Origin of the sequence: Microcoleus sp. AT8-A3 (genome assembly GCF_036705675.1) — a bacterium.
GTDB lineage: Bacteria > Cyanobacteriota > Cyanobacteriia > Cyanobacteriales > Microcoleaceae > Microcoleus.
The window spans coordinates 1-57,671 of sequence record NZ_JAUBVD010000013.1 but is presented as its reverse complement, the minus strand read 5'-3'; the positions used below and the strand labels follow the sequence as shown (position 1 = coordinate 57,671).

The window sequence follows — 57,671 nt, the reverse complement described above, 5'->3', positions numbered from 1 at the left end:
TTCATATACCCCAGAGCAATCAGTCAAAAGTTAAGCTGGCTGATATCATTATGCCAGTGAAAAACAAGGCAGATTTACCATTAAGATTGGTGTTTGTCAACGGGTTTTATGCGCCGGATTTGTCAACGGTGGAGTCGTCGGTTTTTCCGAATTTGCCGATCGACTTTTACGCAGGTAATCTATCCAATGTACCCGAAAAATATCAAGGGCGCATCAGCGATGTTTTGAGCAAGCACAGACAGCAAACCGAGGTTTTTACCGCGCTGAATACTGCGGGTTTGGCGGATTCTGCGGTGGTGTTCGTGCCGGCCAATATGTCGATCGAACTTCCGATTCACTTGCTGTTCCTGACAGCGCCCGGTGCATCTGGCACGATGTCCCAGCCGCACTGCTTGGTCATAGCTGAGCCTGGAAGCAATGTCACGCTAGTTGAGGATTACGCAACTATCGGTAATGTACCAGCGTTTACTAATGCTGTAACGGATGTTATTGTCGGCGAAAACGCCACTGTGAATCACGTTCGGCTGCAGCGGGAAGGTGGAGAAGTTGTTCATATCGGCAAAAGTGCGATCGAACAATCTCGAAATAGCCGTTATACTTGTCATGCTATCAGCTTGGGAGGCAAAATATCGCGCCACAATTTAGAAGTTTTTCAGCGCGGCGAAGCCACCGAAACAACTTTAAACGGCTTAACCGTAGCCTTTGGCGAACAGTTATCAGACACTCACAGTGTAATCGATTTCAATCACCCCCACGGTACAAGCCGCCAATTGCACAAGTGCATTATTGGCAACAAAGCTCGCGCTGTATTTAACGGCAAAGTTTTCGTTCGCAAAGCCGCCCAATTGACAGATGCCGGACAATTGAGCCGGAATTTGTTGCTGTCGCCGAGAGCTCGCGTAGATACCAAACCGCAGTTGGAAATTGTCGCCGACAACGTTAAATGTTCCCACGGTGCAACTGTCAGTCAATTAGAAGATGATGAACTTTTCTACTTGCAAAGTCGCGGTTTGGATTTAGAAAGAAGTCGCTATTTGCTAATCGATGCTTTTGCGGCGGAAATGCTCAATCAATTACCGATTCTTGGAGTGGCGAAAATGCTTTCTACCTGCGTGGCCGTCCAAGGATAACTCATAAATATGAGGACACAGAGGACACAGCAGTGCTGTGTCCCTACAACATCTTGCACCATTTTTAACAGCCTGTAGGGGCGGGTTTCACGAATAATAATTGCCTCAAACCAACAATCTCGTAAACCCGCCCCCACCCAACGACAAATCACTAACTTCAAAAAATATGACACTTATTCAAGAAAAAACACTTGCCTCAAAAGTTCGCGGCGACTTCCCAATTTTGAATGAAAAAGTTAACGGTAAACCGCTAGTTTATTTAGACAATGCAGCTACTTCTCAAAAACCCCTAGCTGTGCTCAACGCTTGGCGTGATTACTACGGACAATACAATGCAAACGTCCACCGGGGTGCTCACACTCTCAGCGCCAAAGCGACTGATGCTTACGAAGGTGCTAGAGACAAAGTTGCGGCGTTTGTAAATGCGGCGTCGCGGCAAGAAATTGTTTACACTCGCAACGCTACCGAAGCGATTAATTTGGTCGCTTATTCTTGGGGTTTGAGCAATCTGCAAGCCGGAGATGAAATTATCCTGTCGGTGATGGAACACCACAGCAATCTCGTTCCCTGGCAAATGATGGCTCAAAGAACCGGTGCGGTGCTGAAGTTTGTCGAGTTAACGGAAACTAACGAGTTTGATTTGGAACAGTTTAAAACGCTGATTTCCCATAAAACTAAATTGGTGTCAACCGTTCACGTTTCTAATACTTTGGGCTGCATCAGTCCAGTCAAAGAAATCTGCAAAATTGCCCACAGTTTCGGCGCAAGAGTTTTAATAGATGCTTGCCAAAGCGTGCCGCACATGATAGTAGACGTGCAAGCAATAGATTGCGATTGGCTGGTTGCTTCAGGTCACAAAATGTGCGCTCCGACTGGCATCGGTTTTCTGTACGGTAAACTGGACTTGCTGAGAGAAATGCCTCCGTTTTTCGGCGGCGGCGAGATGATTGCTGACGTGTTTCTAGATTATTCCACCTATGCCGATTTGCCGCACAAATTTGAGGCCGGCACGCCTGCAATCGGAGAGGCGATCGCCCTCGGTGCAGCAATCGATTATCTTAGTAACATTGGCATGGATAAGATTCACGCTTGCGAAGCAGAATTGAATGCTTATATGTTCCAACAATTGCGGCAAATTCCCGAAATCAAAATTTACGGGCCACAACCAGACAGCAACGGTGAAGGTAGGGCTGCATTAGCGGCATTTACAGCCGGAGAAATTCACCCTCAAGACTTGTCTACCATGTTAGATCAGGAGGGAGTCGCGATTCGTTCCGGGCATCACTGCACGCAAGCTTTGCACCGCTATTTGAACGTTTCATCTACGGCGCGGGCGAGTTTGTATTTTTACAATACTCGCGAGGAGATTGATGTGTTTGTGAAAGCGTTGAAAGAGACGATCGACTTTTTTGGTGGGATTATGGGGTAAGTTAATTAGTGATTGAAATGGCTTTTTTTTGAACCGCAGATGTCGGCGGTTCAAAAAAACAACCCCCTTTTTCATAGTATCTGGGCCTGTGGTAAAATAAAACTAGAGTTTTCTCAGCTCAAGGAGATTTTGAGATGATTGCTACTACTTCAAGTTTAGCCGAACAGAGAACACTGCTAGAAAACATTAGCTGGTCAACCTTTGAAACGTTGCTCAAAGAAATAGGCGATCGCCGAGGTTATCGCATAGCTTATGATAACGGGATGTTGGAAATTATGAGTCCTTTATACGAACATGAAAATCCCAAGATTCAGTCCGATCGCTTCATTTTCATTTTAGCAGAAGAACTCGGCATTGAAATCAAAAGTGCTGGCTCAATGACTCTCAAGCAAGAACAGGCTAAAAAGGGTATAGAACCTGACAATTGTTATTATATTCAAAGTGAACCAGCAGTCAGAGGCAGGCAAGAACTAGACTTAGAAACTGCCCCACCGCCCGACTTGGCAATTGAAATAGATATTACCAGCAGTTCAATTAATAAGTCAGGAATTTACTCGGCACTTGGCGTACCCGAACTCTGGAGATATAACGGGCGAGTTTTAAAATTTTATCAGTTAGCTTCCGAGGAGTATGTTGAATGCAATTTCAGTATTGCTTTTCCCTTTTTATCATCAACAGAAATGAGTAGGTTTTTTGAGCAGACTAAAACAATGGGAGAAATTGCATTACTGAAATCATTTAGAATTTGGGTTAGGGAAAAAATCTAAAGCGGTGAATATCGCCCTTTCGTCCATCCGCGTTCATTGTGGCACGGGCGTCCCGCCTGTGAAAAAGATGCGGTTTAACAAAAGAGCGATCGCCCAACTAAAACTCCCTAATTTCAGGATAAACAAACTGATAACCCGCCGCCTTAATCTTTTGATTCGACACGCTAGCATTATAAGGCCGCACGCTAGGACTTCCATCCCAAGAAACTTTAGGCAGATTGTGAGTTTCAAAAATGCGATCGAGCAATTCGCCACTGGATAGCGACACATCCCCGACTAAATTGTAAATTCCCTGCAATCGATTTTCCAAAGCAAACGTTAACCCCCCAACAATATCATCTCGATGCACCCAATTAGTAGCATCTTCCCCCCTACCGGGACGAGTGCTCCCAGCCCAGCCTCTAAAGATTTTAACTAATTCTCGCCCTGGCCCATAAATTCCTCCCAAACGGAGAATGCAGACTTGAAGATTGGGACTAGATGCTGCTAATAAAACCTGTTCTGTTTCTGCGAGAATTTCACCGTTTGGATTAGCAGGCGCGACGGGGGATTCTTCATTTACCAATTCACCTTGGCGATCGCCATACACAGAATAAGTACCCGTATAAATAACCTGCTTGACTGTCGGTATCTGCTGTAAAACCGCTACTAAAGTTGTCGCCGTATCTAAATAACTTTCCCGATAAGCATGAGGATTTGGAGCACCTACGCACAGCATAACAGCATCTTGTTCTTGCAGTACAGCCCTCATTGCATCTTTGTCATTTCCTTTGAGCACGGCTACCCGCTGCGCGACACCCTCCAACTCAACTACTCGCGTCGCCGTGGTAGTTGTCGCCGTCACGGTACAATCAGATTTGCCACGTAAATGTTTGGCTGTCGCAGTACCCACATAGCCGCAGCCGACGATCGCAACTTTCATAAAAAATCCTCCATTGTTTCATGCTGTCTAAAATTATTGCCGGTTTCTGAAATCATGGCGCGCTGAGTTTTGTGGTAAAATGCAAAGCATCGTTATCAATCGGAGTAGCATCATGTCCGAGAGAGATATTTTTGCCACCTCCTCAGAAAGCGAACTTTTAGCTTTTTATGGTTCTTTGTTTGCGATCGCAGCCGCCGATGGTTCCGTTGATATTGACGAACTAGATTTGTTGTTTAAAACCATAAATTTAGACAAATTTTCTGACTCTGCAAAAACTCAAATCCAATCCTACACAGCCAGTCCCCCATCACTGGGCGACTGTTTGCAAACACTCAGCCATTCACAACAACCGCTGCGTTTGGGAGTCATGTATTTTTTAATTAACATTGCTGGCGCAAATAAGACGCTGCATCCGGCAGAAAGCGAGGCGATCCAATCCGCAAAAAAACTGCTGGCGGTTTCCGACTTGCAAATCCAAGCCATGCAGGAATTCATCAAGGAAAATGGGTCTGAAACCCCGTCCTTGTAGGACGGCTTTACATAGATATTTGTTAAGACGTACTATTTCACATAAGACGTGCTATTATGTAAAGCAGCACATTTAAGGTAAATATGACATTAAAAGCCTTCAGCTACCGATTCTACCCAACGCCAGAACAAGAAAGTTTGTTGCGACGTACTTTGGGTTGCGCCCGTTTAGTCTACAACCGTGCTTTAGCAGTAAGAACTGAAGCTTGGTACACAGAACAGAAACGGGTAGGGTATGCTGAGACTTCTTCAATGTTAACCGAATGGAAGAAAACTGAAGAACTAGATTTTCTTAACGAAGTTAGCTGCGTGCCATTGCAACAATGCTTGAGACATTTACAAGCGGCTTATACCAACTTTTTTGATGGACGGGCAAAATATCCTAACTTCAAAAAGAAACGCAATGGTGGTAGTGCAGAATTCACTAAGTCAGCGTTCAAATTTAGGGATGCACAAGTCTACCTAGCAAAAAGCACCCAAGCATTGCCAATTCGCTGGAGCCGGACATTACCTAATGGTGCGACACCATCAACTATTACAGTAAAGCTTGCACCATCAGGCAGGTGGTCAGTTTCTCTGCTGGTAGATGTTGAAATTGAAAAGTTACCCAAAACAGGTGATCAAGTCGGTATTGACTTGGGAATTACAAGCTTGCTTGCTTTAAGCACTGGTGAAAAGATTGCCAATCCCAAAGGATTTAAGACAAAGTATCGCAAGCTCAGAAGAGCGCAGAAAGCTTTAATCCGTAAGCAAAAGGGATCAAATAACCGTTACAAAGCACGGCTCAAAGTAGCGAAAGTGCATCAACAAATTACTGATGCAAGAAAAGACTATCTTCACAAGTTAACGACGCGGTTGGTGCGTGAAAACCAAACCATCGCCGTAGAAGACTTAGCTGTGAAGAATATGATTAAAAACCCCAAACTTGCCGCTTCTATAAGTGATGCAAGTTGGGGCGAATTGGTCAGACAACTTGACTACAAGTGTGATTGGTATGGTCGCACTTTAGTTAAGATTGACCGCTGGTTTCCGAGTTCTAAACGATGTGGAAATTGCGGACACATCGTTGACAAGTTGCCGTTGAATATTCGGGAATGGGATTGTCCTAGTTGTGGGACGCACCATGATCGTGATATCAATGCGGCGAAGAACATTTTGGCGGCAGGGCTTGCCGTTTCAGTCTGTGGAGCGACTGTAAGACCCCAACAGAGTAAATCTGTTAAGGCTGGTGCGAAACTCCCTAGGGGACAGAAGCAGAAACCTAAGTCGTGAGTCTTAGGAATCCTCGCCCTTATAGGGCGGGGTGGATGTCAACGCAGACATGAAACAAATACGGGAGGCCGCGCCCAATAAAAATCAGGTTTCAGCATCTTTCAATTCTGCTGTTTACCAGCTTAAAACTAAGGGCATTCCTCTCGATGTGATCGACCGAAGAGAAACCACAACACACCTCAGCAACCCCCAAATTAACTATTCAGATGAAAGTTTTTGGGCTAAACTTAAAAACTTTGCTTTAACCGCAGGAAGAGAAGTAGTTGAAAAAGCTTTGATTCTCTACTATACGGCTCAAAACCCAAACGTGCCTGCTTGGGCAAAAGGAGTTGTAGTTGGAGCTTTGACCTATTTTATATCTCCTGTCGATGCGATTCCCGATATATTAGTCGGCATCGGATTTACCGATGATTTAGGAGTATTGCTGGCGGCAATAGCTACTGTTTCAGTATACATTAATGCTGATACTAAAGAACAAGCAAAACAAAAAATGAAAGATTGGTTTGGCAAATAATATTAGAAGTCAGTAGTCAGTAGTCAGTAGTCAGTAGTCAGTAGTCAGTAGTCAGTAGTCAGTAGTCAGTAGTCAGTAGTCAGTAGTCAGTAGTCATTAGTCATTAGTCATTAGGAATAATTACCAATTACCAATTACCAATTACCGATTACCAATTACCAATTACCGAGTTCAGTCTTTAATCGGCTTACCATCTCGATTGACAATACGGCTTTCACCATCCTTAGCCGTGACATTTTCATAAACCCCTTCATCCCGCTTCACGTACTTGCTGAACCCCTGATTTTTATAATCGGTGTCGGATGTCGGCTTCATCAACCTCGGAGCGCTCAGCAGTCGGCGTACCGGCGCATCTGCGGGAGTCTCCCCGGGTTCGCGCTTCGCCAACTCGCACAGTTGGCCCCAAGTCGAAACTTCCAGGTTCATGCTGTGCCAAACTTCTAACTGCTGGTTGTTTTCGGGACACAAATAATCGTATACAGGCATACTAAGAATCTCGTTTGCAACTACTAAAATTACTAATTGCACGGTTATTGAGAATATTATAGCTCAACATTACTAATAATTCAACCCTAAAAATTAAACTTTACTATTTTTAACGGTTGTTGAAACCATAAATCAGCTATATTATTAACCCTGTGTGCTTGCTCCCGGATGCGATCGAGACAAAGCCCAAAAGTACGCTACCCTGAAATCCTCTGACTCGATCGCACGATCGCACGATCGACGGCTAGCAAATGCCCGCAAGACTTCCGTGAATGCCGTCAAAGGATCGATCATCATTTTCAGACTGTACGCAAATCACAGATTCTAAGTTTCAAATTTATTTATTTACTCACCACCGAGGATTTACCGATGAGCGATTTCAAAGTTACGCCAGAAGTAGAGCTGAACACAGCTCAAATGTTGGAGCGATACCAACTGCAAGATGAGACAACTCTGCGGCGTTGGGCAAAACTGCACGGCATCAACAGCACCCGTGGTTTCTTCTATCCCAGTGAAGTAGATTTGATGGATCACGCTCACCACCATCTCTACAATTTGGGAATGAGCATTGCTGAGTACCAAAGTCTTTTAGACCGACGCCGCACCAATTCCCAGACACCGGGCGACCAAAATAAAACAGTAGCAAGTCAAGTTGCTGACGAAGCATACGATGCTATAGAAACGCTGACCGATCAGTATGCTGAAGCTATTGATTTAATGGGAGAACGTATAGCAGACCATTTCATCGATGAACTCGATTTATCTGTGATGCGGCACCTTTCTAAAAAAGTGCAAGACCGCCGCACTCTCAACGGTCAAACCAAAAAGCCTAACCGTTTTCTCCAAGTGATTAAAGCCGTGTTGCAACCGAGCAGCGAAAATACGCTTCTGGTTCCCAAAAAAGATGAGGACTCTAGTTTAGAATTAGAACAGCATCACCGACTCGGCTAGCCGCCGATTTCGTTGAAAGACTAAGCGTTACTTATAGCGGTAAGGTGCGCCTAGCGCACCCTACATAATTAGGTTCTGCCTCCAGGACTGTAAAGGCAATAAATTTACTCTTTTCAAGTGTCCGTTACCTGTGAATTATAAATTTAAGACTGGATGCAGATATATTTTGCGCTGGAATTACCTAAAATATATGTTTGATCTAAGCCGTAAATCTAGCCCAAGGTAAAAAAATGATTAAATCCTGGATGGTAATTGGAGGCGTCGCCTTTGTAGTAGCTTTAGCAGCTAACATAATCGCGCCCAGCGACATCCAATGGTTCAACCGCTTGCAGCGTCCGAGATGGCTAGTATTTGAAAAAGCAATTCCCCTAATTTGGACAGTAATTTTTATTTGTGCAGCTTGGTCAGCAGTGATAGTGTGGGAAAAACAACCAGGAACTCAGGAGACTTGGCTGAGAATGGGTTTGTACCTGCTTTTAGAAATAGTAACTATGTCTTACACCTCGGTTATGTGCAAAGTTAGGAGCCTAAAAGTCGGCACAATAATCGGCGGAACGGGCGCTATTTTAAGCGTAATCCTAGCTTTAACAGTGTTGCCAGTTTCCGAGCCAGCCGCCCTGTTATTGCTGCCTTACATACTTTGGAGTCCGATCGGCACTTACACCACTTGGGCAATGATGCACCTAAATCCGGCGGATGTTTAATTGATCTAAAATTACAGGTAATTGGTAATTGATCATTGGGAAAAAGGTAATTGCTAAGATGTACCTCACCCAATAGAAAACTGCTATAGCAAGCCTCGTATCAATTGTGAAGTCTTTCTCTTGTCTCTCTTCTCTTCCTTTTCTTCCTACCCTACCCTTCGGGAACCCCTGCGGGGAACGGGAACGGCTTCGCCGAACGCGCCCTTTGCGTCTTCGCGGTTCGTTAAATAGAGATTCTCTGAGTTTTATCGCGTGGTGGGGGTGGCTTTATTTAATTTGTTGACAATGTGAGTATGATTCGTAAACCCACCCCTAGAAGTTGATTGAGAATGATGGTTGATTTGAGTTTTAACTCAAATCAAGCACTAATTCTCAGACTTTAAACCCCCGCCCAATGTCGGGCAAACCAGTTAACCTAACGATTGCCAGAGCTGGTCGGAGGCTCAATTTCCGGCGGTTCGGGAGGGGGATATTCAGCATCGGGAGATTCAGGCTCAGGAGGGTTCAGCGACTCCTCCCAAACTTGGATTTGCGATCGAGCTTGCTCAAAAGCCCGAGTACCCGAAGGAATTTTCTTCAAAGTCGCGATCGCCCCAGCCAGATCCGACGACGACTCTTCGACACCAAGCGCCAAAATCCGCTGACTCCACTCATCAATCGCCTCACTCGCCTGCCACCGGAGCGAACTCGACTCCGGCACCTGACTTGCTAGCGCAATAGCCGTTTGCAAAGCCTCCGCAGTCCCGGCTCTGGCCGTCTGACGGGCGTTCTGCAAATTTTGCTCGCCCTGAAATTGAGCCTCCCAAGTCCGAATGTTCGATCGAGCTTCCTGATAAAGCACCCGTCCTGATCGAATCCGGCGCGCCATCTCAATTGCCCCCGCCAAATTGCCGGCCGCCGCTAGCTGCTGAGCTCTATCCAAAAACGGCTGGTCAACAAGCCGCTGTCTCCTCTCGATCCAAGCTTGAATTTTGGCTTGAGCTTCCACGTAAAGCGCCCTACCTCTACCGATCCGAGAAGCTTGAGCAACGGCGGCTTCCAGAGCATTCGGATCGCCCATACTCGCCAAATCGTTCGCTCTTTGCAAATACGGACTGTCTTCGAGCAGCTCGATTTGACGGCTCAAGGTGCTAATTTGACGGCGAGCTTCCGAAGCGCGGGGATTTGATTCCGGGACTGTTTGCAATTGGGCGATCGCAGCCCTCAAATCATTTACCCCACCAGGCGCCGCCAGCCTGCTTGCCATATCCAAAACTTTGACATCAGCCATTTCTTGTTGCCAGCGGCCGACTAAATCTTGAGCTTGTTTGTATAAAGGGCGGCCGGAGTTCAACTTTTGAGCAATCTCGATCGCCTTGGAGAAACCCTCAACAGAGCCAGTCAAAGCCTGAGAAGTAGCATTCGCCAACTCATTAAAATCCTGTACTTGTTCCCTTAAATTTGCCGACTCTGGAATCTTGTTAGCGATCGCCATCGCCTCCTGCCAATCCCCTGCTTGCAATCGTTTTTGGGCGATCTCCAGAATTTTCTTGCTAAATTCCGCGATCGCCTTATTGGCAGCTTGATACAAATAACTGTTTTGATCAATTCCCTGAGCCAGCTTAATCCCCGTCACCAGATTGTCGAGACCTCCCTCGGAGGCTGTATTTCGGGCTTTTAGCAACTTATTGCCCTCCGCCTTAGTCGTCTGAATTAGCTTAGTCAATTCCTCGTACTTAGCCGATTCCCAGAAAGTATTTCCCAAATCCAAAAGCAGAGTAGCTTGGCTGAAAGCCAGCGGCCACTCTTCCTGACGCAAGTGGTCTTCCGCCGTGCGGTAAATTTTCTCTGCATCGCTCCATATCGACTGCCACTTTTCAATCTGCTTTTCCATCTTCGGGTAAGCCGGAACGTTTTTAGGAACCTTACGAGCGAGGGCAATCGCCTCATCCAGCTTTCCTTCTTGGAAACTAGCATTTCCCAGCCTAATAATATCCTCCGACCACCGATCGATTTGAGTGTTAATTCTCGGCCGCAGCGGATGGTTTTGTGGCAAAGCATTAACTAATTCGATCGCCCTGAGCAAATCATCCGCCGTCCGCTTGCTTGCTGCTTCTTGAGCACAAAAAAAGCGATCGTTAGCAGAAGCCGTCGGCCAAAAAATCTTTGAGCAATTTGACTGCGAGGTGAGGTTGAGCAAAGACGCAATTGCCACAAACCCCATACCCACCGATAGCATCAAACTCAGCGCCAGCCAAAACTGCCACTTATTCGACCAGTTCCGCCAAAACGGATTTTGTTCCTCCGGCGGCTGCGAGTTTTCCCCAGACAAATTCGGCGGTAGTTCCAGATGCCCTCCCGGCAGTTTTCCCGAAGTAACCAACTCTCGGAGCTCTTTAAGTCGTTGGGCCCGGTTTTTCCTTGCTGGTAAGCGCACCAGCGACGAAGTATCCTTTGTTGACTCCAAGGATTCTGATGCAGACCAACGGCCTGGTATTTTGCGATCTTGACTCATATCCTCACCACAAACAGCAACCAGCCAGCGTTAGTTATTTAAAAACTGCGAGCGCTGCTATCAACTGCTCTATAAAATGTATTCATCACTTTTACATACTCCCGTCGGCCCCAGACTGCAAGAGCCGATCGCCAAACCGCCACAATCAAAATTTTGTGATTAGGTAATTGATAATGCGTAATTGGCAATTGGTCAAGGCCATCATCCCTAACTCGCACTCAATAGAGCCAATTACACATTATCGTCTCAAGAACCGGAGTTTGAGCGCAAATCGCCGATGAGTTCCGCAAGTTGGTCGCTATTAGCTTGGTAAACCTCGTTGCAGAAATGGCACGTAGCCTCAGCCCCCCCATCTTTTTCAATCATGTCTTGGAGTTCCGCTTCGCCCAACATTTTCAAAGCTCCCAAAACTCGATCGAACGAACAGCCACAGTCAAAGCGCACCATCTGAGTTTCCGGGAAAATTTCCAGGCCCATATCTCCCAGTAACTCTTCGAGAATCTGGTGCAGCGTTTTGCCCGATCGCAGCAGTGGCGTAAAGCCCGACAATTCAGCAACTCTAGATTCTAAAGTTTGCACCAATTTTTCGTCCGTTGCCGCCTTCGGCAGAACCTGCAACAGCACACCCCCAGACGCTTCTACCCCGCCCGCCCCCACAAACACCCCCAAAACCAGAGCCGAAGGCGTTTGCTCGGAGGTTGCCAAATAGTGAGTCAGATCGTCGCCAATTTCGCCGGAAACCAATTCCACCGTACTTGAATAAGGGAAGCCGTATCCAACGTCCCGCACCACGTACAAATACCCGTCACCTATTGCCCCGCCGACATCTAGTTTGCCTTTAGCATTGGGCGGCAGTTCCACTTCGGGATTATCCACATAACCTCGAACTGTTCCATCAAGTCCTGCATCAACCAGAAGCCCGCCCAGTGGCCCATCTCCTTTGATGCGAATGTTGACCCTCGATTCGGGCCGCTTCATGCTGGAGGCGAGTAACAGCCCTGCTGACATCGTGCGGCCGAGGGCGGCTGTAGCCACGTAGGAGAGCTTGTGCCGCTGTCTTGCTTCTTCGGTGAGGCGGGTGGAAATGACGGCTACAGCGCGAATTCCGCCCTCTGCGGCTGTAGCGCGAATTAATTGATCGGCCATGAAAAACCTTACTTTGTCTTTTGATACCTTCTCGAACTATTTTAGAAGTTCTTGAAGGTTGTGGCAGCACAGAGCAGCAGTTGACTCGGCCGGCCTGGATGTGCGATCGAGCTTCAGAACTCGCCTCTGTTTTCTTTTTTACCTTGATTAACCGACTATTTCTTAACAAATACTCGAAGGGATTATTCACGATCAATATTTATTTAAAAAGCCCCAAATAACGAGTGCCTTTATTTTTACAAAGCCACCTTATTCTAAGTCATTTTATAACAACTAACAAACAATCTTTGGAGCATTTAAACCACTAACGAGGCCAGTAGGGTGCGTCAGATCGATCGCTTCCCTCGGCAAGGGAAACGCTGCGGACTGACGCACCCTACAATACTATTTTAAATGCTCCACAGCTTAACCACTAATAACTAATAACTATAGTCCAGGACGCACTACGAACAAATAAACCTGGCTTTTTAACCTATCTAGAGGCTTTTAAGCCGATGTACTTAATCTCAACAACCCGGTTTCTGGCTACCGGTGCATAAGTCTTAAACTAATGACTAATGACTAACAACTAATGACTAATGACTAATGACTAATGACTAAAGCTTATCTTGCCGCTAACCTGACGATTACCAAACCTTTACCTTGGTCGGTTAGAGTCAGAGGCGTAGGTCTCAGACCAATGTTTTTTAGCTGGAAATAAAGGATATGCCACCAACATCCAAAGCACTTTTAGCGGAAATCCAGCATAACACAGGAGCGAGTCGAAACTTGCATTTTTATGCCAAGGGGGAAACCATTCCTATGATGTCGCAAGGCCTTTGGCGAGTGTGTCAAGGTCTAGCACAACTGAGTACGCTTTATCCAAGCGGGGAAGAAGGACTTTTGGGTTGGGTTGGGCCTTCGATGTGCTTCGGTTTGTGGTTGACAAGCTTGCAGACTTACCGAGCTACGGCGACATCAGATATTTATTTGATCTGGTATTCAATGGTGGAAATCGAAGCTTCTCCTCAATTGGCTCACGAGTTGCTACCTCAAATGGTACGGCGGCTGCGGCAAATGGAAGCAATTTTAGCGATCGCCGGACAGCGGCGAGTAGATGATCGTTTGTATCAGCTACTGCTATTATTGCAACAGGAATTCGGTCAGCCTGTGGTTGAGGGAACTCGTTTGAATATCCGCTTGACACATCAAGATATTGCTAATGCGATTTGCACGACGCGGGTAACAGTAACTCGAATGCTGGGAAAATTGCAGCAGCAAGGGTTAATCAGTCGAGATGGCGATCGGCATTTAATTCTTAACAAAGATGTTTTTGCGTCCACGTCGGATTTGTTTGGCGGCAACCCTCAAGCTGTGTAGAACCGACACCAATTTGCCTTTCCACTTTTTTGCATCTACATAAAGTCTTCCAGTATTAGCTATCAAATCTCAGTGCATCAGAATTGTTTATCTGGCTCCTCCTCTCCCTATCTACAGCCATACGTTTGCAGTTGGAAAAGATATAATTAAGCGGTGCATCTATTTAGGACTAAACTCAATGGCTAACTCAACTCAAGAAACACCGCAACCAGACAAAAAAGAATTAACTGAGATCACAGCTAAACCTCAAGAACAACAAGAAGAACCGCCCAATAAAGGTGACGGGCGGAAATAGTCGATCGTTAGTTTTTATTTACAATTACTCGTTACCAGGATCTGCCTGGTAACGCAGATCCAGAGGAAGAGCCTCCAATTTGCCCCAGTAAGAATCGAGGCTCTTCCTCTGGCTATTGGCTCCCAGGTAGATCCTGGAAGTTAATCGAGTGTGTTTACTATTGACAAATTATTCGGTTTGTGCAGTGCCGTTGTTCGATCGCAACTTAGGCTTTCCCGGCTTTCCACGGAGGCCGTTTAAAGAAACCACATCAGCCTCAGAACTCTCCCTCGCCACCCGAATCAGCAACCCCGACAACAACAAACTCGCCAACATCGAAGAACCCCCGTAACTAAAAAACGGCAGTGGCAAACCCGTAGTCGGCAAAACCCCCGTCGCCACCCCAATATTCAGCAGCGACTGTCCCACCATCACCACCATCACCCCAATCGCCACCAACTGAGACTCAATATTTCGAGCCTTCATCGCTACCCTCAAAGCCACAGTCGAGTAAGCCGCCAACATCAGCAACAGCGAGAAACCTCCCACCAAACCAAACTCCTCAGCAAACACAGCAAAAATAAAATCGCTGTACTGAATCGGCAAATAAAATAACTTTTGCTGCGACATCCCCAAACCCACACCCCAAATGCCCCCAGAACCCACAGCCAGGAGACTTTGAATCAACTGATAGCCGTCTTGCATCGGATCAGCCCAAGGATTGAGAAAAGACATAATCCGGCGGCGCTGATATTCCCTCAAACTAATACTTAAAACCGCTAAAAGCATTCCCCCCATAGCCGTTGCGCCCAACTGCAAGTAAGGTAAGCCCGCAGCCAAAGCCACCAACCACAAAGTCATCCCGCACAAAGCCGTGGTACTTAAATTTGGCTGCAACAAAATTCCCAAAAGCATTGCACCGAAAATTAACAGCCAAGTTAAGCGAACTTTATTTGTCAACCGGGGCCAGTTACCGAAAATGCGGGCGCTTTGGAGAACAAAAAACGGCTTGATTAACTCAGAAGGTTGAATAATCGGAACTGGGCCCAGAGATATCCAGCGAGTCGCCCCGTTGATGGTGGTTCCCACTCCCGGAACTAAGGTCAACCAGAGCAATCCCAGCAGCAATAAAACGCCTAACTGAGATGTTTTCATGATGTAGCGCAGTGGGGAGTACACTATCAAGTTAAAGCCGGCCAGCCCGATCGCCACTGCGATTAGCTGTCGTTTAAAATAATAAAGGCCGTCTCCAAGTTCATAATTTGCAATGGGATAGGAAGCCGAAAACAATGCTGTCAGCCCGACAAACAGCCACAGAAAAGTCAGCCACCTCAGCCACCGCGCCTCAGCGGCCCATTCAGAGGCGCTGGGGTCAAAAAAAGGAATCAAGCGTCGAATGTCATTAGCCATAGGATTTTAGAATGCTCTCAATAAACTCTAACAAAGATGGCTAAAGTACCAGATTGGTTAATTTACGCATTAATCTGTTCGCTATTATATGGTTTGTGGGGATTTTTTGGCAATTTAGCGACTAAATATATTGACTATAAAACTGCTTTTGTTTATGAAGCAATTGGCGCTATTTTAACTACTTTATTTATTATTATCAAAACTAATAATTTTAGTTTTGAGGGAGATGTTAGGGGAATTTTGTTTGCCATGTTAGTTGGCGTTGCTGGCACTGTGGCATCATTAGTATTTTTTATAGCCCTTGGCAAAGGTGAAGTTGCCAATGTAGTGAGTGTTACGTCTATCTACCCGCTGATTACTATATTATTATCGTCTTTATTCTTGAAAGAGGCTATTACATTACCACAAATGCTTGCTGTTTTGTTAGCGATAATCGCAGTTATACTGTCTTCTTATTGAAATATTTGTCAATGATGAGATTAACAACGCTGGACATTCTTCCTTCTACTAGAGGAATCCTAAATGATTCAGATAAATTTGTAGGGGTAGTGCTAAGAGTGCCTACCCCCTATCTATCGGGCAACCACGGGGGATTGCCCCTACAATAATTATGCAAATGATGCGAGGATTGCTATATAACAACAAAAAAGAGGTCATCGCGACCTCTTACCCCTCTACTAATCCAGCTTCGGCTCTTAAAGTAAACCTGTATTAGCTCCGGGCTTACCGGTAGCCAGTTGCACTTTAATAATTCTGCCGCCCATTTTCATAATTCTTTGCTGTTCCCGGAACCAGTTGTCGTAAGGAACGAGCTTAGTAAAATAGGTATTTTGCAATTCGCGCTGAGTGCGGATGCGAGTTTGACTTGGGACGCAAGCAGTCACCTTAAACATTCTCATGGGAAACTAACTCCTGAGTAGGTTTACAGATTATTAGATGGATTTTTTAAAGATTGAAGGCAGGGAGTTAGGAGTCAAAACTAGCTCGTTAAAACTCGTCGGGCTTTCTCGACAAGCCTTTGACGGTCTAGCAATCACTCTCAACTTCCCTGACCTCTTTTCAAAGTCAAAGGTAAAAAGTCCAAAGTAAAAAGTAAAAAGTTAAAAGAGGCAAGAAATAAATCTTCTTCCTTCTTCCGACTTCCATCGGACTGAAATCCGTTACATCCGTTACATCCGTTACATCCGTTACAGAATCCGTTGCCGAACTTCCTTCTTCCTTCTTCCTTCTTCCTGAGTCTTAGCTCAAGCCAGAGCAGATGTAGTCGAAATAGACGCCCATTTCTTTACCAGCGTCAGAACCAACCAAACCGGCGGTGACTTCTTTCATTGCTTGGATTGCTTGTACGGTAGAACCGATGGGCACGCCCAAGGAGTTGTAGGTTTCTTTCAAACCGTTGAGCACGCGCTCATCGAGGATGGAAGGGTCGCCAGCTAGCATAGCGTAGGTGGCATAGCGCAGGTAGTAGTCCAAGTCGCGGATGCAAGCTGCATAACGACGAGTGGTGTACATATTGCCGCCGGGACGAGTTACATCAGAGTACAACAGAGACTTAGCAACTGCTTCTTTGACGATTGTGGCTGCATTAGCGCTGATGGCGGTAGCGGCGCGGACGCGCAGTTCGCCAGAAGCAAAGTAGTTCTTGAGCTTGTCTAGAGCGCTGATGTCGAGGTACTTACCTTGAACGTCAGAGGAATTGATAACGGCGGTAATTGCGTCTTGCATGGTTGTCTTGTTTCCTAGAAAGTGGCTGAGTCAGTCCAATTTTGGAGCTAGAATTTGGAATTTGGGATTTGGGATTTAAGATTTTTAAGTGGCTGGTTATTTGCAATAGCTTTTAACTTGTTGCCGGCAACCCCCAATTTTTCAATCTAAAATCGAAAACCTAAAATCAAAATTCCTTACTGCATCGCACCGATAACGTAGTCGAAGTAGGAGGAAGCTTCGGAAGCATCTTCTCCAGACAGCAGCGAGCTTGCTGCATTTTTCATAGCGCGAACGCCTTCGGCGACGGCTTCAATCGGGGTGCCGAGAGATTTGTACATTTCGCGGACGCCGACAATACCGATTTCTTCGATCGGAGTAATGTCGCCAGCTACGATTCCGTAGGTAATCAAACGCAGGTAGTAGTCCATGTCGCGCAAGCAAGTTGCGGTCATTTCTTCGCCGTAAGCGTTGCCGCCGGGAGAAACAATATCAGGGCGCTTTTGGAAAAGTTGGTCGCCTGCTTGCTTGACGATGCGTTCGCGGGATTCGCTCAAAATTTGGGCGATGCGGACGCGGCGTTCACCAGAGGTGACGAAGCTTTTGATCCGATCTAATTCACCTGGGCTCAAGTAGCGAGCTTCGGCGTCTGCGTTGACGATTGATTTGGTGACGATACTCATCTTGTGTGTACCCGCTGGATATTTTGCTATATGAACTGCTCTGCGCTGAGCTAGCGAAGGCGGGCGCTTGTGTCCCGTATCTTTCCTGCTCAGGCAGGAGCTTTGACGGGGAAGGCTGGACTTTCCACACTCAGCAACTGTTGAAGTTGTTGGCGGGTGACTGCCTTCGGTGCTTAACGGCGCTGGTTCTTCACGCCGGTGCGCTTGTGAGTGCTCGCACTAAGCCTGTCGCTTACAATACCATAAATGACTGATGCGATCTTTAATTTATGATCGAGATTGCAGCAGGCCACTTAGTGGCGATCGAGTGACTGTCGGGCAGTTAGTAAGGATATTGCTTCTCTGACACAACTACCTCTCGCAAGTATTTTGAGGCATTATGTTCACATTCTGAGTGTTACTGTAATAGTTTGTAACATTCCTTTTCATATTTGGGCCCTCGCTGGGGTCTGAGGAGTTAAAATTTCATAGTTAAAAAATTGCTAAAATTATCTGGCAGCAAGGGTTACAGGCGATAGAGCATTGAGCGGGAATTGTGACGGGCGAGGGCGCGAGGTTCAAAGGCTTGGCCCTGAGATGGAGGGAAGCGGGAGATGGGGGCAGACAGCGCGGAGACAGGGGCCAGATGTGCGATCGTCTCACATCTTGCACCATTCTCAATCAGTCTTGGACGGGCGGGCTCTCTTGCCCAAGGCGTGTCAACTTAAGGTAAAACCGATAGTCCGTCAGGGGTTGAAACCCCTGCCTCAAAGCGAAAGTCCTCTAAAAGAGGACTAATGAATGATTCAGTCCTCTTTTAGAGGACTTTCGCTATTAGACAGGGAATTCATTCCCTGGCGGGCTGCCGGGTGAGCGGGAGGACTGGCGGACTAAAAGCTTAAGTTGACACCAATGTTTCCTACCCAACCCCTACTACCCACAAGAAGACTCACTCTTTGTGTTTGTGGAACAGGCCGGAAAGCCTGTTCTCGATAATAGTGCCAGATATAAGATAATCGGAAATCCTAACTTTCGAGCTTGTAGCTAGATTTGACTCTCACTTTAAATCTGGTGCGCCGTGAAAAGAAATCTATCAGCCCTTAAAAAAGCTTTACAGTTTGGCATTAGCGGTGCTGTCGGCGGTTTCGTCGGCAATCTCATCACCGAACCTTTCATGCAGGGGATCACTGGTTCGGAATCTGTTTTTGACAGTGTATTGTCCACAGCTCGGTGGTTTGGATTGGTAGGCGGTGGTATTGCTACGGCTATCATGTTCGGCTATTATTACTATATCAAAGGCAAGCCTCAAATTAAACAGGCTTTAAAAAATGGCGGATTGTTTGGTTTAATTGCAGGAGCCATTTCTGGGGCGATCGCCGAAGGTATTTACAGCGGAATTGGCGACGGAAACAACGAATTATTGCGAGTAATTTGCTGGGGAATAGCTGGCAGTTTGTTAGGACTGGGACTGGCACAGCGGATTCCTAATTTGGGGGCGCTTCGCGGCCTGGGAGGCGGCGGTGTTGGGGGTGTGTTGGGCGGCTGTTTGTTTATTCTATTTGCTTACAATCTCTCCGGTACGGCGGGCCGTTTAGCTGGCTGTGCTGCGATCGGTTTTTGGATTGGAATTATGCTAGTTGTAGCTGAAACTTTGTTCAACAAAGCTTGGCTAGTAATTAGTTACGATACGGGAGCAAATCGCACTCTCACTCTGGGTGCGGAACCAGTGACTTTTGGCAGTGATGAAAATTTGTCCATTATCTGCATTCCTAATGTTTCGCCCCTAGCAATGCGGTTTCAATTGGAAGCAGGTCAAATTGTTTGCGAGAATCTTGATAGCGGGGCGGTGAGTTATTTGCGATCGGGCGACCAAAAGAGAATCGGCAACTGTACAATTACAGTAGGAAACTCTGACTTGCCAGCCCCAACACCGACAAATATTCCGCCTACCTTTATATCAGATCAGCCCGCAGTAAATTCTTTTACCAGCGGTCAATTTTCTCTGAAATTAGGAAGTCGAGTTATTCCTCTGAGTGCGGGAACTCAACTATTCACCTCTGACATACCGAGTTTAACAGCCGCAGCATCTAACGGGCTTGTAGCTATAGTCACTTCTCGATCGAGAAACGAGCTTTCGTTAGGATTGACCAATTTGTGCGATCGCGCTTGGTGGGCTACAGACATTCAAGGCGATATAAAAATGGTAGAACCTGAAACTACTCTGACTTTGGCGTTGGGAACTCAAATCGAATTCGGTGAATTAGAGGGCGAAATTGTGTAATTAAGCGAGTAGAAACTGAGATATTGCACCATTGTCAATAAACTTTTCATGGCCGGGCAGGATGCCCAGCCCACAATAAAATTTACTCTGTGTGGAACGGGCATCTTGCCCGTTCTTAACAGGATATCCGATCCACCCACAATAAAATTTCCTCTTTGTGGAACGGGCATCTTGCCCGTTCTTAACAGGATATCCGATCCACCCACAATAAAATTTCCTCTTTGTGGAACAGGCATCTTGCCTGTTCTTAATCATAATTCAAGCAGAACTGCTGCTAACTCCATTAATTACAGCCGCACCAATCAAATGAGCCAAACGCAAAGCTTCAGGAACTTTCCCCGTGTCTGTCAAACGCTGGAGAACCCTCGCTATTACTTCCGGTTGTTCGCCACAAACTTGAAAAAAGAAAGGTTCAAAAGCGTGAATTTTCCCGGCGCGGCGCAACAATTCTAAACGGTATTCCGAGTCTGGTAAATGGCGGAGGGCTTTTTCAACAGCAGCTAAATCTGGTTGGCGGCGCATGACAGCAACACAAGGAATTTGCAGCCGCGATGCTAACTCAGGAAGGTCAATAATATTGAAGCCTCCGAAAGCAATTCCGTCAAGCAAAACGAGATGCAATTGCGGCAGAAATTTGCCTCCGAGGAGTAGCCCAGAAATAGCATCCGTGGCATCTAATCCGTCTGGTAGGACTTGTCCCCACACCATTCCTTCAAATCGAGTTACCCCGCAGACTATGCCCGCGATCGACACCAGGCTGCCGCTTCTACGAGAAAACGGAGCGTCGTCAAAGCCAATAACCTTAATTGTGCGATCGAGCCTCAGCAAATCTGCCAGTTTCAACTTGTGGAGTTCCCTAAACTAAAGTTTTTGAGATTAGCTTGTGTTTTACATAGTATCATATACGTTAAATAGCTCATTACTAAAAAGGTTTTAGACAATTGGTAAAAAAATACGTAGCAGCGATCGACCAAGGAACTACCAGCACCCGATTTATCATATTCGATCGCCTGGGACAGATAATTTGCAGCAACCAACAAGAACATCAGCAAATCTATCCGCAACCAGGATGGGTTGAACACAATCCCGATGAAATTTGGCAGCGCACCCAAAGCGTGATTAAAAATGCCTTCGAAATCGGCAATATCGAACCCACAGATATTGCTGCACTCGGTATTACCAACCAGCGCGAGACTACAATTATTTGGGACAGAAAAACTGGCAAATCTTACGGCAATGCCATTGTTTGGCAAGATACCCGCACTCACCAAATTTGCGAAAAGTTAGCTGAAGTTGAGGGCAAAGATCGATTTCAAAAACGATGCGGTTTGCCGCTGGCTACTTATTTCAGCGGGCCGAAAATTAAGTGGATGCTGGACAATATTGCAGGATTGCGGGAAGCAGCAGATCGAGGGGATGCGATTTTTGGGAATGTCGATACTTTTCTGATTTGGCACCTGACTGGCGGCGCGCACATTACCGATGTTACCAACGCCAGCCGCACGATGCTGATGGATTTGCAAACCCTCGATTGGGATGCCGAAACTTTGGAAATAATGGCAATTCCCCGCCAGATGCTGCCAGAAATTCGCCCTTCGAGTCAAGTTTTTGGAATTGCAAAAGGATTGCTTGCAGGTGTTCCGATTGCTGCTGCTTTGGGAGATCAGCAAGCCGCCCTCGTCGGGCAAACTTGTTTCAGTCTGGGGGAGGCGAAAAATACTTACGGTACGGGCTGTTTTATGTTGCTGAATACTGGTGAGACGATCGTCCCTTCAAAGCAAGGATTACTAACAACAGTCGCCTACAAGATGGGGGAATCGCCCGCTGTGTATGCTTTGGAAGGCAGTATTGCGATCGCCGGAGCTCTAGTGCAGTGGCTGCGGGACAATTTGGGCATCATCAACACATCTGCGGAAGTAGAAACATTAGCAAATACAGTCGAAGATAGTGGGGGAGTTTACGTTGTCCCGGCATTTTCTGGACTCTACGCCCCCTATTGGAAAGACAGCGCGCGGGGAGTAATTGCAGGTTTAACTCGCTACGTGACTAAGGCACACATTGCCCGCGCAGCATTGGAAGCTACAGCGTGGCAAACGCGGGAAATATTGGACGCGATGAATCAGGATTCTGCTGTGCAGCTTTTGTCTTTAAAAGTAGACGGAGGTATGGTGGGAAATCACACGCTGATGCAGTTTCAGAGCGATGTTTTGGGAGTGCCTGTGGTGCGGCCTGTGGTAGCAGAAACTACTGCACTCGGTGCCGCTTATGCGGCAGGTTTGGCGGTGGGTTTTTGGAGTCAGCTAGCCGAATTGCGGGACAATTGGGCGGTGGATTGTATTTGGGAACCGAAAATGCCGATCGCACTTCGCGAGCAAAAATATCGCTTTTGGAAAAAAGCAGTTTCCCGCACATTCGATTGGGAAGAATAAATCGCTTATCTAACCCTAAAATGCGTATTTAGTGATATCATTAAATCCCGCACTATTTTTCAACTTGCAAATAGATGATTTTCCTAAAGAACTTAAAAAAAATCCTCAGCGCCTTTCTATTGATACTGACACTGGCATTTGTAGAAATCGCCACTAATTCCCAAATGGCGATCGCAGATACAGCTACAAATCCCACAACCGCAGCCGAAGTCTTCAGCGCCAACTGTGCAGGTTGTCACATCAACGGCGGCAACATTATCAGGCGCGGCAAAAACTTGAAACAAAAAGCATTAAAAAAATACGGCATGGATTCCATCGCCAACATTTCCAACTTAGTAACCAACGGCAAAGGTATTATGCCAGCTTACAAAGATCGTTTGTCGGAACAACAAATTATCGATGTTTCAGCTTACGTGCTATCCCAAGCTGAAACCGATTGGAAATAGAACCTCGGTAGATTATTTATAGCTTAGGCAATCTTGCCACAGACATCATATATTTCTTTACCGCAGGTTGAAGCGCGAACAGAGTTTCACTTTCGGCTTGGACTGTTTCAATTAGCGATCGCCTTAAAAGCGATTCCAGCGCCTTCAGCAATTCTAAACCCCTCTCTTGCTGAATATCGGAGTACAATTTTTCACACCCAACAGGCTTGACTTCTTTCGCCATGCAGTGTAATAGCTGGATTTCTAATTCTGATAAGCGATAAAATTGCCGAGATAACGTATCGCTATAATCTCCCAGAAACAGCCCATTTCTTAAAAAGTTAGCAATGCTGTCCCCAAACATATCATGAATAGTTGTCGTTACTATTTTTAACGCTAAAGGATTGCCGCTGTATGCCTCTATCAATTGTGAGTATTCACCTTCTTCAGACAAACCCTTGTTTTTAAGGATTTCCACAGCCGCTTCTCCCAAACTACCCAATTTCAATGATCGTACAGATTGATTTTGACCTTCTAACGCCGCAATTTCTTTAGGTTTTTCGCAGCTAGTCAACAGCAAGCAACTTTGATGCTGCGATTTTCCTACTTGTTTCAGAAATTCCCCATATGCTTGATATCCTTCTCGATAATTTCCTGTTAACTCCTCAGTGCAGAAAACGGCTTCCCACTCATCTAAGATTATCAAACATCGACGCTTTTGTAAACACTGAATCAGGCGCTGGATACCATCAGCGATGATTTTCGGTTCTATTGCATTTGTGGAAGCGATTAGGTTCTCCAGGGAAAACTCAAGCTGCGAGATCGCAGCTTGAAAAAATTTTTTATCCTGAGTAATTAACTGCAATTTATCTAAATCGCTTGGCGGTTTATCGGATAAAAATTCGATTAAATTTACCAGAGTATCTGCCAACACAGGTGCATGACTGAGGTTGACCCAAATTAAGCACTCAAACTGGTGTTTAATCAGATTTGTTAGCTTAGATGCTAAAGCAGTTTTGCCAATGCCACCCATACCCAATACAGCAACTAAGCGGCAGTCTTCCTGTAAAATCCATTGTTCTAAGTTAGCAAGTTCTGTTGTGCGCCCGTAGAAAATAGACGTATCCACCGCCAGCCCCCATTCAGTTAGATTTTCGATGGGAGTTTGGGGAGTTTGAGTATAATTTCTCAATGTAGGAAGCAATGTTTCTCCACTACCCTTTTGTTGATAACCACGTATTTCTAGCATACTTGGGATTTCTTTCCAGTCTTTCGGTTGTTGCAGCGTCAAAACTTGAATGTAGCGATACAGCCCTCTCGATAAGTCTACTCTAATACCGGCACATTCGCGGTGGAGTGCGGCGGCGATTTCCACCGGACTATAATTGCAAAGCAATCCTCGCAGGTAAGTTTTTTCTAAAGGAGTGAGTCGCTGCTTTCTACTGCTGGTGTAATCTTGTTTGGCTGCTGTCAAGTCTGCATATAACTGTTCGAGATTCCAGCCAGCCGCAGCCTCTATAAATTTCTGTGCTGGTATTTGTAAAAGTTTATTTCGCTGTGTCATGTATATTCATAATAAGTAAACACCCCGTCAACTCGATACAGCTACTTTGTCAGTCCGAAAAAGTTAGATGCACCTGATGCAACCTTGTAAGCGACTTTAATCTGTTTTGCCAGTTCAAGTCGAACACTTCCTTGCGATTAGAACATAATCTTGCTAAATCATGCGAAACTGTTTAGGTGAAATGCCTGTGTATCGTCGAAAGCACTTTGCAAAATGACTGGGATTGGCAAAGCCACACTCGATCGCAATATGGTTTATTGTCCATTCTGTCTGCTTTAGTAGTTGCTTCGATCGCTCTACTCGTTGCTGAATTAAGTAGGCATGAGGAGTCATTCCAGTTGATTGCTTAAACAATCGACAGAAATAGTATTGACTCATACCTAATTCGGCTGAAATTTCTGCTAACGATACATTTTCACTAAAACGATCGTTGATGTATTCAATAGCTTGCTTCAGTTTGTATTTTGACAAGCCGTCTTCATATTCTATCAGAATATGCTTACGGGTTGAGTAATATGTTAAGCAATGAGCCGCTAGAGCCGTCGCCATTGAATCCGCATAAAAGCAACTATTATTTGGATCGTTTTCCAATACTGCTGTCAGTGCTAAGATAATTTGCCAAACTAGCGGATCGGGTTTTTTAAGCGTGAGATTAACTTCAACTCGATCTGGGTTTACTGACTCATAGGCGGCATGATTAAGAAATGTAGGCTCAAGGTAGCAGTGAGTGATATCATTTTCCTGACTCCACCTAGCCTTAATAGGTGCGTAAGCAGGAAGTATTTCAATGCAACCCGTTTCATCCCGGTCATGCTGCACTAGGTGACGCTTACCATCAAAGGCTAATTCCACTTCTGTTGGCTGCTTCCAAGATGGAAGACAAATTATATGTTGCAAACCAGATGTTTCAGGAATTTCCATTGCAGGGAGTTGATAGTGTGCTAGATGAATATTTTTCCATCCCGCGTCATAACTGGAGTGAATGAGCGGGCGCTGAACCAACTTAGAAGTTGCATCTTGTTGAGAATAATCAATAGCTAAAGGTCTTTCTGTTAGCATCTTTTTGAGTCCTTGCAATCCCTATGGATAAAATTTTTGTCCAGTAGCTACCTCATCGGTATAACTCGTAGTTATACGGAAACTTTCTGTATAATATGCCAAATTGAGTAATTATCACAAAAATACCTAATAAAAATACTAATAGCTGTTAGGTGACTTATCGGTCTTGAGTGTTTTATAAATGTAGAAGGCAGTATTTTATAACACTTGCTATCATAAAAGTTAAGAGGACAGCTTAAATGGCATCAGTTCAAGTCACAAATCAGTTAACTACAACTGACAAGGATATCCCGACTCCTAGGCCTAACGATGGTTCTGCAAGAACTCGCGCTAAAGATTACCTCTTAGAGGTAGGGTTAGTTAATCAGCCTATATCAATTGATGTCTTTAAAGATCTGAGCACTAGCTTCGATCCTTACGTGCAAGTCTTTCAGGTACCCAAAGGCAGCAGGGGTGCGAATGTCGCTGATGGGGCTCTTCTTCTTGCTCAGGTTGATGATGGCGGCAGCGGCGTCAACTCAAAAATACCGAGTTCTGGTGTCCAATACTCCAATGGTGCTGGTCCCACGCTTACAAGTCTGCCTGGTGTGGACTATGTAGTCCGCGTGACTAGCTTGGATACGTTAACACAACTTCCTCAGCCTTTCACATTAGAGGTTTCAACTCCCAGTGGCACTGTCACCTTGAAAGACCCTATAACAGGTGCGCCTGTAAATCAAGGAGGCAGTACTGGCATTCCCGTCGCGCGTTTCTTTGACAAGACGGCAGGAGGGCATTTTTATACTACAGACCCAATAGAGAAAAGTGACCGACTAACCAACCCTTCTCGTTTCCAGAGTGAAGGCGATGAATTTGTTGCTCCAGGCGACGGTAACGCAAAGGTTCAACGCTTCTTAAATACGGCATCAGGAACCTATTTCTTTACTAATAAACCTGGTGAGATACAGTTTGTTCGCACCTTACCCCAGTTCCGCGATCAGGGGGAGGTTTTCAATTCATATAGCACGGCTGTTCCGGGTGCAATACCCGTCTATCGTTTTACCAACCTGTCGAGGGAACGGGAAAATCCGCTAAATATTACACACTTTTTCACAAGAAGCGAAGAGCAGCGGCGGGCGGTACAGGGGAGGTCAGATTTCCGGGATGAGGGGGTTGCTTTTTATGCTCTTCCCGCCTAAGCAGGCAGTTGGATTCATCTAGGTTTAAAATGAGGAGTAGGGTGCGTGCAACGCACCCTACTTTTTTATCTATTAAACTTTTGGGTAACAAGCGATATTTTGGTCATCCTATGAACAATCTCAGTACAAAACCTTCCTTCTTCAAAGCTTTAACTGTAATTATCTTGTGTTTGTATCTAATTTTAGCAGTTAGCCCGCCCGCTTTGGCTTCGATTCACAAATATCCCGAAACTGCTGAGACAGTAATGTTCCGATCCGTACAAAGCCTGCGTGATACAGACGATAAAGCATGGCAAGTTGTTTTGTACAAGCGCGTAAAGTCGGGAGTAGTAAAGTCTTTAAATCTGAGATTAGTAGGATTTCCCGGAACAGAATTGCAGCATCCTGTTTCGCTGAAAGTTGCGGCGGGCAAGCGGGAAATTGGCAATGCTAATGATATTTGGAGCGAGTCGAATTTGCCAATTAATGTCGGAGAATACGATTTTAAATCAATAATTACACAATTGGAAAGCAATCGACCTTTGCTGTTGAGTTTGCCCGTGAAAAATCAAAAAGGAACAGAATTGCTGGTTCCTCCTTTTGCTGTGAGAGAATGGCGGCTGTTGTCTGACAAAAACTAAAGATACCAATTTAAGCGCACTCTACATTTAAAAGCCATACAATTTCCCATGTCACAAATCGCTATGTTTAAATATGCCTTAAGGTAGATTTAACGTATTTGAAGAATAATGTGGTCTGGCAAAAACTAAAGATACCAATTTAATAGCACTCTACATTTAAAATCGCTACGATTTCATCAATGTATCAAAAATAACTTTATTTACATAGACCTTAAGGTAGATTTAACCTATTTTAAGGGTAATTATGAAACAAACTAAAAACTGAGTTAGTCAGGTGACAAAACTTCAGTGTTTTAACGTAGGTGTATTCAGGGTAAATCTACTATGACTTTAATCAGTAAAATTGTCCGAAAAGCTTTGGCAACAGGTTACTTAACGGTTGAGGCCGAAGAACAGTTGCGACAGCAGTTGCAGATGACCAAGTATGGTTTAGAAGATTTTGAGGCTTTTATTAATTTGCAGAAAGAGGTTATGGAGGGTAGGGTGAAACAGCAAGCTTTGGAATTGTTACGATCGCGCAAATGTTCTGCGACGGCTTGAATCGAGTTCGATCGACCTTTTGGAGAAATGGGATAAAAAAGTTAAAGCATCTTCTATATTTTATCCCTAACAGGGCTTACGCATTAAGACCGAAGAAACCGGGTTTTTTACCTAATCTCTGGCTGAAAACGAAAAATTTTCGTAAAAAACCCGGTTTCTGACCACCCGTGCCTAAGTTTTACCTAATTAGAAATTTCCGGCGCCATAAAACTTGACAAAAATACCAAAATCGCGAATAATGGTAGATTGTCTGTCTAAATCCGGCTCGGATCAGGTTAAGACATTCCAAAAGCTGGAGAGCAGTCAGCAGTCAAAAGTCCACAACGACCAATGACCAATGACTCATCAGCTACCTGTACGGCAATCTCAACAACCATCCCATGACTTACGCAATCATTGAAACCGGCGGCAAACAATTTCGGGTAGAACCAGGCCGCTTCTACGACATCGAACTGCTTCACGTTGAAGCTGAATCCAAAGTCACCATAGACAAAGTATTTCTGATCCAGCACGAAGGCGAGGTTCATATCGGCCAGCCTCTACTAGAAAATGCCACAGTAGAAGGAACGGTTCTCCGGCATTTCCGGGGCCGCAAAGTCCTCGTCTACAAGATGAAGCCGAAAAAGAAAACTCGGAAGAAAAAAGGGCACCGTCAAGAAACAACTCGCTTTATGATTGACTCCATCAGCGTCAACGGTACAGTGTTAGCAGCCAGAGACTTAACTCAAGCAGTTGTTGAAACTCCCCAAACCGCCGAAACTGATTCAGAATAAAAAATAGTAAATACAGTTGAGGATATTATGGCCCACAAGAAAGGTACAGGCAGTACACGTAACGGACGCGACTCTAATTCTCAGCGTCTGGGTGTCAAAAAGTACGGCGGTCAAGTTGTCAAAGCTGGCAACATTTTGATCCGTCAACGCGGCACTAAAGTTCACCCTGGTAATAATGTTGGTATCGGCAGAGATGATACTTTGTTTGCCATGATTGACGGTGTGGTGACTTTTGAAAGAAAAGGCAAAACTCGCAAGAAAGTCAGCATTTATCCTGTTGTAGCAGCACCTGTGGCTGAACCCGTGGCTGAAGCTGTCGCAGTTTAGTTCCTCGTTCCTAGGTTCGGCTGATTCCTGATAACTTAACGTAGAACCGATAGTCCGACAGGGGTTGAAACCCCTGCCTCAAAGCTAAAGTCCTCGCTATGAGGACTGAAGAACTCATTAGTCCTCTTGAGAGGACTTTCGCTATTAGCCAGGGAATTCATTCCCTGGCGGACTAGAGGCTTAATTTGTCACTAATTTGTGGCTAGCCTCCTCCGACAATTGTGACAACTTCTAAGATGTCACCCTCTTGCATCTTTGTAGTTTCCCAAAATTGTTTGTGCAGAATTTCCCCGTTGTACTCCACAGCCACCAAGCGCGGGTTTAATCCCAATTGTTTTAGTAATTCTGGTAACGGTGTGTCGATCGCACAATTGCGGGTTTCTCCGTTAACTTGCAGCGCAATTTGATTTATCATAAGTAAAAAAATATCAGTTTTCAGGGCGGGTTTGGTAACAAAATTATATTTTATGCACAGATTTCCTGTGCTAAACCCGCCCTACCAATCTCCAATCAACCTAGCTTTTTCCGTGCAAAGCTTTCTGAGCTTTTAGATTCTGCATCCGAATCAACTGCGAGATGAAAAACTGCGTCACTAAAGTAGGCTGTTCTGCTTCCATAATCGCGCGTACTATGGCAACCCTTTGAGCTCCGGCATTCAATACTTCATCGAGGTTGTTGATATCAATTCCGCCGATCGCAAACCACGGAATCGGTGACTTAGTAGCAGCATACCGCACATAGTCCAAACCTGCGGCCTGTTTATCAGGTTTAGTAGGAGTGGAGTAGACCGGCCCAACTCCAATATAATCTGCTCCCGCATCAACCGCTCGCTGCATTTCCTCGCCATTCGTAGTCGAACAACCGATGATCCGTCCCGGGCCGAGCAACTTGCGCGCTTCCGCCACAGGCAAATCTTGCTGTCCTAAGTGTACGCCGTCGGCATCCGCTGCGATCGCAAAATCCACGCGATCGTTCACAATCAGCAAAGCATCGTAGCGGTGACAAAGTTCGCAAAGCTTACGCGCGTTGGCCAGCTTTGCGCCGTCGTCTGAGGTTTTGTCGCGGTACTGCACCAAAGTCAGTCCCCCTTGCAAAGCAGCTTCCACGACTCCCATCAAGTTGTCTCTCGGCGAAGTTACAAGGTATAACTGCGATCGAAGTAACTGCTGGTAGCGCCGGTAAGCCAGCAAATCGCTTTCGAGAGTATAAACCCGATAGCGCATCTGCTTAAAAGCCGCGCCCATATTCCGATCGTAAATTTTGCCATACTCTTCGAGTACCCGCAAAGCTTCTTCCACCCGACAGAAATTCGCCTCCAGTAGCTGCTGAATGCTCGAACGCTGCTCTTCCTGCGGGTGAGTCAACTCCGTACCCGGATCGGCCGGCGTATCCCTAGCACTTCGCAATTCTGCGACGTGCCAAGCAGCCAATTCTTGACGCAGTTGCTTGCACTCGCCAGCTAAATCCGAGCTGTTGAGACCAAACCTGCACCATTCTTCAATAATTCTCAACCCTTCGCGCGATCGATCTAAATTTGCATCTAAAATCCGGCAGAGGGCTGGCTGTGCCGGTAAAGTTCTGTTTTGTTTGTCGGTCATTCACAACCACCCTAATTATAATTAATCCTACCAGTCAAACCGCTATATTCTCCCACGCCGTCATTCGATTTTAGATTTTAGATTTTGGATTTTGGATTGACTTGCGCGAGATAAATTCGGGGGACGCAAGGATTTTAGATTTGAGATGCTTTCGATTGATTCCACGGATCGAGAGGGGGGGCTTGTACCACCTTTGAAATTCTTGGTCAAGATCGTAGCAAAGCGATCGGCCTAATTTTTACCTCAACCGATTTAATTTAGACAAATTTTTAAGTTTTATTGAATTTGAGAAAAACGAAGCATAATAGATCAAACTTGATGAGAGTGAAATCGTTAAGCTGCATACCACACTTGGGAGGAGAGCCGTGAGGTTAGCAGAACAACACAAAAGATTAAGGGAGAACAACCCAAGCAGGCGGGCGTCTTTAAATTTCGATCGCGAAAACCCGACACGAAACACCGGAGGCGAAACTCGGATCACAGATAAGTTGCGTTTGTTTATGCTGATTTACTTACAACAGACCTGGTGCAAAGAAAAGCGATCGCAAAAATCTTGTTTGAGTTCTTGCCTTCTACTCGTCTTTGCGATGACCGCCCTTGGCAACCATCAACCGTCAGTTATCGCTGCCGGGATACCCGGAGTGCAGCTACTTTCTCAGACGCTGCAGAGCGAGATTAACATACTGTACGTCAGCTCGATCGGGGGCAGCGACACAGGAGGCAACGGCAGCGATCGAGCTCCGTTTAAAACCCTTACCTACGCCTTAAGCGTGGCCCCGCCCAAAACAGCTATTTTGCTAGCGCCCGGTACTTACAGCGAGCAAACCGGCGAAAAATTTCCATTAATGCTCAGGCCCAGCGTAACAGTTCAGGGAAATCCCAACACTCGCGGTCAGAATATTCTCATCAAAGGCGGAGGATACTTTATCAGTCCGACTTCGGCGGGTCAAAATATTGCGATTTTAGGCGCAGACGGGGCGGGACTCAGCGGGGTGACGGTGACGAATACCAACTCTCGCGGTTACGCTTTGTGGATCGAATCGAGTTCTCCGACAGTTGTTAACAATACTTTTTCTGGCAGCACTCACGACGGAATTTCGGTAGTGGGTACTTCCAGGCCGACGATTGGCGGGAATGTTTTCTCGAAAAATGGAGCTAACGGCATCACGATTTTTGGCAGTTCCCAGCCGGAAGTTCGAGATAATGTGTTTGAAAACACGGGATTTGGGGTAAATGTAGCGCAGAACGCTTCGCCTCTGCTGATTGGGAACAAAATTACTCGCAATAAGGACGGCGTAGTGGTGCAAGCTAATGCTAGACCGGTGCTGCGTAACAATTATATCGAGAGTAATCGGCGGGACGGAATTGTGGCGATATCGAGTTCTCTGCCGGATTTGGGAACAGCAGCCGAACCAGGGGGCAATGTCATTCGCAACAACGGCCAGTACGATGTGAACAATGCGGCCAAAGGTCAAGTAATCCCAGCTTACGGCAATCAATTGTCGAGCAGCCGGACGACGGGATCGGTTGATGTGGCGGGAACTTTTACCCCAGGGCCAATGGGGGGAAGTGCTTTGCAGCGTATAGCCGATCGACCTCCCAGCATCGGTGGCCCCGACACTTCTCTCCCTGTTTACACTCCTGGACGGCTAAGTCCCAGAGTTGAAAGAGCGCCACTTCCCCCGCCTGCGCCCGTTTCCAGGCGACCGGTGCAAAATCGACCCGCACCGCGAAGCGCCCAGCGCCAAGAGCTTTCTGGGAGGAATGTCGGTGCTTCATCGGTAGTCCCAGGGACAATCGCAATTCCTGTGCCCGATCCGAATTATCGATCTGTTTCAGAAATTTCGGTACAGCAATCAATGATTCCTCCCAATTTTGATAGTTCGAGTTCGGTTTCTTCCGAGGGGAGATTGCCGGTTCCGGGCCGCAACATTCCGATCGGAAGGGGCGGCTATGTACCTGCTGCTTTAGGGGGGAATTCTTGGCCTGATGCCGCGGATAATTCGCCGTCATTCGATCGAGCCAGAGCTTTGGGTTTCCGGTATCGAGTTGTGGTGGATGCCAACAGTTGGGGCGATCGACAAAAAATGCAATCCCTCGTTCCCGGTGCTTTTCGCTCTTTTTCCAGCGGACGACCGGTGATCCAAGCCGGTGCTTTTCGGGAACGCGAAAAAGCTGAGGAATTGCTAGAAATGCTCAGCGCTAACGGTTTGAATGCTCAAATTGAAGAAATTAAATAGTTATTGGGCATTGGGAATTGGGCATTGGGAATTGGGCATTGGGCATTGGGAATTGGGCATTGGGAATATCCTTTCCGGCTAAGCTGTTCGGCATTTAAAGGAGGTTAACCAATAACCAATAACCAATAACCAACAACAAAATTTTAGGGCCTAGCATATCGGATGCCAGACCCTAAAAACTTTGTAAATTAAGTTGATTCAAGTGGGATTTTAGCTCTACTGAGTTTCAGCAAACTACAACTAAGGTGGACTTTTTTGCAACTACTCTGGAGACGAGCTAGCTATCAGCGGAGTCTATTCAGACTTCTGTGTTTGACTGTGCGATCGCAACTTTTGATTCATGCAATAGCCTCAAGCTATCTAACCAATACGAATCGCAATATCAACCTTTCTTTGCTAATAAGCTACACGGTTCAGGCGTTGCCTGCGGACTAGAGCCGATCGGGACAAATACTCTAATTCCAAATTTTTTATCCAAGTTTTTTGTGCTTCTTGGTTTTGCCCCTCATGTTTTTAAGTTAACACCAACTCCGCCCATAAAAACACTTTGTTTACCAAACTTGACACTTTTTGATGTGATGAAATACTTCCCAAATCGATTATTAACAATTTGTAAAATTAGTAGGTCGCACAATGTGCAGTTTGCTAATAAAATCTCGACTTTGGGGATATCAGAAACCGGGTTTTTTTACAAAAATACGGCGTTACATCCAGAGTTATAGGTAAAAAAGCCGGTTTCTTGAGTCTTGCTGCGTCCAAGACTCTACACCTTGCTGTCAACGCAGCAGAGCTTCCCAAGTTGCGCGACCGACAATGCCGTCTGCTGGCAATTGGTATTGTCGCTGAGCCGCCTTGACAGCAGCTTGAGTTTCCGGGCCAAACACGCCGTCAGCACTCACCCGCAAAAATCCCTTGGCCCGCAGCCGCTCTTGCAAATCTCTGACTGCCGGCCCCCGCATTCGTCTTCTCAAAACTGGAAAATTGGTTGGCTGCGCTTCGGGGCTAATCTCTGAGTTGTCGCCAGTTACAGGATCGTTGGCGATCGGGTTTTCGATCGCGCTCGGAGTCGCAGGAAACAGCCGATTCCAAGTATCTTGACCGACTATGGCGTCGGGAGGCAAGCCTGCTGCTTCCTGAAACTGAGACACAGCTCTAGCGGTGCTTTGTGAGAAAATCCCGTCTACAGAGCCAGTATAAAAGCCCAACAATTGAAGAGCAGCTTGGAGTTCGATCACTTCCGAGCCGCGGCTGCCCAATTTGATTGCGGGGCGGACGATCGCACCTGTTTGAGCGATCCGGCTGTTGCTGTTAACTTGTTCGGAGGTAGGTAGCTGTGCGACAGCAGGAGTAGGGGCGATCGAGCCTATTGCCAATAAACCGCACAAACTCCAGCCAAAGAGCAAACTCGGAACCTCGCGGGCGTCATTCCAGCTTGCTGTCAAGTTTTGGGACATTGGGAATTCGACCTCTGCAAAACTGGTAGCGATCGTACATCAAATCTGGAAAAAATTGGGAATTTCGGCAACGAGCAATCTACGGGATGTAACCGATGGATGTTAAGCCAATAAGTCAAGCGTGAAGTTCGGCAACGCATTGGCAAGGGAGAATTTAACGGATGGATGTTAAGCCAACAAGTCAAGCGTGAAGATTTTTCCCAATCTCCCCCTCTCCCCCTCTCCCAATCTCCCCCTCTCCCCATCTCCCCCTCTCCCCATCTTCCCCTCTCCCAATCTCCCCCTCTCCCAATCTCCCCCTCTCCCCCTCTCCCCCTCTCCCCCTCTCCCCTTCCCTTTCCTAAAAAAAATTTATAAATAATATCCTGAAAACCCCGCGACTTTAGTCCGGGGATGAAAGGGGCAAGGAGGCTTTAGCCTCCCAGTCTATTTTCTTAGATTTCAGGATGGCGCTGTAGAGTAAAGCTATGTAAATCTTTGTGAACCCTCAGAGTAAGGTTAAGCCAATGCTGCTAGCATAAGACTATCGTGATCAGGTCGAAGTCATGTTAGTTTTCGAGTTCAAAGCATACGGTAAAAAGCAGCAATTTGACGCTGTAAACGAAGCAATTAGAACGGTGCAGTTCATCCGAAACAAAGCATTGCGGTTTTGGATGGAAAACGAAAATGTCGATAAATACGCATTGAACAAGTATAGCGCTGTTTTAGCTAAGGAATGGACGTTTTGCGATGACTTGAATAGCATGGCTCGACAATCTAGCTCAGAAAGAGCGTGGTCGGCGATCTCCCGATTCTACGACAACTGTAAAAAGAAAGTCCCAGGAAAAAAAGGATTCCCGCAATTCCAGAAAGACAACCGATCCGTCGAGTACAAGACTACGGGATGGCGCTTGGCAGACGACCGAAAATCCATCACTTTTACCGACAAGCAAGGAATCGGGAAGCTCAAATTAAAAGGAACACGCGACTTACATTTCTATCAGCGTAGTCAAATTAAGCGAGTACGTTTGGTGAGACGGGCAGACGGATATTATGTCCAGTTTTGCATTCAAGTTAACCGTTCTGAAAAGACTGAAGTCACAGGTAACGCCATCGGGTTAGACGTAGGAATTAAAGAGTTCTACACAGACTCAAATGGGGTTGCAATTGAGAACCCGCGTTTCCTCCGCAAGGGAGAACGCAGGTTGAAAAAATCCCAAAGACGAGTCTCAAAGCGAGTCAAGGGTTCACAAAACAGAAAAAAAGCTAGAGCGATTCTAGGGAAGCGCCACCTCAAAATAAGTAGACAGCGTAAAGATTTTGCCGTGAAGTTAGCAAGATGCGTCATCCAGTCTAACGACTGTGTAGCCTACGAAGACTTGAGGATCAAAAATATGGTGAAGAATCACTCTTTAGCAAAATCGATTAACGACGCATCTTGGTATATGTTCCGAATTTGGTTGGAGTATTTCGGCAAAGTATTCGGAAGAATTACGATTGCCGTACCAGCTAACGGAACAAGTCAAGAATGCTCTAGCTGCGGAACAATTGTTAAGAAAAGTCTATCAACACGAACCCACGCTTGTCGGTGTGGATGCGTATTAGATCGTGACTGGAACGCAGCTAAAAACATCCTAAGTCGGGGATTAAGTACGACGGGGCACGTCGGAACTAGGATCTTAGATCCGAACGCTTGTGGAGAATTGACCGCTACCGATGTTGAAGTAATTCTGCATCGGCAAGTTGATTCTGCGAATCAAGAATCCCCTCGGCTTTAGCCAGGGGAGTGTCAACCCCTGAAATAGCTGCAATTGGCAAAAAAACTGCTAGATTGCCCTACAGAAAACATTGAACCGCGTTCATTGGGCCCCAGCAACACCATGTCCGAATTCAGAACCGCCAGCCAAATAGACATCGGCAACGTCAACATCGGGAACTTCCAAGTCGGCAGCATCAGCGGCACTAAATACAACGATTTTAACGCCAACGGCCTCCCAGATCCCGGAGAAGTCCCCATTCCCAACTGGCAAATCTACCTCGACCTCAACAACAACGGCCAGCTTGAGTTTAACGAACCTTCCACCCTCACAAACCCGCAAGGCAACTACATCTTCGCCAACCTGCCACCGGGCACTTACCAAGTTAGGGAAGTCCAGCAGCCGAACTTTCGCCAAACTACCCCAAATCCCGCACCCATCACAATTACCAGTGGCACAAACGCTGGCAATATCAATTTTGGCAACAACTTCAACGCAGGGACGATCGCAGGCACAAAATTCAACGACATCAACAACAACAGCAGCCGAGATCCTGGGGAACAAGGGCTAGCTAACTGGCAAATTTACCTCGACCTCAACCGCAACAACAGGCTAGACGGCGACGAACCTTTTACCTTTACAAACGTTGAAGGCAATTACGCTTTTGTCAATATTCCCGCAGATACATATTTGGTGAGAGAAGTCCAGCAACCGGGTTTTCTTCAAACCACGCCTGACCCCGGCCCGGTTAACGTTACTTCCAACGCCACTGTCAACAACATCAATTTTGGCAATGTCTTTTTTGTCGGCAGCATCAGCGGTGTCAAGTTCAACGACCTCAATGCCAACAGCGTCCGAGATGCGACAGACCCGCCTCTGACCAACTGGCAAATTTACCTCGACCTCAACGGCAACGGCAGCTTTGATCCGGGCGAACCCAACACCATCACCAACCCGCAAGGGAACTACACTTTTGCCAATGTTTCTCCCGGCAGATATTTGGTCAGGGAAATCCAGCAACCAGGATGGGTACAGACTACGCCAAATCCAGGCCCGATCGACATCACCGGCAATACCAACGCAGTCGGCGTCAATTTCGGCAACAATTTTCCCACCGGCAGCATCAGCGGCTTCAAGTTCAACGACCTCAACGCTAACGGTATCAACGAACCGACGGAACCGAGAGTTGCCAACTGGCCGATTTACGTTGATTTCAACAACAACGGCAGTTTAGATCCGGGCGAACCTTCGACTTTAACCAACCCCGAAGGTAATTTCTCTTTTATCAATTTGCCTCCAGGAACCTATGTCGTGAGGGAAGTCCCGCAGCCCGGTTTTCAACAAACCACGCCAAATCCGACTCCGATTAGCGTGGGCAACGGCACAAATGCCACTAATCTCAGCTTTGGCAATGTATTGGTGACTGGCACGATCAGCGGTGTGAAATTTAACGATTTTAACGCCAACGGCCGCCTAGATCCTGGGGAACCGCCGATCGCCAATACTCAAATTTACATCGACCTCAACAACAACAGCAGTTTAGATCCGGGTGAAGCGAGTACCTTAAGCGACCTTCAGGGCAATTACAGTTTCCGTAACGTTCCGGTAGGTAGTTATGTTGTCCGCGAAGTTCCGCCCCCCGGTTTCATTCAAACGACTCCGCCTGCGGTGGTTGTTGTCTCGGCAGAGATTCGGGCCAGCAGCATCGATTTGGTAACGGGAGAGGCTGAGGGTAGGGCGGCTAAATCCTGGAAGGGCGACCCGCTGACGGATGCCAACAGCTATACCGGACCCGAACCTGCAGGTAATATGAGGGCCGATAGCTTGCTTTTGAGCCAGGGTCATGATAGCGATCGAATTAGTAAATTTTTGAGTGATGGATTTTTTGCAAATTTAGGCAATATTCCTAACTTTGGGCAACAGAATTTAGGTTTGAATCATAATGCACAAATCGGTAAATTTGTCAATAGAAATGAATTAATTAATGGGGCGATCGCTCACTCGTTTGTGCAGATGGGCGCGAGAGATTTCTCGGTTATGTAGGGTGACACAAAAGTCGATCGCCCCACATCCCAAACCGCAGATAAAAATTAGGAAGAGGTTAAAGGGCGATCGCGTGATACCCTATTGTTGGCAACCTCCAACGCATAGCCAGAGTTCCGGGAAGCCCAAAGCTGGCTTGTATATGAGGAGCAAGATTCAGAGGTAGTATCATACCTGTTTTTAGGAATTATCAGACAATTCCCCAAGTGCGATCGCCCTCGTGGCCAGGTCGCTCAATTCACAGAGGTTCAGTGAATCTTAACGTTGTTCCAGCTCTAAACAGCAAGTGTCCACGGGCAGAAGAACTCAGGGCGCAAATCTTGAAGATATTGCGCTCAAATTGCCACAGCTATTCAAAACCTGATATAATCTCGTGCGACAAAGCTGGAGTAAGCCGGAGGTTAGATGAGGAACCTTTGAGCAACGTAGACGTATGTATGATTGAGTAGCGATCGTCAGTCGCTAGCAGCAGCTAACTGCTGATTGACAAAGTGATACAGTAGCCTGTAGCTTACGTAGATTTAGGTGTGAAGGAAAAGAAAATCATGGCAGAAGAAAGAATAGCTAGTCAGGTACTTCCTGTATTACCCCCAATAGTGCTACCGCCAACCATCAATTTTGGCAACGCTCCTGCGGGTATCCAGGGTACCAAGTTCAATGACCTCAACGGCAACGGCATTCGAGAGCCAGGCGAACCGGGGCTCCGCGACGTCCAAATCTTTATTGACACCAATAACAACACCACTGTCGATCCAGGTGAACCCTCGACGCTGACAAACGCCAGCGGAAACTTCGTATTTCCAGGCTTGCTTCCAGGCACCTATACAGTCAGGGAAATCTCGCCACAGGGTTTCAGCCCGACAACTCCCAACCCAGTCGTCGTCACCCTCACGGGAACTAATGCCACAGTGTTGTTCGGCAATGCTCCCGTCCCGGCCGGTCAGATTATTGGCTGCAAATACCTCGACGTAGACAACGACGGCTTTCGAGACGGGAGTGAACCCCCGATGGAAAACGTCAGAATCTATATCGATTCCAACAACAACGGTCAGCTAGATGACGGGGAAGCCACTACCTTAACTGATAGCAACGGCGAGTTCCGATTCACCGGTTTGCCCGCAGGGCTATACCGGATTCGGGAAGAGCGCGCCAACGGGCCAGGTACTGAACCTTTAGAAAGAGATTTTCCCCAAAGCACCCCCCCCGGCAGCACCCCCCTGCTTGACGTGAACCTCGGCCCTGGCGAAATCTGGACCAGCGCTCAAGTGGGCAACACTCCCCTCTACGAAATCCCGATCTTCAAATTCCGGGACGACAACGCCAACGGCATACAAGATGGAGGCGAAGTTCCCCTCGAAGGCATCCCGTTCATCCTTGATTTGAACCGGAACGGCCGGACAGACGCGGGCGAACCGCAGGTCTTCACTGGCGCTGATGGTAGGGCTACCTTCAGAGATTTGAAAGCTGGCAGTTACTCGGTATTGGAAACCTTTGAAACCTTCATACCCAACCAGCCGCCAATTAACACTACCCAGAACCCGGTAGAAGTTACAGCCCCTGGCGCCCTATCGCGGCAGCAGGGAACGCTGCCTTTCATAGTGGCCGATCCCATAGTTCTCGGTAACCAGCGGGTCATTTCGGCGAACTTCCCGCCCCCGTTCCCGCCTGTCAACCCGGAACCCGCAGTCTTTTTCACCCCGATTTTGGTAAATCCAGGTAGCGGTGCTGTCGGGAATACGCGCCCTAACATCACGATCTTCAAATACAACGATCAGAACGCTAACGGTCGTTACGAACCGGCCAACATTCCACTAGAATTAGGAATTCGCGGCGTCACGGTCTACCTTGATGCCAACGACAACGGCGTCCTCGACCCAGAGGAACAGTCGCTAGTAACTGATGCCAACGGGCGCGGTGCTTTCACCAACCTGGAACCGGGCAATTATGTGGTTCGGGAAGTGCCACAGGTGGGTTTTAGTCCTACTACTCCGGAGCGGGTGCAGTTCAACCTCAGCACTCAAGATGCCAACGTCGTCTTTGGCAACACCCCCAACAGCCGGATCACTGGGACCAAATTCCAAGACTTGAACGGCAACGGCTACCGAGACGGCTTTGAAACGCCGATCGCAGGAGTCACAATCTTCCTCGACACCAACGGTAACGACGCCCTTGATGACGGAGAAGCAAGTACCGTCAGCGATCAGTTCGGTCGCTGGGAGTTTGGCAATTTGACCCCCGGTATTTACCGAGTCCGGGAAGTGGTGCCTTCCAATTCTTTCCAAACTACTCAACCACTAGACATCGTTCTGGGCGCAAACCAAACCTTTACTTGTGCTTTGGTGGGCAACGGCCAGTTCTTTAACTTGATAGTTCCCAAATTCCGGGACGACAACCGCAACGGCCTGCAAGATCAGGGTGAGCCTCCTTTGGAGGGCATCCCATTCACTTTGGATTTGAACCGGAACGGCCGCTACGATGCTGCTACCGAGCCTCTGGTAAGGAGTGATGCGACTGGTACTGCCCTGTTCACCAATTTAGCTCCGGGCAACTACTCGGTATTGGAAGTTTTCAACGATCCGAATGTTCCCAACCAGTTCCCGATTCCGACAGGGCCTAACCCTGTTACGTTCTCTGTGCCGGGGCCAAATACTTTTGTAACGCCGATCGTGCCGGCGCCAGTACCGACGGAACAAGGAATAGCTATTCGGAGCATCGATCCGCTGACTGGCGACACGGGTGTGATTGATACTCCAGATAGTCTGACTAACGTCAGTGGCTCAGTCGCTCCACAAGTCAGCTTTGACAACTCGATCGTACTTGAGAATGCTGGTGCGGCTAATATTATTGGCAAGAAGTTGGAAGAGGGGGCACAGGCTGCGATCCTACCGTTTTTAGCAGCTCAGCGTGATGAATCATTGTTCGTCGGTGCTCCTGAGCCTACGAATTTGCTGTTTTAATCTTAAGTTAGGTTTCTAGTTCGAGACTCAGCAATTAGCAACTAGCTTCTTTAAAAAGCACGTCAAATGATGTTTTGACGTGCTTTTTGCTGTTTTGACAATAATTAGAGGCTCGCGGGGCGGGTTTATCGATTTCTTTAATTACCGGAAATATTTTTCGTGAAACCCGCCTCTACAACAAATATATCCCGATGCTCGTAGGGGCGCGTTTTACCGACAATCTTTGAGGAAAACTCACAATTTATATAAACCAGCCCGCCACAATCATGGGATCGGCTGACGGGTTTATTTATCTCTTTAATTACTGTCTTTAGTCGTAGAGCGCGATCAGCAAAAAGAGCGATTCCCTAGTGACAGAAAACCTTTATTTATAGAGGTAGAACTTAGAGGAATTTTTTATGCCAACCGAACAGAAGATTAATCCGGCTCAACATCAAGAACAACAACCCGGTATTGAATCCGAGATGACTCCACAACCTCAATCCTTCGCGGAGGGATATCGTGGTAGCGACAAATTGCGCGACAAAGTAGCCTTAATTACCGGCGGAGACAGTGGGATCGGGCGCGCCGTGGCGATCGCCTTTGCCAAGGAAGGCGCTAACGTGGTCATCAGCTATCTTAACGAAGATGATGATGCTAAAAAGACCAAAGAGGCGATCGAACAACAAGGCCAGCGCTGTATGGCGATCGCCGGCGACATCGGCGATGAAAGCGTCTGCCAAAACCTTGTAGAACAAACAGTTAAAGAATTTGGCCATCTCGACATCCTCGTCAACAACGCCGCCGAACAGCATCCCCAAGAAAGCATCGAAAACATCACCGCCGAACAATTAGAGCGCACCTTCCGCACCAACATTTTCTCGATGTTTTATCTCACCAAAGCCGCTCTCAAACACCTCAAAGAAGGAAGTGCAATTATCAACACTACCTCTGTCACCGCTTACAAAGGCAATCAACAATTGTTAGATTACTCCTCCACCAAAGGAGCAATTGTTGCCTTTACTCGCTCCTTGTCTCAAAGTTTAGCTGAGAAAGGAATTCGCGTCAACGGAGTCGCCCCCGGCCCGATTTGGACGCCTCTAATTCCTGCAACTTTCCCTGAAGAAAAAGTGGAAAAATTTGGTGCAGATACGGCCTTGGGACGCGCCGGTCAACCCGATGAAGTTGCCCCCAGCTACGTGTTTTTAGCTTCAAAAGATTCGTCTTACATGACTGGTCAAATTTTGCATCCCAACGGCGGTTCTGTGATTAATGGCTAAAATCTTCTTGCTCCCAATCCTCGTAGGGGCGGGTTTCACCGAAAATCTTTGATGTAATTCATAATCTAAATAAACCCGCCCTCCAAAACTAGGGGAGCGGGTTTATTTAGATTATGAATTTCCCAAAATACAGCATATTCGGTGGTTCATGAAGTACAGTATCCGCCTTAATTGTTGGTACATTGTTATGTAGGGTGCGGATCTGCTCATGTTTAATGAAACTTGCAGATTGACTGGTGGCGACGCACCGATGCTTACGACAAGATTGTGTTTACCGCATATACATGGAATATGCTGTATCTTTCGTGAAACCCGCCCCTACAAATAAATAATATATTTATTTTTTTAACTTGTCTTTCAAAAAACAGTAATCCCGCTACCCACGTAGCGGGATTGATAGGTTGCAGTTTAGCTAGTTTTTAGCTCAGCTAGAGCTACAATTAGCTCGCTGCTAAATTATTTCAGGTTAGCCATTTCTTGCTGCATTGTGCTTTTGGCTGCTTTGAATTGAGTAGCCATTTGTTCCATTTGCGCTTCGCTCAAGTTGCGGCGAATTTGAGCGAACATATCGCTTTCTTCTTCTTTAACGTGCTCCTGAACTGCTGTTTGGAGCTGTTTGATTTGGGCTTTGAAATCAGAAGAACTGGGGTTCATTGACTTAATCTTGGCGAGCATTTGCTTCATTTCTGCTTGCTCGTTGTACAGTTCTTGAGTGTTGCTGTAGTAGCTGCGAATTGCTGGGTAAACAATTTGTTCTTCTGCTTCTGCGTGGACGCTTAAATCTTTGTACAACTGACCGAAGAATTCTTGCAGTTTTTTCGGATCGTCGGTGCTTGCGATTTCCATAAAGAGGGTATCGGCTTTCCGGTGATCCATGGTGAGGATTTCGGTGATGTTCATCTCATCTTTGCTGCGGGTAACTGCACCGCCGATGATGCCGGTCATGGCGGCCATTGCATCTTGCACGCGAGCCCAAACGCCTTGGTCGGGGTCTTTGCCGGTCAGTTCGCGCACGCCTAAAATTTCGAGAACTCCTTTGAGTTGTTCTTGGTGAGCGCGGTTCTCAAAGTTAACTGTATTGAGCGGGGTAATGGCAGCTTCGATGTCGGCGCCGACTACTTGAGCGGCTTTGTGAATTAATAAGCCAGCCATGGTTTGTTTGTGTTTGAGCAGTTCGTGCTGAGCGACTTTTTCAAACATGGTCAGTTCAGAACCTTTCATGAGTTTCTGAACTTCTTCAATCATTTTTGTGCTGGTTTCTTTGGGCTCGGCTTGAATTCCGTATTGAACGATTACGGTTTCTAATACACCCAAGTTTTTGCGATCGTCTTCGAGCATATCCCGGAAGCGCTGGGCTAGTTCGGAGTCGTTACAGGAATTGATGAATAATTGCTCGTTGGCGATCAACAGGTTTTGCAGCGCTTTCATGTCTGCTAATTTAGTTGCGATCGCTTGGCGCTTGGTATCTTCTAAGGTAGCTACCATCTGTCGTTTCTCCTCTCAATGTCTTTAGTGTTCTTACATCTCTTAATTTATTGAAATATTCTGATAACATCCTCTTTCTCCCGACTGATTCATTAATATCCCGCGCAACCTATTGACTTTTGAGCAAAAAAATGGTAATTAATTAAGGCTAAGGTCGTTTTAAAAAAAATCTAAAATTACCCTTAATAACAACTGACAAGGGCCAACTGACAAGGGCCAACTGACAAGGGCCCAGTGACAACTGACTTTTGTATCAATTAATCCCGATCGCATAGCTGGAAGGCGCTACCATAGTTGCAGCCGAAGTTAACTAAAGTTTAAGAATAACTAGCTTGTCTCAACTGCTCACTGCTTTAGAGTTCCCAGCCAATGTCTGGAAGCTGAATAATGGGTTAACGGTCATTCACCAGCGGATTTCGGCCACACCGGTGGTCGCGCTAGACGTGTGGGTGAGGGCTGGCGCTACGCTGGAGCCGGATTCTTGGTCTGGAATGGCTCATTTTCTAGAACACATGATATTTAAAGGGACGGATTCGATCGCCCCTGGAGAATTTGACCAGGTAATCGAAAATCGCGGCGGTGTCGCCAATGCAGCTACAAGTCACGACTACGCCCATTTTTTCGTCAACGCTGCGGCCGATTATTTAGCAGAAACAGCGCAGCCGCTGGCAGAATTGCTACTGCGCGCTTCGATTCCCGATCAGGAATTCGATCGCGAGCGAGATGTGGTGCTCGAAGAAATCCGTCAAGCTCAAGACAATCCCGATTGGCTGGGTTTCCAAGCCATGATGGAAACAGTTTACCAGCGGCATCCCTACAGGCGATCGGTATTGGGCACGGAAGAGTTGCTGATGTCGCGAACTCCCCACGAAATGCGCTGTTTCCATCGATCGCACTATCAGCCGGAAAATATGACTGTGGTGGTAGTCGGGGGAATTGATGAAGAACAGGCTAGGGATGTCACGGGGAAAGCATTCGAGCAGTTTTCCGAGCGGTGGGATTGTCCCAAATTAACCGCAGAAGCGGAACCGCCACTGATAGAAATTCGCCGTCAGGAACTCTGTCTCCCCCGATTGGAACAAGCGCGGCTGATGATGGCCTGGACGGGGCCGGGAGTTGAACAGTTGCAAAGTGCTTGCGGCTTGGATTTGCTGTCGGTGTTGCTCGCAGACGGGCGGACTTCGCGTTTAGTCAGGGAACTGCGGGAAGAATTACAATTGGTAGAGGCGATCGACAGCACTTTCTCGTTGCAACGGGAATCGAGTTTATTTACTATCAGTGCAGTCTTGGAGGCGAAGGATATCGAACAGGTGGAATCTCGGATTTGCGATCGGCTTTGGGAATTGCAGTCTGAGCCGGTTTCCGAGGTAGAATTGCTTCGCTGTCAGCGTTTGCTGTGCAACGATTTTGCTTTCTCGCTCGAAACGCCGGGACAGCTAGCAGGTCTTTACGGATATTACAATACGATCGCCACTGCGGAATTAGCGCTTAGCTATCCCACGAGGATTAAAGCATTTGGGCCCTTAGACCTTCAGCGCCTAGCTCAACAATATCTTTCTCCCCGCCGCTACACGGCTGTGGTGCTAAAACCAATCTAATTGGTAAACGGGTAAAAATACATATATTTTTAGTACCGGAGAGATGTTCGGCATTTGTCCGGGGTTCTTTGTGCTTGTGGCGCACCCTAGGGGATAGAGGTTCGGCGTTTGTCCAGGGTTCTTTGTGCTTGTGGCACACCTTACAGGATAGATGTTGTTACATTTAGATGTTGTGCGTCAGGCCCTGCCCGGTATGACATCATACAAGATGCAAATGGAAAATAGAAAAATGGCAATCAAGTAATTACCAATTACCCATTACCAATTACCCCTTACCCATTTTCAATTACCAATACTTCAGCTACTCTCAGTACAAGTTCCCAACTAAATTAACCATGAAAAATGAAATCCAGCGCACGGTTTTAGACAACGGTATTGTTGTCTTAGCAGCAGAAAATCCAGCAGCAGATATTATTGCAGCTAGGATATTCCTGCGGGCCGGCAGTCGCTACGTGCAGCCGGAACAAGCAGGATTGTGTCACTTGCTGTCGGCGGTAATGACTAAGGGAACCGATCGACTGTCTTCGCTGGAAATTGCCGAGCGTGTAGAATCGGTGGGAGCGAGGTTGAGTGCCGACTCTACTACAGACTATTTTTTAGTGAGTTTGAAGACGGTTTCTGCAGATTTTGAGGAGATTTTGGAGTTGGCGGCGCAATTGACGCGATCGCCGAATTTCCCGGAAGCTGAAGTCGAACTTGAACGCCGTATTGCCATATCAGCAATTCGATCGCAACAAGAACAGCCATTTGCGATCGCCTTCGAGCAATTGCGGCACGCGATGTACCAAGAACACCCCTATGCTTTCTCTCCCTTGGGCACGGAAGCTACTATGTCAAAGCTCACCAGAAACGAGCTCGAACAGTTCCACAAAACCTATTTCCGTCCCGATAATGTAGTTATTTCGGTAGCCGGCAGAATATCGACCGAAGATGCGATCGCCCTAATCGATCGAACTTTTGGGGACTGGAAAGCGCCTTTAACACCCCTGCCAACTTTAAGCGTCCCCCCCCTGTCACCCTCCCCTCAATCGGTCGTTACCGCGCAAGATACGCAGCAATCAGTGATTATGCTGGGCTACCTCGCACCCTCTGTCAAAAATCCCGACTACGCAGCGATTAAATTGCTGAATACTTATTTGGGTAACGGTTTGTCGAGCCGATTGTTTGTGGAATTGCGGGAAAAGCGGGGCTTGGCTTACGACGTTTCTGCGCTGTACGCGACGCGCTTGGACACGGCTCAGTTTGTCGTGTACATGGGTACGGCGCCGGAAAATACAACTACGGCTTTTGAAGGATTGCGTACAGAAGTCGATCGACTCGCCAACATCGAACTAAGCGAGGAAGAATTGCAAGCTTGCAAGAATAAAATGCTCGGTCAATATGCTTTAGGAAAACAAACTAATTCGCAAATTGCCCAAGTTTTAGGTTGGTACGAAATTTTGGGATTGGGAATTAAATTTGACCAGCAGTTTCAAGAAGAAATTGCACAGGTGACAGCTTCACAAGCGCGGGATGCTGCTAAGAAATATTTTGTAGAACCGTATATTTCTTTGGTGGGCCCGGAGGCGGCGATTACAGAGTTGGGTGTAGTGGCTGTTTGTTAAGTAGGAAATTGGCGATCGAACTTTTCAAAAGTTCGATCGATGCGATCGCTATTTCTAGGAATGTAAAATGAATGTTTCGCGTTGGGGCGTAAGAGATGAAAATGGGGCATAGGGCATAGGGCATAGGGTAATGGGGCATCGGTAACGGTTTGATCCGTCACACATCGCGTATTCAATCTGATAGACATCTCCCATAATTCTTGTGGAACAGGCAGGATGCCTGTTCAAAACAGGCTTTTTAGGAGATGTCTGATATACTAAAAGAATTGATTGGGCTAAGTTGAGCTATGACCATTGCGATCGACCAACCAATACAACAGAAGCCACTCAGCTTTGACGAGTTTATCGCCCGTTATGGTGGCGATAACCGCTATGAACTGATCGATGGAGAAGTATTCGACTTGGAAGCAACAGGCCCTCATGAGGAGGTTGCAGCCTTCATTACCACAAAAATCTGTGTCCAGATCGATGGAACAGGCTTACCTTGGTTTGTCCTTCAGCGGGGACTATTGCGCCCTTCAAATATTGGTATGACAGCATTTCGACCTGATGTTGCAGTTGTCGATCGAGATGAACTTACCAAAGAACTGTTTTGGTCTGACGAGTCGATCCTGACACTGGGTAGTTCGATTAAATTTGTGGCAGAAGTTGTTAGTAGCAACTGGCAAAATGATTATTCCCGTAAGGTCGAAGACTACGCAGTTTTAGGTATTCCTGAATATTGGATTGCAGACTACGCAGGATTAGGTGGTACTCAACACATTGGGAAGCCCAAACAACCCACCCTCTCTATCTGCACTTTAGTGAATGGGGAATATCAAATTCAGCAGATTCGGGGCAATCAGACCATCGTCTCTCTAACTTTCCCAGATTTAAAACTGACTGCTGAACAGGTGTTGATGGCTGGCAGGTAAAATCACTACAACACGTAGGATATATTAGGATATATTCTTCAGATAAAAATAGGTTTAGCCACAAGGTTTCAGTAGACCGTTCGCGATCAATCTAATTCCTTTGCAACGTAGGGTTATGCTGAGTGCTGAGTTTTATTATTCTCTATATATTGGCGTAAAACGTTATTAATTAAAGTTTTATACTGTGAGTCTTGAGCCTCACACCACTGCTTCACATCTGGATCGAGCGGAACTAAGGATCGCGAATTAAATAACTTACAATTTTAATTGTTATTGTGGGATGGGCTCTTATAGCCCGTCCAAAAAAGACGGGCTATAAGAGCCCATCCCACTTTCAAGAGTGGAAGTTATTTAATTCTCATTCCTTATTATCCGAAGATACCTGCGCTACAACCGAAAAAACCTAGTGAGACTTCAATTGAACCTTTTGTGTTCCCGATCGGTCTAAATTCAAGACAGACCCATCAGGTCTAATTTATATGTACTTAGTAAAGCACTTTCAGATAAAAAAAGAGCTGACTCCCTGGCTTAGCGGACTCCTCGCCGCTTCCCTGCTGGCAGGAGTCGGCTACACAGCTTACAGCCAACTCACAGTCAAATCGAGCAGCGAAACCAGACGCCAGGAAAAAACCGTTGCTGTCGAAAGGGTGAACCTGCCGATTACAATTTCGGCAAACGGCACAATTGTACCCGAACGTTCCGTTAACGTCAGCCCCAAAACTTCAGGAATGCTCAAAAGTTTGCTTGTCAAGGAAGGAGATAGGGTTGAACAAGGGCAGATTCTCGCCTACATGGACGACTCCAACCTTCAGGGGCAACTTACCCAAACTCGCGGACAACTCGCAGCCGCAGAAGCAAACCTGGAAAAATTGGTCAACGGCACTCGAACCCAGGACATTGCCGTGGCTAAGGCAGTGTTAGCAGAACAACAAGCAAGTCTGGAAAAATTGCTCAACGGCAATCGAAGCCAGGATATTGCCGTAGCTGAGGCAGCGTTAGCTGAACAACAAGCAAGTCTGGAAAAATTGCTCAACGGCAATCGAAGCCAGGATATTGCCGTAGCTGAGGCAGCGTTAGCTGAACAACAGGCAAATTTACAAAAATTGCTTAAGGGCAATCGCCCTGAAGACATCGCCCAAGCAGTCGCCCAACTCAGAGATGCCGAATACGCCAAAAACCAAGCAGAGGAAGACTTTCAGAGAAATCAGGAACTCTACAATGCCGGAGCCATTGCTTTGCAAATTGTCAACAACTCCCGCACCGCGCGCGATCGAGCTCAAACGCAAGTCAGACAAGCCGAACAAGCTGTAGCTTTGCTGCAAGCGGGTGCTCGCCCCGAAGAAATCGCTTCAGCGCGGGCTGCTGTCGAGCAAAAACGGCAAGCTTTGACCCTAGCCCGATCGGGCTCACGCCCGGAAGACATCGCTGCGGGGCGGGCCGCTGTGGAGCAAAAACGGCAAGCTTTGGCCCTAGCGCGATCGGGCGCACGCCCGGAAGAAATCGCAGCAGCCCAGGCCGCCGTCGAGCAAAAACAGCAAGCTTTAGCCCTGCTAGAAGCCGGTTCCCGCCCCGAAGACATCGCCCAAGCCCGCGCCCAAGTTCTCGCCGCTAGAGGCAGCCTGCAAAGCGTTCAAGCGCTGATCGACGACACTGTGCTACGGGCTCCTTTCACCGGCACTGTCACCCGCAAGTACGCAGATCCGGGCGCTTTTGTGACTCCCACGACGGCAGGTAGTGCGGTTTCTTCGGCGACTTCTTCTTCGATTTTGTCCTTAGCTTCAAAAAATCAATTAGTAGCAAACGTAGCAGAAACTAATATTGCTCAGATTCAGATCGGCCAGGCTGCGTCTATTCAAGCCGATGCTTTTGCGGGAAAGACTTTTGCAGGTAAAATCACTCAAATTTCGCCTCAGTCGATCGTGCAGCAAAATGTGACAAGTTTTGAGGTAAAAGCGGCAATTATTAATGATGATAAACAAATGCTGCGATCGGGCATGAATGTGAATGTTGAGTTTAAGGCTGGTGAACTCAAAAATGTTTTGGTAGTTCCGACTGCGGCAATTGTCCGCCAACAAAGGGAAACGGGGGTTTATGTTCCCGGTGGAGAAGATGGTAAACCTGCTTTTATGCCGATTAAGACTGGTATGACGGTGGATGACAAGACGGAAGTGCGATCGGGTTTGAAAGGAAATGAAAAAGTGCTGCTTAGTTTACCCCCCGGATTGCGGCCTCGATCCCAAAATCCATCGTCGGGTGGAATTCCAGGTTTGCAACCGGGTGGGGGAAGGCGCTTGCGTTAGTAGTCAGTCCGCGCAGTAGGGGCTAGTTGGTTCGTCGCAGAGTCCGCTAGTTCGTCGCAGAGTCCGCCAGGGATTGAAATCCCTGTCTCATAGCGAAAGTCCTCTGAAAGAGGACTGAAGAGTTAGTTGATGTAGATCGGTTTTAGACGAATTTTCAGTCGGTTTCAACCGACTTTAGCTATGAGACGGGGGTTTCAACCCCCGGCGGATCGTGCCACAAATCATATCGTTTCCGGCTGCATCATCAGACGAATTTTCAGTCGGTTTCAACCGACTTTAACTATGAGACGGGGGTTTCAATCCCCGGCGGTTTGTGCCATAAATCATATGGTTTCCGGTTGCATCGTCAGGTGATAAATTAGGGACCAATTTAGGCAGAATCCTTAGAAGTTGCCACCAAATAACAAATAACTAATAACTAATAACATGAAATTACAGACTCGCCCCCGCACCAACAAAATCTCTAACGTTCAAATCGCGTTCATGGCGACAGAGGCGCTGTGGAATAATAAGTTGCGTACCAGTTTAACTATGCTGGGGGTAATTATTGGGATATCTTCGGTAATTGCTATTACTTCGGTGGGACAGGGAGTACAAAAATCAACTGAAGAACAGTTAAAGGCTTTGGGTACAAATGTGCTGTTGGTTTTATCCGGCGCTTCGCGATCGGGCGGTGTCAGTCAGGGAAGCGGTTCTGCTACTACCCTGACTTGGGATGACGCTAGGGCGATCGGCAAACAAGCTCCTGCTGTTAAGGCGATTTCGGCTTATTTGCAGCGCCAAGTGCAAGTCGTTTATGGCGGACAAAATTCATTTACTTCGATTTTGGGAACGGATTTAAACTATCCAGATGTGAAGAACATTCAACCCCAAGAAGGACGGTTTTTTAACGAGGATGAATTGAATGCTGCTGAGCCAGTAGTTGTCCTCGGTTCTAAGGTGCGGGACGAACTTTTTGGAGCCGGAGTTAATGCGCTATCCTCTGATATTCGCATTCAGGGAAACCGCTACAAGGTCATTGGGGTGATGGAAAGCAAGGGGTCTGTAGGGGGAACCGATCAGGACGATCGAGTGTATATTCCTCTCAAAAATATGTCTTCGCGAATTGTGGGGAGAAATTCTTTAGCGGGGATTGCAATATCGGGTTTTTGGTTGGAAACTGCCGACGAAGCGGATTTGGCGGATGCTCAATTTCAAGTGGAAAATATCATGCGCTTGCGCCACAATATTTATCCGCCACAACCGGATGATTTTAGAGTTGTAAATCAAGCTGAGATAGTTAATACTTTCAGCAATGTGATAGGTTTATTTACGGTGATGGTGGGTTCGATCGCCGGAATTTCTTTGGTGGTTGGCGGCATCGGTATTGCTAATATTATGTTGGTGTCTGTTGTGGAACGGACTAAGGAAATCGGGATTCGCAAAGCCGTAGGCGCTACTAATGCAGCAATTCTCATTCAATTTATGGCGGAATCTATTTTAGTTTCCACGGTGGGGGGAACGGCGGGTATTGGGTTGGGAGTTGCGATCGCCTTTGGGGCCTCGACAGCATTCAAATTTCCGTTTGTGGTTTCTGTATGGTCGATCGCGGCTGGTTTTGGGCTATCCTTTACTGTAGGCTTATTGGCTGGAGTGTTACCGGCTCGGAATGCGGCTCGCTTAGATCCGATCGCAGCTTTGCGGAATGATTGAACTTAGTGAGGTTCGCTCCAGTGAAATTGAACACTCTTGGACGCACGAGTGCTCTGAAACCGGGTTTGATGGACGATCGGACTTCGTTGTCGGCCACAGATTCGCTAACGAGACTTAGACAAAAGTCACGTCCAAAATGGCTGCAAACAGCGACAGGTAAAGGGTTTGAGGTTGAATTGGGTACAGTCCAGAACTGGCAAGGGTTTGGGATCTGACCAAAAATTTCTTCATGTGGTACCCGCCACGTGATTTATCTCGCGCAAATCAATCCCAAATCGAAAATCGAAAATCACTTATTGCCCCCGCATTTATCTCGCGCAAGTAAATCTAAAATCTAAAATCTAAAATCTAAAATCGATTGACGGAGCCGAAAACTCTTTCCCTTACCTAGAGTGCGTTTCAGCTAGTTTAGGGGATAGAAAATTTCTAAGTCCCATTAGAAATAATATACGCCAATTCAAATATAATAACAAAAACCCCTTATCCAACACGCAATTTCCATGTTAGAAGCATTGGTATTGGCAACAGTATTTTGCGGATTTTTTGGTATCATCTTTAAAAAGAACCTGCTCATGAAAATCGTCTGTATGGATGTCATGAGTACAGGGGTTATCGCCTATTACGTGGTGGTGGCATCGCGAGAAGGCTTGCTGACACCAATTATTTCAAAGGGGAAAAATGTTGTCGCTTACGCCGATCCGGTTCCCCAGGCGGTGATCTTAACGGCGATCGTGATCGGCTTTTCGATTCAGGCTTTAATGCTGGTAAGTGTGATGAAGCTGGCACGAGATAATCCGACATTAGAAAGTAACGAAATCGAGATGAATAATACCCCATGAATACCCTGACGCTAGCCTGGATTGGACTCCCGTTTTTTGTCGGGTTTAGTATTTATTTGATTCCGAAGTTTGCCAAGTATCTGGCAATATTCGGAGCGCTCGCGTCCGCTGCCTATGCGTTCCAGCTTTTTGCTATGCCGTCAGCGGTGACGCTGCAGTTACTGGATAATTTCAGTGTCACGTTGTTAGTCGATCGCTTGAGCGGCTATTTCATCTTAACCAATGCCTTAGTCACGGCAGCGGTGATTATCTACTGTTGGCCCACAGAGAAGACGGCATTTTTTTATGCACAAATTCTGATGGTACACGGCAGCCTGAATGCGGCCTTTGCCTCTAGTGACTTTATCAGTTTATATGTGGGGTTAGAGGTCAGCGGGATTGCGGCGTTTCTCTTGATTGCCTATCCTCGCACCGATCGCTCGATTTGGGTAGCTTTGCGCTATCTATTTATTAGCAACACGGCAATGCTGTTTTATCTAGTCGGTGCCGTGCTGGTTTATAAGGCAAGTAATTCGTTTAGTTTTGCCGGCTTGGGTGCAGCGCCCCCAGAGGCGACAGCTCTGATCTTTATGGCACTCTTGGTTAAGGGAGGTGTGTTTGTATCGGGGCTATGGCTACCGCTAACTCACTCGGAATCAGAAACGCCAGTGTCGGCTTTGCTGTCAGGGATTGTGGTTAAAGCGGGGGTATATCCCCTCGTGCGGTGCGCGCTGATGGTGGAGGAGGTGGCACCCATCGTCCAAATTTTCGGAGTGGGGGCGGCGTTGATGGGCGTCTTCTATGGCCTCTTTGAAAAGGATACCAAGCGGCTGCTGGCGTTCAGCACGGTTTCGCAGTTAGGTTGGATTCTCGTAGCCCCGGAAGCGGCAGGCTTTTATGCCCTCGCCCACGGCTTGGTCAAATCGGCGCTATTCCTGATTGCGGGCTCTTTACCCAGCCGCGACTTTAAGGTATTGCGACAAAAGCAGATTAATACTAAGCTCTGGATTGCCTTAGTCGTGGGTAGCCTTTCGATCTCAGGCTTTCCTTTTTTGGTTGGCTTTGGGGCAAAGATGTTGACTTTGAAGAATTTGACACCCCCTTATGCGATCGCCATGAATGTGGCAGCAGTAGGAACTGCTATCCTATTTGCTAAATTCATCTTTCTGCCCCGTGGTGGAGAAGCAAAATCAAAACCCGGTTTTTGGCCTGCAGTGTTGCTGTTGCTAGGTGGGCTGATTGCAGCCAATGCTTTTGATGTTCAGGCTTATACGCTGGAAAATATGCTTAAGGCGATAGCCATCATCGGTGTTGGTTGGTTAGCCTATTTTCTAATTTTTCAACGCACGGCAATCAAACTGCCACGTATGCTTGAACAATTCGATCATTTGGTCGGTTTTATGAGCTTGATTTCGCTCCTACTATTCTGGATGGCATTACCACAATGATTGGACAGCTAATATTAAGACTGACGATCTGGTTTCTACTTACTGCCGATTTTAGTTTGGCAAATATTGCGATCGGCTTCATCATTGCTTTCCTGTTGCCGCGCAGCTACACACCCCCGGAACCTTTGAGGGAATGGTTGGGGGTGTTTGGTAAAATCTTCATGGCGATTCCGATAGCTTATATAGAAGCTTTTGAACTCATCTTCCGTCCCCACAGACACGAAGATGTGATCATGGAAAAAGTGCCAAACCATCGATCGCCCTTGCTGATATTCCTAGATGTCTTCGTGATCACTTTTACTCCCAAGACGATTGTTGTGAAATATCACGAAGAGGGTTTTTACGAAGTACACCGAGTGCGGCGGACTTCGAGTAATTAGCTGAAGTTTTTTCGGAATTATTTAACCGCAGAGAACTCAGAGAAGGCAGAGAAGGGAGAAATAAATAAGTAGAACGGCGATAAAATAGGTAAGTATGTCCGCAGTTAGTAAAAGTGCTCTATCGCAGGGGTTACGATACTTTACATTTTCTGACATATCCGAGTTTATTTACACGCTCGATATTGGATAATTCTCAAGAATCTGTAGGGGCGGGTTCACCAATAGCTTTAAAGATTGCAGACAGGTTAAATAAACCCGCCCCGACCCGCGAAACAGCCCGTCAAGAACAGGCAGGAACCCTGTTCCACAATGATGGCAGAGGTCTATTAACTTGCACTATTCTCAAGAGTTTCTTGTGGGGTGTAAGGGGTTGGGGACGCGAGCCCGCCCCAATATTAAGTAAGAAAAATCAGGAGTACACACAATTGAACAACTTGAACAACTTGATTCTAATTGCGATGATTTTGGCTCTGCTCATACCCATGTATGAGGTATGGAAAGATCATGATATCTGGCAGACAATGTTGGCGTTTGCCAGTATTTCGACCAAGGCGGCAATCATCGCTCTCGTCATATCCGTCTGGCGCGATGATTGGATGATCGGTGTGGTGGCGGCGATTATCCTCAGTGTGGGTAATGCTGGCTTGATGTTGTTGGCACAAATAATCAAACGTATCAGTGAAGCATGATCGTAATAGATGTATTGAGCTATACCTGCATCGGTATAGGGATTTTTTTCTGGTTTTGGGGTACTTCTTACCTACTTGGGAAGCGATCGGTTTTATATAAACTGCACAGTCTTTCGGTAGCAGATACGCTGGGTTCGATCGCGATAGTCGTCGGATTGCTGCTGCAAATACCCAGTAAATGGCCCCTGCTGATTCTGGCGATCATTTGCTTAGCAACCTGGAACACAATGCTGGGATATGTGTTGGCCTATTGTTCCAAAACAGGGACTAACTATGAACGATAATAGCTACATTTATGTCCTCGTCGCTCTGCTACCCTTAGCTGCTGGTATGGTGGTATTTCAGGTCAATCCATACCACGCATTGCTGCTGCGGGGGGTATTGGGAGCGATCGCCGCCTTGGTGTATACAATTCTAGGGGCGGGAGATGTGGGCTTGACCGAAGCCTTGATGGGTACTCTACTCGCGATTACACTTTATGCAGTGACGGTGCGTTCATCCTTCGTGCTGCGTCTGGGTGTAATCGAAGAGGGGACAGAGGGCGAGGCTATACCAAACGACAAAACCGCAGGTGATTTTAAGCAACTGATAGATGACATCCGCACAGTTTTTGAGAAACGCCATATGCGCCTGGAACTCGTTCCCTATGCGAGTGCACAGGCATTGCAGCGGGCGCTGAGGGAAAAAGAAGTTCATGCAGCTTGTGCGCCACAAAGCCAATTGGAACACAGCGGCGAAGCGCAACTTTATAACACCGCAACCAGAGTTCGGCGTGTCTACGACATCATGCAAACCGAACTTTCATCACCGGGGACAACCCTAACCTATGTAAATACACCTGACGCAGAGGACAAGCATTGATGAAGTGGGTTTACTTTTTATCCGGGATAGCGCTGTTTATCAAAATGCTGCTAATCGCCAATCCCACAATGGAGTTATCGCAGCAAAGTTCGATCGTCGAATTGGTTGTTCAAGATAGTGGAGTATCCAATGCGGTTTCCGGTATCATTTTGCGAAATCGGCTGTACGACACGATCTTTGAAGTCGTAGTATTTACGATCGCCATCTTGGGTGCAAGTTTTATGCTAGCCAATGAACAGCCGTCCTGCGCCATATATCAGTTTACCGATCAACCATCGATTATTTTGGCGCGATTGGGAGCGACGATTGCCGCGTTGGTGGGTGTCGAACTAGCAATTCGCGGCCATTTAAGTCCAGGCGGTGGTTTTGCAGCGGGTGTAGCGGGGGGAACTGCGATCGGCTTGGTGGCGATTACCTCATCACCGCAGTGGATGCAAGAAATCTACAAGCAGTGGCACGCCGCGACTTTGGAGAAAGTTTCGGTACTTGTTTTCATTGTATTGTCCGTTATCACTCTGTCAGGATATGAGTTACCCCACGGAGAGTTAGGCACACTTTTCAGCGGTGGCATTCTCCCCTTGCTTAATATCCTGGTTGCAGTCAAAGTCGCATTAGGATCGTGGGCGGTGCTTTTGGTGTTTATTCGCTATCGCGGATTGCTATGAAAAATGTTCCGATCTCAAATCCATTGGCATCGAAATTATTCATCTCTCTCAATCTCTGACTACGAATTTCTTGAGGGTACAAGCCCCCGGATTTATCCGTGGAATCAATCCACAATCGAAAATCGAAAATCCTCAAGCCCCCGCATTTATCTCGCGCAAGTCAATCGAAAATCTAAAATCTAAAATCTAAAATCTAAAATCGATTGACTCTGTGTCCTCCGTCTTCTCTGCCGTTTAATCATTCAGCCTTATAAACGATATTTTACGTTTATAAGGCTGAGGCACGAGTAGTCAGAAACCCGGTTCTTTGCGAAATCAAAAACCCGGTTTCTTTGCTTTTGATAAGTAATTCCTGTGTACTCATCTGCGTTTATCTGCGTGCATCAGCGGTTAAAAAATCCAAATTTACGAGAGATCCGCTTACACTAAACCAGCTTGAAAAATCTGATTTGCTGTGATGTTCAAATCAGGAAAAGTTTGCGACACAATGCGATCGTTCTCTCGAAACTTGAGGACTTGATATTCACCATCAACCAAGTTACACACAGAAATTGTCGGTTGTTTGGGATTGCCAATAAAATTGCGTCCACCCAACGCAGCATAATCCACAATCCAATATTCAGGGATACCCATCTCCTCATAATCAGCATATTTCAAATAGTAATCATCGCGCCAATTACTTGACACAACCTCAATTACCAACGGTATCGATGCACCAAAACTGAGGATAGATTGTTTTTGCCACAAAGTTTCTTGTGCCAAATTTGCGCGATTCAGCACCAACACATCGGGGAAATAACCAGAATCTTTTTCAGGAGGTCTAACTATCACTTGGTTGGGGATACTGTAGGGCAATCCCAGACGATCGATTGCAACGGAAACTTTGATTGTAAGAAAGCCTTTAACCCACATTCCGCAGATGTCGGTCGGATTTCTTTATCAGTTGTGAAAACTTGGAAGCCAAACGCTTTTAGGCTGAAAT

The 57,671-nt window shown here is 46.8% G+C and carries 53 protein-coding genes (1 of these 53 running past the window's edge); 35 read left to right on the top strand and 18 right to left on the bottom strand.

The window, feature by feature from the left end:
• The 3 genes from sufD to QUB51_RS10385 form a co-directional block, all read left to right on the top strand.
• Positions 1-1,130 carry the 3' portion of a Fe-S cluster assembly protein SufD gene (gene sufD / locus QUB51_RS10395; protein ID WP_333207743.1) on the top strand. It extends 214 nt beyond the left edge of the window, so 1,130 of the gene's 1,344 nt are visible here — the last part of the coding sequence; the start codon falls outside the window, past its left edge; the stop codon is at positions 1,128-1,130.
• Between the two features lie 166 nt (positions 1,131-1,296).
• Positions 1,297-2,559: a SufS family cysteine desulfurase gene (locus tag QUB51_RS10390; protein ID WP_333052000.1), complete on the top strand. Its 1,263-nt coding sequence runs from the start codon at positions 1,297-1,299 to the stop codon at positions 2,557-2,559.
• 134 nt (positions 2,560-2,693) lie between these two features.
• Entirely contained in the window at positions 2,694-3,326 is a 633-nt protein-coding gene (locus QUB51_RS10385) for a Uma2 family endonuclease (RefSeq protein ID WP_333052003.1), read from the top strand.
• 97 nt (positions 3,327-3,423) lie between these two features.
• Here the strand turns inward: QUB51_RS10385 and QUB51_RS10380 are convergent, their stop codons facing one another.
• Positions 3,424-4,248 (bottom strand): NAD-dependent epimerase/dehydratase family protein, encoded by an 825-nt coding sequence (locus QUB51_RS10380; RefSeq protein WP_333207744.1) that lies wholly within the window; start codon positions 4,246-4,248, stop codon positions 3,424-3,426.
• Positions 4,249-4,327: 79 nt separating this feature from the next.
• On the opposite strand from QUB51_RS10380, the gene QUB51_RS10375 reads away from it, so the two are divergent.
• From QUB51_RS10375 to QUB51_RS10365, 3 genes are all read left to right on the top strand, one after another.
• Positions 4,328-4,777 (top strand): hypothetical protein, encoded by a 450-nt coding sequence (locus QUB51_RS10375; protein ID WP_333207745.1) that lies wholly within the window; start codon positions 4,328-4,330, stop codon positions 4,775-4,777.
• A gap of 83 nt (positions 4,778-4,860) precedes the next feature.
• Positions 4,861-6,048 carry an RNA-guided endonuclease TnpB family protein gene (locus tag QUB51_RS10370; protein WP_333052010.1) on the top strand — a complete coding sequence of 396 codons (1,188 nt, stop codon included), beginning with the start codon at positions 4,861-4,863 and terminating at the stop codon, positions 6,046-6,048.
• 49 nt (positions 6,049-6,097) lie between these two features.
• Positions 6,098-6,562: a YkvA family protein gene (locus tag QUB51_RS10365; protein ID WP_333052012.1), complete on the top strand. Its 465-nt coding sequence runs from the start codon at positions 6,098-6,100 to the stop codon at positions 6,560-6,562.
• A 171-nt stretch (positions 6,563-6,733) separates the two neighbouring features.
• Here QUB51_RS10365 and QUB51_RS10360 read toward each other — a convergent pair whose 3' ends face one another.
• Together QUB51_RS10360 and QUB51_RS10355 are read right to left on the bottom strand one after the other, a co-directional pair.
• Positions 6,734-7,048 (bottom strand): zinc ribbon domain-containing protein, encoded by a 315-nt coding sequence (locus QUB51_RS10360; RefSeq protein WP_333052014.1) that lies wholly within the window; start codon positions 7,046-7,048, stop codon positions 6,734-6,736.
• Between the two features lie 144 nt (positions 7,049-7,192).
• Positions 7,193-7,345, bottom strand: coding sequence for a hypothetical protein (locus tag QUB51_RS10355; RefSeq protein ID WP_333231591.1), 153 nt, complete (start codon positions 7,343-7,345; stop codon positions 7,193-7,195).
• Between the two features lie 72 nt (positions 7,346-7,417).
• On the opposite strand from QUB51_RS10355, the gene QUB51_RS10350 reads away from it, so the two are divergent.
• Together QUB51_RS10350 and QUB51_RS10345 are read left to right on the top strand one after the other, a co-directional pair.
• Complete coding sequence (locus QUB51_RS10350) at positions 7,418-7,999, top strand: hypothetical protein (protein WP_333052017.1); 582 nt, start codon at positions 7,418-7,420, stop codon at positions 7,997-7,999.
• A 230-nt stretch (positions 8,000-8,229) separates the two neighbouring features.
• Positions 8,230-8,703, top strand: coding sequence for a TspO/MBR family protein (locus tag QUB51_RS10345; protein WP_333259810.1), 474 nt, complete (start codon positions 8,230-8,232; stop codon positions 8,701-8,703).
• A gap of 415 nt (positions 8,704-9,118) precedes the next feature.
• Here QUB51_RS10345 and QUB51_RS10340 read toward each other — a convergent pair whose 3' ends face one another.
• Both QUB51_RS10340 and hslO read right to left on the bottom strand, forming a co-directional pair.
• The gene (locus QUB51_RS10340; RefSeq protein WP_333259807.1) at positions 9,119-11,197 is read right to left on the bottom strand and encodes a hypothetical protein; all 2,079 of its coding nucleotides are present in this window, start codon (positions 11,195-11,197) and stop codon (positions 9,119-9,121) included.
• Positions 11,198-11,443: 246 nt separating this feature from the next.
• Positions 11,444-12,343: an Hsp33 family molecular chaperone HslO gene (gene hslO, locus QUB51_RS10335; RefSeq protein ID WP_333052024.1), complete on the bottom strand. Its 900-nt coding sequence runs from the start codon at positions 12,341-12,343 to the stop codon at positions 11,444-11,446.
• 705 nt (positions 12,344-13,048) lie between these two features.
• Between hslO and QUB51_RS10330 the strand changes: the two genes are divergently transcribed.
• Positions 13,049-13,702: a Crp/Fnr family transcriptional regulator gene (locus QUB51_RS10330; RefSeq protein ID WP_333052026.1), complete on the top strand. Its 654-nt coding sequence runs from the start codon at positions 13,049-13,051 to the stop codon at positions 13,700-13,702.
• A gap of 463 nt (positions 13,703-14,165) precedes the next feature.
• Here the strand turns inward: QUB51_RS10330 and QUB51_RS10325 are convergent, their stop codons facing one another.
• Positions 14,166-15,386 carry an FtsW/RodA/SpoVE family cell cycle protein gene (locus QUB51_RS10325; protein ID WP_333052029.1) on the bottom strand — a complete coding sequence of 407 codons (1,221 nt, stop codon included), beginning with the start codon at positions 15,384-15,386 and terminating at the stop codon, positions 14,166-14,168.
• Positions 15,387-15,422: 36 nt separating this feature from the next.
• Between QUB51_RS10325 and QUB51_RS10320 the strand changes: the two genes are divergently transcribed.
• The gene (locus QUB51_RS10320; protein WP_333052031.1) at positions 15,423-15,845 is read left to right on the top strand and encodes an EamA family transporter; all 423 of its coding nucleotides are present in this window, start codon (positions 15,423-15,425) and stop codon (positions 15,843-15,845) included.
• A 236-nt stretch (positions 15,846-16,081) separates the two neighbouring features.
• Here QUB51_RS10320 and QUB51_RS10315 read toward each other — a convergent pair whose 3' ends face one another.
• The 3 genes from QUB51_RS10315 to apcA all read right to left on the bottom strand — a co-directional run bounded on the left by QUB51_RS10315 (position 16,082) and on the right by apcA (position 17,773).
• On the bottom strand, positions 16,082-16,285 hold the full coding sequence (locus QUB51_RS10315) for a phycobilisome linker polypeptide (protein ID WP_006634929.1): 204 nt from the start codon (positions 16,283-16,285) through the stop codon (positions 16,082-16,084).
• A 340-nt stretch (positions 16,286-16,625) separates the two neighbouring features.
• Complete coding sequence (apcB, locus tag QUB51_RS10310; RefSeq protein ID WP_006634930.1) at positions 16,626-17,111, bottom strand: allophycocyanin subunit beta; 486 nt, start codon at positions 17,109-17,111, stop codon at positions 16,626-16,628.
• Positions 17,112-17,287: 176 nt separating this feature from the next.
• Positions 17,288-17,773, bottom strand: coding sequence for an allophycocyanin subunit alpha (gene apcA, locus QUB51_RS10305; protein WP_333036136.1), 486 nt, complete (start codon positions 17,771-17,773; stop codon positions 17,288-17,290).
• 1,057 nt (positions 17,774-18,830) lie between these two features.
• Between apcA and QUB51_RS10300 the strand changes: the two genes are divergently transcribed.
• Positions 18,831-20,033, top strand: coding sequence for an FHA domain-containing protein (locus QUB51_RS10300; RefSeq protein WP_333259804.1), 1,203 nt, complete (start codon positions 18,831-18,833; stop codon positions 20,031-20,033).
• 258 nt (positions 20,034-20,291) lie between these two features.
• Here the strand turns inward: QUB51_RS10300 and QUB51_RS10295 are convergent, their stop codons facing one another.
• Complete coding sequence (locus QUB51_RS10295) at positions 20,292-20,876, bottom strand: endonuclease dU (protein WP_333052036.1); 585 nt, start codon at positions 20,874-20,876, stop codon at positions 20,292-20,294.
• A gap of 98 nt (positions 20,877-20,974) precedes the next feature.
• Here QUB51_RS10295 and glpK point away from each other — a divergent pair, with 98 nt between their 5' ends.
• Together glpK and QUB51_RS10285 are read left to right on the top strand one after the other, a co-directional pair.
• Complete coding sequence (gene glpK, locus QUB51_RS10290; protein ID WP_333207751.1) at positions 20,975-22,462, top strand: glycerol kinase GlpK; 1,488 nt, start codon at positions 20,975-20,977, stop codon at positions 22,460-22,462.
• Between the two features lie 74 nt (positions 22,463-22,536).
• Positions 22,537-22,908, top strand: a complete 372-nt coding sequence (locus QUB51_RS10285) for a c-type cytochrome (RefSeq protein ID WP_333259800.1) — start codon at positions 22,537-22,539, stop codon at positions 22,906-22,908.
• Between the two features lie 16 nt (positions 22,909-22,924).
• On the opposite strand, the gene QUB51_RS10280 is transcribed toward QUB51_RS10285, so the two are convergent.
• Both QUB51_RS10280 and QUB51_RS10275 read right to left on the bottom strand, forming a co-directional pair.
• Positions 22,925-24,451 (bottom strand): NB-ARC domain-containing protein, encoded by a 1,527-nt coding sequence (locus QUB51_RS10280; protein WP_333259797.1) that lies wholly within the window; start codon positions 24,449-24,451, stop codon positions 22,925-22,927.
• Between the two features lie 153 nt (positions 24,452-24,604).
• Positions 24,605-25,510 (bottom strand): AraC family transcriptional regulator, encoded by a 906-nt coding sequence (locus QUB51_RS10275; RefSeq protein WP_333249725.1) that lies wholly within the window; start codon positions 25,508-25,510, stop codon positions 24,605-24,607.
• Positions 25,511-25,749: 239 nt separating this feature from the next.
• On the opposite strand from QUB51_RS10275, the gene QUB51_RS10270 reads away from it, so the two are divergent.
• From QUB51_RS10270 to rpmA, 5 genes are all read left to right on the top strand, one after another.
• Entirely contained in the window at positions 25,750-26,688 is a 939-nt protein-coding gene (locus QUB51_RS10270; protein WP_333259794.1) for a hypothetical protein, read from the top strand.
• A 110-nt stretch (positions 26,689-26,798) separates the two neighbouring features.
• Complete coding sequence (locus tag QUB51_RS10265; RefSeq protein WP_333259791.1) at positions 26,799-27,308, top strand: DUF3122 domain-containing protein; 510 nt, start codon at positions 26,799-26,801, stop codon at positions 27,306-27,308.
• A gap of 324 nt (positions 27,309-27,632) precedes the next feature.
• Entirely contained in the window at positions 27,633-27,848 is a 216-nt protein-coding gene (locus QUB51_RS10260) for a hypothetical protein (RefSeq protein ID WP_015176895.1), read from the top strand.
• A 380-nt stretch (positions 27,849-28,228) separates the two neighbouring features.
• Positions 28,229-28,621 (top strand): 50S ribosomal protein L21, encoded by a 393-nt coding sequence (rplU, locus tag QUB51_RS10255; protein WP_333036112.1) that lies wholly within the window; start codon positions 28,229-28,231, stop codon positions 28,619-28,621.
• 27 nt (positions 28,622-28,648) lie between these two features.
• The gene (gene rpmA, locus QUB51_RS10250; protein WP_190738131.1) at positions 28,649-28,948 is read left to right on the top strand and encodes a 50S ribosomal protein L27; all 300 of its coding nucleotides are present in this window, start codon (positions 28,649-28,651) and stop codon (positions 28,946-28,948) included.
• 202 nt (positions 28,949-29,150) lie between these two features.
• On the opposite strand, the gene thiS is transcribed toward rpmA, so the two are convergent.
• Together thiS and QUB51_RS10240 are read right to left on the bottom strand one after the other, a co-directional pair.
• Positions 29,151-29,363, bottom strand: a complete 213-nt coding sequence (gene thiS, locus QUB51_RS10245; protein ID WP_333052048.1) for a sulfur carrier protein ThiS — start codon at positions 29,361-29,363, stop codon at positions 29,151-29,153.
• 100 nt (positions 29,364-29,463) lie between these two features.
• On the bottom strand, positions 29,464-30,546 hold the full coding sequence (locus tag QUB51_RS10240; protein ID WP_333052050.1) for a thiamine phosphate synthase: 1,083 nt from the start codon (positions 30,544-30,546) through the stop codon (positions 29,464-29,466).
• A 365-nt stretch (positions 30,547-30,911) separates the two neighbouring features.
• Here QUB51_RS10240 and QUB51_RS10235 point away from each other — a divergent pair, with 365 nt between their 5' ends.
• Complete coding sequence (locus QUB51_RS10235) at positions 30,912-32,786, top strand: DUF1565 domain-containing protein (RefSeq protein ID WP_333052052.1); 1,875 nt, start codon at positions 30,912-30,914, stop codon at positions 32,784-32,786.
• A gap of 776 nt (positions 32,787-33,562) precedes the next feature.
• On the opposite strand, the gene QUB51_RS10230 is transcribed toward QUB51_RS10235, so the two are convergent.
• Positions 33,563-34,240: a peptidoglycan-binding protein gene (locus QUB51_RS10230; RefSeq protein WP_333052055.1), complete on the bottom strand. Its 678-nt coding sequence runs from the start codon at positions 34,238-34,240 to the stop codon at positions 33,563-33,565.
• A 545-nt stretch (positions 34,241-34,785) separates the two neighbouring features.
• On the opposite strand from QUB51_RS10230, the gene QUB51_RS10225 reads away from it, so the two are divergent.
• The 4 genes from QUB51_RS10225 to QUB51_RS10210 all read left to right on the top strand — a co-directional run bounded on the left by QUB51_RS10225 (position 34,786) and on the right by QUB51_RS10210 (position 42,235).
• A complete protein-coding gene (locus QUB51_RS10225) occupies positions 34,786-35,997 on the top strand; it encodes a transposase (protein WP_333052058.1) in 1,212 nt (403 codons plus the stop codon).
• A gap of 102 nt (positions 35,998-36,099) precedes the next feature.
• Complete coding sequence (locus tag QUB51_RS10220; protein WP_333259786.1) at positions 36,100-38,019, top strand: SdrD B-like domain-containing protein; 1,920 nt, start codon at positions 36,100-36,102, stop codon at positions 38,017-38,019.
• A 545-nt stretch (positions 38,020-38,564) separates the two neighbouring features.
• On the top strand, positions 38,565-40,976 hold the full coding sequence (locus tag QUB51_RS10215; RefSeq protein WP_333207758.1) for an SdrD B-like domain-containing protein: 2,412 nt from the start codon (positions 38,565-38,567) through the stop codon (positions 40,974-40,976).
• Positions 40,977-41,374: 398 nt separating this feature from the next.
• Entirely contained in the window at positions 41,375-42,235 is an 861-nt protein-coding gene (locus QUB51_RS10210) for an SDR family oxidoreductase (protein ID WP_333052065.1), read from the top strand.
• Positions 42,236-42,691: 456 nt separating this feature from the next.
• On the opposite strand, the gene QUB51_RS10205 is transcribed toward QUB51_RS10210, so the two are convergent.
• Positions 42,692-43,720: a hemerythrin domain-containing protein gene (locus QUB51_RS10205; protein ID WP_333052069.1), complete on the bottom strand. Its 1,029-nt coding sequence runs from the start codon at positions 43,718-43,720 to the stop codon at positions 42,692-42,694.
• A gap of 332 nt (positions 43,721-44,052) precedes the next feature.
• Between QUB51_RS10205 and QUB51_RS10200 the strand changes: the two genes are divergently transcribed.
• Complete coding sequence (locus tag QUB51_RS10200) at positions 44,053-45,318, top strand: pitrilysin family protein (RefSeq protein WP_333207760.1); 1,266 nt, start codon at positions 44,053-44,055, stop codon at positions 45,316-45,318.
• 335 nt (positions 45,319-45,653) lie between these two features.
• Positions 45,654-46,922, top strand: a complete 1,269-nt coding sequence (locus tag QUB51_RS10195) for a pitrilysin family protein (protein ID WP_333052073.1) — start codon at positions 45,654-45,656, stop codon at positions 46,920-46,922.
• On the opposite strand, the gene QUB51_RS10190 is transcribed toward QUB51_RS10195, so the two are convergent.
• Positions 46,919-47,110, bottom strand: coding sequence for a hypothetical protein (locus QUB51_RS10190; RefSeq protein ID WP_333052075.1), 192 nt, complete (start codon positions 47,108-47,110; stop codon positions 46,919-46,921). The genes QUB51_RS10195 and QUB51_RS10190 overlap by 4 nt on opposite strands.
• 99 nt (positions 47,111-47,209) lie before the next feature.
• Between QUB51_RS10190 and QUB51_RS10185 the strand changes: the two genes are divergently transcribed.
• From QUB51_RS10185 to QUB51_RS10140, 10 genes are all read left to right on the top strand, one after another.
• Positions 47,210-47,836 (top strand): Uma2 family endonuclease, encoded by a 627-nt coding sequence (locus tag QUB51_RS10185; protein ID WP_333052076.1) that lies wholly within the window; start codon positions 47,210-47,212, stop codon positions 47,834-47,836.
• A 479-nt stretch (positions 47,837-48,315) separates the two neighbouring features.
• Positions 48,316-50,136, top strand: a complete 1,821-nt coding sequence (locus tag QUB51_RS10180) for an efflux RND transporter periplasmic adaptor subunit (RefSeq protein ID WP_333231561.1) — start codon at positions 48,316-48,318, stop codon at positions 50,134-50,136.
• Positions 50,137-50,562: 426 nt separating this feature from the next.
• Positions 50,563-51,828, top strand: a complete 1,266-nt coding sequence (locus QUB51_RS10175; RefSeq protein WP_333207763.1) for an ABC transporter permease — start codon at positions 50,563-50,565, stop codon at positions 51,826-51,828.
• A gap of 500 nt (positions 51,829-52,328) precedes the next feature.
• Positions 52,329-52,667, top strand: a complete 339-nt coding sequence (locus tag QUB51_RS10170) for an NADH-quinone oxidoreductase subunit K (protein WP_333052085.1) — start codon at positions 52,329-52,331, stop codon at positions 52,665-52,667.
• Positions 52,664-54,094, top strand: coding sequence for a cation:proton antiporter (locus tag QUB51_RS10165; RefSeq protein ID WP_333052089.1), 1,431 nt, complete (start codon positions 52,664-52,666; stop codon positions 54,092-54,094). Before QUB51_RS10170 ends, QUB51_RS10165 begins: the two co-directional genes overlap by 4 nt.
• The gene (locus tag QUB51_RS10160; RefSeq protein WP_333231558.1) at positions 54,091-54,474 is read left to right on the top strand and encodes a Na+/H+ antiporter subunit E; all 384 of its coding nucleotides are present in this window, start codon (positions 54,091-54,093) and stop codon (positions 54,472-54,474) included. Before QUB51_RS10165 ends, QUB51_RS10160 begins: the two co-directional genes overlap by 4 nt.
• Before the next feature lie 458 nt (positions 54,475-54,932).
• Positions 54,933-55,163, top strand: a complete 231-nt coding sequence (locus QUB51_RS10155; RefSeq protein WP_333052300.1) for a hypothetical protein — start codon at positions 54,933-54,935, stop codon at positions 55,161-55,163.
• Entirely contained in the window at positions 55,160-55,447 is a 288-nt protein-coding gene (locus QUB51_RS10150; protein WP_333052095.1) for a monovalent cation/H(+) antiporter subunit G, read from the top strand. The genes QUB51_RS10155 and QUB51_RS10150 overlap by 4 nt, the downstream gene beginning before the upstream one ends.
• The gene (locus QUB51_RS10145) at positions 55,437-56,024 is read left to right on the top strand and encodes a DUF4040 domain-containing protein (RefSeq protein WP_333052097.1); all 588 of its coding nucleotides are present in this window, start codon (positions 55,437-55,439) and stop codon (positions 56,022-56,024) included. Before QUB51_RS10150 ends, QUB51_RS10145 begins: the two co-directional genes overlap by 11 nt.
• Positions 56,024-56,689: a Na(+)/H(+) antiporter subunit B gene (locus QUB51_RS10140; protein ID WP_333052098.1), complete on the top strand. Its 666-nt coding sequence runs from the start codon at positions 56,024-56,026 to the stop codon at positions 56,687-56,689. The genes QUB51_RS10145 and QUB51_RS10140 overlap by 1 nt, the downstream gene beginning before the upstream one ends.
• Positions 56,690-57,109: 420 nt before the next feature.
• On the opposite strand, the gene QUB51_RS10135 is transcribed toward QUB51_RS10140, so the two are convergent.
• Positions 57,110-57,601, bottom strand: a complete 492-nt coding sequence (locus tag QUB51_RS10135) for a Uma2 family endonuclease (RefSeq protein WP_333259782.1) — start codon at positions 57,599-57,601, stop codon at positions 57,110-57,112.
• Between the last annotated feature and the right edge of the window lie 70 nt (positions 57,602-57,671).

Bases quoted from the DNA above. Each gene is read 5' to 3' on its own strand.
- QUB51_RS10390 (WP_333052000.1), top strand. From the start codon at position 1,297: ATGACACTTATTCAAGAAAAAACACTTGCCTCAAAAGTTCGCGGCGAC.
- QUB51_RS10385 (WP_333052003.1), top strand. From the start codon at position 2,694: ATGATTGCTACTACTTCAAGTTTAGCCGAACAGAGAACACTGCTAGAA.
- QUB51_RS10380 (WP_333207744.1), bottom strand. From the start codon at position 4,248: ATGAAAGTTGCGATCGTCGGCTGCGGCTATGTGGGTACTGCGACAGCC.
- QUB51_RS10375 (WP_333207745.1), top strand. From the start codon at position 4,328: ATGCAAAGCATCGTTATCAATCGGAGTAGCATCATGTCCGAGAGAGAT.
- QUB51_RS10370 (WP_333052010.1), top strand. From the start codon at position 4,861: ATGACATTAAAAGCCTTCAGCTACCGATTCTACCCAACGCCAGAACAA.
- QUB51_RS10365 (WP_333052012.1), top strand. From the start codon at position 6,098: ATGAAACAAATACGGGAGGCCGCGCCCAATAAAAATCAGGTTTCAGCA.
- QUB51_RS10360 (WP_333052014.1), bottom strand. From the start codon at position 7,048: ATGCCTGTATACGATTATTTGTGTCCCGAAAACAACCAGCAGTTAGAA.
- QUB51_RS10355 (WP_333231591.1), bottom strand. From the start codon at position 7,345: ATGATGATCGATCCTTTGACGGCATTCACGGAAGTCTTGCGGGCATTT.
- QUB51_RS10350 (WP_333052017.1), top strand. From the start codon at position 7,418: ATGAGCGATTTCAAAGTTACGCCAGAAGTAGAGCTGAACACAGCTCAA.
- QUB51_RS10345 (WP_333259810.1), top strand. From the start codon at position 8,230: ATGATTAAATCCTGGATGGTAATTGGAGGCGTCGCCTTTGTAGTAGCT.
- QUB51_RS10340 (WP_333259807.1), bottom strand. From the start codon at position 11,197: ATGAGTCAAGATCGCAAAATACCAGGCCGTTGGTCTGCATCAGAATCC.
- hslO (WP_333052024.1), bottom strand. From the start codon at position 12,343: ATGGCCGATCAATTAATTCGCGCTACAGCCGCAGAGGGCGGAATTCGC.
- QUB51_RS10330 (WP_333052026.1), top strand. From the start codon at position 13,049: ATGCCACCAACATCCAAAGCACTTTTAGCGGAAATCCAGCATAACACA.
- QUB51_RS10325 (WP_333052029.1), bottom strand. From the start codon at position 15,386: ATGGCTAATGACATTCGACGCTTGATTCCTTTTTTTGACCCCAGCGCC.
- QUB51_RS10320 (WP_333052031.1), top strand. From the start codon at position 15,423: ATGGCTAAAGTACCAGATTGGTTAATTTACGCATTAATCTGTTCGCTA.
- QUB51_RS10315 (WP_006634929.1), bottom strand. From the start codon at position 16,285: ATGAGAATGTTTAAGGTGACTGCTTGCGTCCCAAGTCAAACTCGCATC.
- apcB (WP_006634930.1), bottom strand. From the start codon at position 17,111: ATGCAAGACGCAATTACCGCCGTTATCAATTCCTCTGACGTTCAAGGT.
- apcA (WP_333036136.1), bottom strand. From the start codon at position 17,773: ATGAGTATCGTCACCAAATCAATCGTCAACGCAGACGCCGAAGCTCGC.
- QUB51_RS10285 (WP_333259800.1), top strand. From the start codon at position 22,537: ATGATTTTCCTAAAGAACTTAAAAAAAATCCTCAGCGCCTTTCTATTG.
- QUB51_RS10280 (WP_333259797.1), bottom strand. From the start codon at position 24,451: ATGACACAGCGAAATAAACTTTTACAAATACCAGCACAGAAATTTATA.
- QUB51_RS10275 (WP_333249725.1), bottom strand. From the start codon at position 25,510: ATGCTAACAGAAAGACCTTTAGCTATTGATTATTCTCAACAAGATGCA.
- QUB51_RS10270 (WP_333259794.1), top strand. From the start codon at position 25,750: ATGGCATCAGTTCAAGTCACAAATCAGTTAACTACAACTGACAAGGAT.
- QUB51_RS10265 (WP_333259791.1), top strand. From the start codon at position 26,799: ATGAACAATCTCAGTACAAAACCTTCCTTCTTCAAAGCTTTAACTGTA.
- QUB51_RS10260 (WP_015176895.1), top strand. From the start codon at position 27,633: ATGACTTTAATCAGTAAAATTGTCCGAAAAGCTTTGGCAACAGGTTAC.
- rplU (WP_333036112.1), top strand. From the start codon at position 28,229: ATGACTTACGCAATCATTGAAACCGGCGGCAAACAATTTCGGGTAGAA.
- rpmA (WP_190738131.1), top strand. From the start codon at position 28,649: ATGGCCCACAAGAAAGGTACAGGCAGTACACGTAACGGACGCGACTCT.
- thiS (WP_333052048.1), bottom strand. From the start codon at position 29,363: ATGATAAATCAAATTGCGCTGCAAGTTAACGGAGAAACCCGCAATTGT.
- QUB51_RS10240 (WP_333052050.1), bottom strand. From the start codon at position 30,546: ATGACCGACAAACAAAACAGAACTTTACCGGCACAGCCAGCCCTCTGC.
- QUB51_RS10230 (WP_333052055.1), bottom strand. From the start codon at position 34,240: ATGTCCCAAAACTTGACAGCAAGCTGGAATGACGCCCGCGAGGTTCCG.
- QUB51_RS10225 (WP_333052058.1), top strand. From the start codon at position 34,786: ATGTTAGTTTTCGAGTTCAAAGCATACGGTAAAAAGCAGCAATTTGAC.
- QUB51_RS10220 (WP_333259786.1), top strand. From the start codon at position 36,100: ATGTCCGAATTCAGAACCGCCAGCCAAATAGACATCGGCAACGTCAAC.
- QUB51_RS10215 (WP_333207758.1), top strand. From the start codon at position 38,565: ATGGCAGAAGAAAGAATAGCTAGTCAGGTACTTCCTGTATTACCCCCA.
- QUB51_RS10210 (WP_333052065.1), top strand. From the start codon at position 41,375: ATGCCAACCGAACAGAAGATTAATCCGGCTCAACATCAAGAACAACAA.
- QUB51_RS10205 (WP_333052069.1), bottom strand. From the start codon at position 43,720: ATGGTAGCTACCTTAGAAGATACCAAGCGCCAAGCGATCGCAACTAAA.
- QUB51_RS10195 (WP_333052073.1), top strand. From the start codon at position 45,654: ATGAAAAATGAAATCCAGCGCACGGTTTTAGACAACGGTATTGTTGTC.
- QUB51_RS10190 (WP_333052075.1), bottom strand. From the start codon at position 47,110: ATGTCTATCAGATTGAATACGCGATGTGTGACGGATCAAACCGTTACC.
- QUB51_RS10185 (WP_333052076.1), top strand. From the start codon at position 47,210: ATGACCATTGCGATCGACCAACCAATACAACAGAAGCCACTCAGCTTT.
- QUB51_RS10180 (WP_333231561.1), top strand. From the start codon at position 48,316: ATGTACTTAGTAAAGCACTTTCAGATAAAAAAAGAGCTGACTCCCTGG.
- QUB51_RS10175 (WP_333207763.1), top strand. From the start codon at position 50,563: ATGAAATTACAGACTCGCCCCCGCACCAACAAAATCTCTAACGTTCAA.
- QUB51_RS10170 (WP_333052085.1), top strand. From the start codon at position 52,329: ATGTTAGAAGCATTGGTATTGGCAACAGTATTTTGCGGATTTTTTGGT.
- QUB51_RS10165 (WP_333052089.1), top strand. From the start codon at position 52,664: ATGAATACCCTGACGCTAGCCTGGATTGGACTCCCGTTTTTTGTCGGG.
- QUB51_RS10160 (WP_333231558.1), top strand. From the start codon at position 54,091: ATGATTGGACAGCTAATATTAAGACTGACGATCTGGTTTCTACTTACT.
- QUB51_RS10155 (WP_333052300.1), top strand. From the start codon at position 54,933: ATGATTTTGGCTCTGCTCATACCCATGTATGAGGTATGGAAAGATCAT.
- QUB51_RS10150 (WP_333052095.1), top strand. From the start codon at position 55,160: ATGATCGTAATAGATGTATTGAGCTATACCTGCATCGGTATAGGGATT.
- QUB51_RS10145 (WP_333052097.1), top strand. From the start codon at position 55,437: ATGAACGATAATAGCTACATTTATGTCCTCGTCGCTCTGCTACCCTTA.
- QUB51_RS10140 (WP_333052098.1), top strand. From the start codon at position 56,024: ATGAAGTGGGTTTACTTTTTATCCGGGATAGCGCTGTTTATCAAAATG.
- QUB51_RS10135 (WP_333259782.1), bottom strand. From the start codon at position 57,601: ATGTGGGTTAAAGGCTTTCTTACAATCAAAGTTTCCGTTGCAATCGAT.